Raw genomic sequence first — 57671 nt, 5'->3', positions numbered from 1 at the left:
GGCGCTGCGCCAGGACGAGGTGGCGCTCGCCGCCAGCCACGAGTGCGCGCTGGACGCCATCGATGCCGTGGCCGGGCCGGCCGCGCACGGGCGCGCCGAGGCCGAGGAAGTCGCGGTCGGCATCGCGCGCATCCGCCTGCGCCTGGCGCAGGGCGGCACCGATGGCGGCGCCATCGCCGCGCGCATGCAGGAATTGAGTGCGCGCGCGCGCTCGCAGGGCCGGCTGCGCATGCTGGTCAAGCTCCTGTGCCTGCAAGCGCGCTACCATGCCGCGCGCGCCGAGCACGAGGAAGCGGGAGCGGCGCTGCATGAAGCGCTGCTGATCGGCGAGGAGGGCGGCTTGTGCCGCTCGATTGCCGACGAGGGCGAGCCGGTGCGCGCCATGGTCGCCGGGCACGGCGCGTGGCAGTCGCATGCGCGCCGGCGCGATGTGCGGCTGGTGTCGCCGGACTACCTGGCGCAGCTGCTGGCCGCTTGCGGCGCACCGGCGCAGCATGCGCCGCCCGAAGCGCCCGAGCCGGCCGCGGCGCCCGAGGCGCATGCCTTGTCGCCGCGCGAGGTGCAGGTGCTCAAACTGGCCGAACGCGGACTGGCCAACCGCGAGCTGGCCGCGCTGCTGTTCGTCTCGGAAGGGACGGTCAAGTGGCACCTGCATAATATCTTCGCCAAGCTCGCCGTGCGCAACCGCAGCGGCGCGGTGGCGCGGGCGCGCAGCCTGAACCTGCTCTGACCACGATGGCCGCGCCCGATCCCGCCCCGACGATGCCGCGCGCGCCGCGAGCGGACGGGCGCTTCATCGAGACCAAGTTCCGGCGGCCGCAGGTGGCGGGCGAACTGGTGGCGCTGGCGCGCCTCGACCTGGTGCTGGCGGCGGCCCTGGAACGCCGCGTGGTGTGCCTGAGCGCGCCGGCCGGCTTCGGCAAGACCACCTCGCTGCTCAAGCTGGCGCGCGCGCTCGACGCCGACGGCTGCGCCAGCTGCTGGGTGAGCCTGGATGCGCAGGATAACGAAACGGCGCGCTTCCTGCAGTATGTGATCGAAGCGCTCCAGCGTGCGCTGCCCGGCCTGGGCCAGTGCCGGCTGGCCGACGTGAACGAGGCCAATGTCGACGCGCTCAAGGCGATTCTGTGCTCGGTGTGCGAGGACCTGGCCGCGCGCGCCACGCCGCTGGCGCTGTTCCTCGACGATTATCACCTGATCGACAACCCCGCCATCCACGCGCTGCTGGCCTGGCTGCTGGGCGTGAGCCCGGATTGCCTGCGCGTGCTGGTCGCCAGCCGCTATTGCCTGCCGGCGGCCATGGATGGCTTGCGCCGGCAGCAGGTGCTGGCCGACATCGGCAGCGCCGAACTGAGTCTGACCCTGGACGAAACGGCGTGCTTCCTGCACGCCGCCCAACTGCCGGCGCTGAGCGCGGAGCAGGTGCGCACCCTGTTCGAGCGCACCGAGGGCTGGGCCGCCGGCTTGCAGCTGGTGGCGATGGCCCTCCAGGCCGATGGCCGCGGCGCCGGCTTCATCGACGACTTTTCCGGCACCGACCGCGACGTCAGCGCCTATCTGCTCGAAGCGGTGCTATCGCAGGTGCCCCCTGGCGTCATGCGCTTTTTGAGCCTGACCGCCTTGTTCGACCGTTTTTCGCTGGCGCTGTGCAGCGAGGCGCTCGGCCAGCACGATGCCGGCGCGACGATCGCGTGGATCCGCGCGCATAACCTGTTCTTGATTGCGCTCGACGATGGCGGGCAATGGTTCCGCTACCATCATCTGTTGTCCGACTATCTGCGCGGCGCCACCGCCGCCGGCGCGCCCGACCAGGCCTGCCTGGCCAACCGCGCGGCCAGCGCCTGGTTCGCGCGCCATGGCTTGCGCGACGAGGCCATTGGCTGCGCCTTCCAGTCGGGCGACCTGGCGCTGGCGGCCGACCTGATCGAGCGCTGCGTCGAGGATGTCACCCAGCGCCGTGGCGACCACGATCAGTTGATCCGCTGGTATCAGCGCCTGCCGGAGGAGACCCTGTTCGAGCGCATCACGCTGCGCCTGTCGTACGTGCGTTCGGTGATGTGGAGCGGGCGCCTGCGCGAAGCGCAAAGTGCGCTGCTGGCGATCGAGTCGGACCTGGCGCTGCGCTATGCGGTCAGCGTCTACGAAGGCAAGGATGCGATCGATGCCGCCATCCTGGGCGACTTGCAGATCTGCTGGTATATGTTCCATGTGTTTAGCAACCGGGTCGAGCGCGTCCGCGAAAGCAAGCGGACCTGGAGCGCGCAATGGGAGCGCAGCGGCAACCCGATCGACGTCGCGCGCGTCAAGCTGGCGGCGGCCTGCTTCGCCTTTATCGAACACGATTACCGCGAGGCGCTGGCGCTGGGCGCGAGCGCGCAGGCGTTTTACGAGCGCTGCGATTATTATGCGGGCGTGGCCGGCTGCCGCCGCATGCGCGAGGTGATCGCGCTCGAACGCGGCCAGGCGCGCGAGGCCGAACAGGGGCTCGCTTGCCTGTACCAGGAAAACTGCCGCGAGCTGGGGACGTATTCGATCATCGCCGCCAATACCGGCATCCAGCTGGCCGATGCGGCCTATGAATGCGGCCATGTCGACCTGGCGCGCAAGGTGCTGGCCAGCGCCTTCGGCATGTCGTCCAGGTACGGCCTGGTGACCAATTTCGTCGCCGCCTTCCTCACCTCCTCGCGCGTGCTGCGTTTCGATCACCAGGGCGACGCCGCCGATGCCTGCCTGGGCGATGGCATTGCGCTGGGCCGCGAGCGCGGCCTGCCGCGCCTGACCGTGGCCTTGCAGGCCGAGCGCGTGCGCGTCTACCTGCAGGAAGGGCGCATCGACGAGGCGCTCAAGGTCGGGCGCGGCGCCGGGATCGATCCGGCGCAGCCGGGCGAGGCGGGTGCTCTCGCGCGCTCGTCCGAGCTGGTGCTGATCGAACTGCGCCTGCGCCTGGCCACCGGCCGCTTGCAGGGGCTGGGTCTGGCGATCGACGACTTGCTGGCGCAGACCCGCAAGCAGCAGCGCGTGCGCCTGACGGTGCGGCTGCTGGCGCTGAAAAGCGTGTTGCTGCAGCAAACCGGAAGAATGGACGATGCCTGCGCCGTGCTGGAAACGGCGGTTGCCCTGGGCGCCGCCGGTGGCCTGTCGCGTTCGATCGTGGACGAGGGGCCGGAGGTGCGCGCGGTGCTGGAGCAATTGCGCCGGCGCGGCAGCTGGCCGGCGGCGCAAGACTATCTGGACGGCTTGTTCAGTGCCTGCAATGCCGCCCCGGCCAGCAATCCGCCATTTTGCGCCGGGCTCGGCACGGCCGTGAAATTGAGCCAGCGCGAAGTCGAGATCCTGAAACTGTTGCAGTGCGGGCTGGACAACCGGCACCTGGCCGTGCAGCTGGCCATCTCGGAGGGGACAGTCAAATGGTATCTGCGTAATATCTACCAAAAATTGCTGGTCAGCAGCCGCACGGCTGCAATCGCCCGCGCCCGCGAGCTGCGCTTGATTTGATCCGGCCTGCCACGCCGACATGGAGAGCGGCGCCGGCCGCCACGCGTGTTTATTAATTCTCAACAACACCTGCACCGCATCGGCGCCAGGTCTGAGGCGGACAGTTGACATCTCTTAATACCCATCGCAGGGGCAAGGGCGCGCGCTCAAGAACACCTTGTTGTAATACATCCAACATGGTGGAAGGGCGGGATGGTTCGCAGTTGTGCTCGTCCAAGCCCTGTTCCTAACCACGGGCAACTCCGATGAAACCACACACAGGAGCACGACATGTTACCGTCCACATCCACAGGAATGTTTTCGATCGCCGCCGCTGCGGCCCTGCTTGTCCTGACGGCCTGCGGCGCAGGCGACGGCTCCGCGCCAGTCAGCGCGCCGCAGGCCGTACCGGAGCCGAGTCTCGCGCATGAGCATGCGCAGGATCAGGAGCACGAGGTGCCAAAATTGCTGGCCGAGTCGGTGGCGCCGCTGGCGCCGGCCGCTCCGGCGGCGCTGCCTGCCGCGCCGGTCGAGGCCGACGCTGCCGCGCCGGCCCTCGCTCCCGCGGCCACGCTGGAAGCGCTCACCCTGGCAAGCGTATTGACGCCGCTGATCAAGGCCACGTACTACGTGGCGCCGTATTGGCCCGTGTGGTGGGGCAACGGCAAGCCGGTCGATGGCGTCAATTGCCTGGTCAGCGGAAAATTCCATAATCATGTGCTCCTGTCGATTTACAAGGATGGCAAACGATTGGGTTTTCCAGACGGCATAGGGCGGGTGCATGCCGGTTGTTATCACGCCTATGAAATGCATGTGCATGACGCGACCGGGATCGTGCACATGGAAAGCGATGTGGCGAAAACCTTCAAGCTGGGCCAGTGGTTTTCGCTGTGGGGACTGGGCTTGAGCCGGACCGGGGCAGCGGGGCTGGCGGGTCCGGTGCGCTTCTATATTGTCGACAACCACCGGATCACGCGTTATGACGGCAATCCTTACGATATCGTGATGCTGCCGCACCGTGAAATCCTGATCGTGACAGGAACCCAAATGACAGTGGTGCCGAATTACCAGTGGCCGACGGGAATTTGAGGGGCCGTTCGCTGGCCTGGGCCGCACGCGTGGCGCCGGATGCCCGGAAAACATGCCGCCGTGCCGACTCCTGGCCCCCTTCCGGGGCGCCCTTCCGGGGCCCCCTTCCGGGGCGCCCTGCCTGGCGTAGCCCGAGGTCGCTCCGCCGTAGGGTGCCTCCTCGAGGTCGCCAATCCACGGCGCGCACGTCTGCGCCAGCGGCCGCTGCTGGTCCGGCACCCTGTGCGGCGGCGGCTTCAGGAGCTCCTTGTGTACTTGAGAGATGGCCGTCCGTAACAATACTTCGGCCAAGGCCGGCGTTGGCTGGTGTTCGTGCGCAGCGCCTGCCAATGTGAACGACAACACGATGCGGGCCGGCCCGTCCGTCGCCGTGATTTCCACCACCCCCAAGCCAGTCCCGTCAAACTTCACCGCCCCTGCGCCCTGCCAATTCGCTGGGATACGAAGTGGCGCTCATAGCTTTCCATGCCGCCTCCTCTACAATCAAAAGTCGCGAACTTATCATTGCCACATCAACTTCGCCAACACAGTTGCGCAACAGTCCTGGCGCTCAACGGAAGCAATGGTGTCAAGAAAACTGTTGTACATTTTGAATCGGGAGAACATCAATAGCAAAGCACTATTTGTGAACGCGATCAATCTCGGTTACTGTAAAAAAGGGTAGTCAAATCGCACCAGAAAGGCTGACCATTGAATGCTCCCGATCGCCGCCAGTGTGACAACAGCGGCTTGTCTTTACTGGTCGACCTTGGCGTCACCTACGACCGCACCCTCAGCCGCCAGGTGGCGCTGGCGTATTTCCGCGCCTCGGACATTCCCGCCGCCGTGGCCGAGCGCGTGCTCCAGGGCGCGGCCACCCGCCGCCTCACCGATTGGGAGCAGTTCCATTTAAACAACAGCGCCAAGGATGCCTGCGGCTGAGCCCGGGATGCCGCCGTCCACCAATGTGACCGGGGCGACACAAAAACGGATGACCGGAAGTTACGAAGGTACGTTCGCTAACAGACAAAAAAGTGCACTCTGGATAAAGTTAGCGTCCACCCAAGCCGAGCCGACATCCATGGACGCACCCACCACCGCCGCGCGCACGCCGGCCACCTATCCGATCAGCCTGCGCATCAATGGCGAGCAGCGCCAATGCGAGGTCGAAGCCTGGGTCACCCTGCTCGACCTGCTGCGCGAGCGCCTGGGCCTGACCGGCACCAAGAAGGGTTGCGACCACGGCCAGTGCGGCGCCTGCACCGTGCTCGTTGGCGGCAAGCGCATCAATGCCTGCCTGACCCTGGCGGTCATGCAAAACGGTAAGGACATCGTCACGGTGGAAGGGCTGGCCGATGGCGGCCAGCTGCATCCGCTCCAGCAAGCCTTCATCGATCACGACGCCTTCCAGTGCGGCTATTGCACGCCCGGCCAGCTGTGTTCGGCCGTTGGCCTGATGCGCGAAGGCGAGGCGCGCACGGTGGCCGAGGTGCGCGAACTGATGAGCGGCAACCTGTGCCGCTGCGGCGCCTATCCGCAAATTGTCGCCGCCGTCACGCAGGTGATGGGCCTGGCCGAACACCAGGAGCATCCCGAGCGTCCGTACATTCCCGGCACGGTGCCCGCATGAACCCGGTCACCTTCCACGCGCCGCAGGCCAGTGCGGACGCGCTGCGCCTGGCCGCCGTCGGCGGCGCCGCCTTCATCGCCGGCGGCACCAACCTGATCGACCTGATGAAAGTGGGCGTCATGCACCCGGCGGCGCTGGTGGACATCAACAGCCTGCCGCTGGCCGCCATTGCGCCCACGGCGCAGGGCGGCCTGCTGCTCGGCGCCACCGCGCGCAATGCCGACACCGCCTACCACCCGCTGGTGCGTAGCAGCTATCCGCTGCTGTCGGCGGCGATCCTGGCCGGCGCCTCGCCCCAGATCCGCAACATGGCCAGCGACGGCGGCAACCTGCTGCAACGCACGCGCTGCCATTATTTTTACGATATCGCCGTGCCCTGCAACAAGCGCGTGCCGGGCAGCGGCTGTTCCGCCATCGGCGGCCTGACGCGCCAGCACGCCATCCTGGGCGCGAGCCAGCACTGCATCGCGACCCACCCGTCCGACATGTGCGTGGCACTGGCAGCCCTGGGCGCCGTGGTCCACGCGGGATCGGAGCAGGGCGAACGGCGTATCGACTTCGCCGATTTCCACCGCCTGCCCGGCGCCAATCCCGAGCGCGACAACACGCTCCTGCCCGGCGAACTGATTACCGCCATCGAATTGCCGCCGGCCGGCCAGTTCGCCGCCCACTCGGCCTACCTCAAGTTCCGCGACCGCGCCTCGTACGCGTTCGCGCTGGTCTCCTGCGCCGCCGCGCTCGACATCGGTGCGGACGGCGCCGTGCGCGCCGCGCGCGTGGCCCTGGGCGGCGTGGCCCACAAACCGTGGCGCGTGGCGGCCGCCGAGGACCTGCTGCTTGGCCAGCGTCCCGGCAGCGCCGCCTTCGACGCGTGCGCCGGGCTGCTGCTGGCCGGCGCGCGCGGCCACGGAAAAAACGATTTCAAGATACCGATGGCGCGCCGCGCCGTGGTGCGCGCGCTCGAACAGGCTAGCGCCGGCACCATCGACAATATGCATGCAGCGGCCGCCAGCGCCGGCAAGGAGCCACTGTGACCGATCTCATCGCCGCACTGCGCACCCCGGCCGCCGACGAAGGCACCGGCCCGGTCACCATCGGCATGGCCGTCTCGCGCGTCGATGGCCGCGACAAGGTCACCGGCCAGGCGCGCTACGCCGCCGAACACCAGGCCGACGCTTTGCTGTACGGCGTGGTCGTCAGCGGCACCATCACCAAAGGGCGCATCGCCGCCATCGATGCGCGCAAGGCGCTCGCCGTGCCCGGCGTGATCGAGGTGATCACCCACGAGAACCGCCCGCGCATCCGCTCCTTCGATCTGTTTTACAAGGACATGACGGCGCCCGGCGGCTCGCCCTTCCGCCCGCTCTACGACGACAAGATCCACAGCAGCGGCCAGCCGGTGGCGCTGGTGGTGGCCGCCACGTTCGAGGCGGCGCGCTACGCGTCCTCGCTGGTCGAGATCGCGTACGAGGCCGAAGCGCACGAAACGTGCCTGCTCGACCACCTCGAACGCAGCCACAAGCCGAGCCGCCTGAAGGCCGGCTACACGCCGCCGCCCGAGCCGAAAGGCTTCGCCGATGAAGTCTGGGACAGTGCGCTGGTGAAGATGGAAGGCGATTATTACAGCGGCGTCGAACACCACAACCCGCTCGAAATGTTCGCCTCGACGGTGGTGCGCGGCTTTGACGGCCACCTGACCATCTACGACAAGACCCAGAGCTCGCAGAACAGCCGCTGGTATGTGTCGCACGTGTTCGGCCTGTCCAAGGACAAGGTCACGCTGCGCAATCCCTACGTGGGCGGTGCCTTCGGTTCCGGCCTGCGTCCGCAATACCAGCTGGCGCTGGCCGTGATGGCCGCGCTCAAGCTGGAGCGCTCGGTGCGGGTGGTGCTCACGCGCCGGCAGATGTTCAGTTTCGGGCACCGTCCCGAAACCGTCCAGCGCGTGCGCCTCGGTGCCCGTCCGGACGGCACCCTGACGGCCATCATCCACGAAGCGCTGGCTGAAACCTCACGCAACGAGGATTACGTGGAAGCGGTGGTCAACTGGTCGGGCCAGCTGTACGCCTGCGAGCATATCCGCCTCGGCTACAAGCTGGTGGCGCTGGACCGCTTCAGCCCCATCGACATGCGCGCGCCGGGCGCCGCCCACGGCGTGCACGCGCTCGAAGTGGCGATGGACGAACTGTCGTATGAACTGACGATGGACCCGCTCGCGCTGCGCCTGCGAAACTACGCCGACCTCGATCCGACCGACGGCTTGCCGTATTCGACCAAGGAGCTGCGCGCCTGCTACGAGCAGGGCGCGGCGCGCTTCGGCTGGCACCGGCGGCCGGGCGACGTGCGCTCCATGCGCGAAGGCCACGAGTTGATCGGCTGGGGCATGGCGACCGGCATGTGGGACGCGATGCAGATGTTCGCGCGCGCCAGCGCCGTGCTGCACGCCGACGGCAAGCTGGTGGTGAGCAGCGCCGCCACCGACATCGGCACCGGCACCTACACGGCGATGTGCATCATCGCCGCCGACGCCATGGGCATGCCGCTCGAACGGGTGCGCTTCCAACTGGGCGACTCGACCCTGCCGGTGGCGCCCGTCGAAGGCGGCTCCTCGCACGTGGCCACGGTCGGTTCGGCCGTGCAGGGCGTGTGCGAAAAGCTGCAAAAGAGCTTGTTCAAGCTGGCCCGCAAGATGCCCGATTCGCCGTTCGCCAAGGCGCGCTTCGAGGATGCCGAATTCGCCGGCGGCGCGCTGCGCCTGCGTGCGCAGCCAGGCCACGCGCTGCCGCTGGCGGCGATCGTGGCGTTCGATGGCGCCGGGCGGCTGGAAGAAAAGTACATGATGCTGCCGAATGTGCTCAAGCAGAAAAACTACCTGCGCGCCACGCACTCGGCGGTGTTTGTCGAAGTGCGCGTCGACGAAGCCTTCGGCACGGTGCGCGTGACGCGCGTGGTCAGCGCCATCGCGGCCGGGCGCATCATCAACGCCAAGGCGGCGCGCAGCCAGATCATTGGCGGCGTGGTGTGGGGGATTGGCCAGGCGCTGCACGAAGAAACCCAGTCCGACGACCGCCTTGGCCGCTTCATGAACCATAACCTGGGCGAGTATCACGTGCCGGTCAACGCCGACATCCACGCTATCGACGTCGTGTTCGTGCCGGAGGACGACCGCATCGTCAGCCGCCTGGGCGCCAAGGGCGTGGGAGAAATCGGCCAGGTGGGCGTGGCGGCGGCGGTCTGCAACGCGATCTATCACGCCACCGGGCGCCGCGTGCGCAGCACGCCGATGACGCCGGACAAGGTGATGGCCCCGTAAGCCCACGGCCAAGGGCAAGCGTCAGCGCGCGCGCCGTTTGGTTCGGCCGCGCACCTTGATGCCGCTCAAACCCTTCCTTGATCCACGTCATACAGTGATGGTGGGCCGTGCCGTTGCGGTAGGGGAGATTTCATCATGGGTTACAAGACGATCCTGGTGCACGTTGCCGACGTGCCGAATGCCGGGGTAGGCTACGCCTTCGCGGCCGAGCTGGCGCAGGCGGAACAGGTCCACCTCATCGGCCTGGCCAGCAGCGGCGTCTCGCGCTTCCTGCGCGAGACGGTCACGGTAAACGCCGCCGGTCCGTCCATGGCCCCCTTTCTGGACACCCTGCGCGGGCGCGCCGCGCGCGTGCTCGACCAGTTCGAGCGGGTGGCGGCCGGCTTCACGCTGGCAGGCAGCGAACGGCGCGCCGTCGACGACGAGCCGCGCTACAGCCTCAGCGCGCTGGCGCGCTACTGCGACCTGTGCGTCCTGAACCAGGCCGACGCGGTGCAGGGCGCCTCGCTGCCGGCGCCCGGGCTGGCGGCCGAGGTGGCCAAGAACAGCGGCACGCCGGTGCTGATGGTGCCGCGCGCGCAGGCGCCGGCCTGGCCGCTGCGGCGCATCCTGCTCGGCTGGAACGGCAGCCGTGAAGCGGCGCGCGCCATGCGCTTTGCGCTGCCGCTGCTGCGGCGCGCCAGCGCGGTCGAGGTGGCGATCCTCGACGCTGCGGCGCTGGATTCCGCCGGCGGCGAGTTGCGCCCGGTTACGGCCATCGGCCAGACCCTGGCGCGCCACGGGGTACGGGCCGAGCTGCTACAGCGCGACAGCGCCGGCGACGCGGGCGCGGCCTTGCTGGCGCTGGCCGGCGAGCGCGGGGCGCAGTTGCTGGTCATGGATTGCTACGGCCACTCGCGCCTGCGCGAACTGCTGCTCGGTGGCGCCACCCGCACGGTCCTCAAGTCCATGACGCTGCCGGTATTCATGGCGGCCTGACCCGGGGAGCCATGCCATGCAACGACTCGCCCTGGTCACCGGAGGCACGCGCGGGCTGGGCCGGGCCATCGCGCTGGCCCTGCGCGACGCCGGCCACCGCCTTGCGGTGGTTTGCCTGCGCGACGCCGACGCGGCGCAGCGCTTCACCGACGAGACTGCGATCCCCGCCTACCAGTGGAACGTCGGCGATTTTCACGCCTGCCGGCTGGGCGTGCTGAAAGTGGCGTACGAGCTCGGGCCGGTCGATATTCTGGTCAATAACGCCGGCGTGACGGCCGATGCCATGCTGCACAAAATGACCTCCGAACAGTGGTGGAAGGTGGTCCATACCAATCTGGGTTCGATGTTCAACATGACGCGCCAGGTGGTTGGCGGCATGCGCGAGCGCCGTTTCGGCCGCATTATCAACATCAGCTCGGTCAACGGACGCAAGGGTCAGGCGGGCCAGACCAACTACGCCGCCAGCAAGGCGGGCGTGCTCGGCTTTACCCGGGCGCTGGCGCTGGAAAATGCGTCAAGAAATGTCACGGTCAATGCCATCGCTCCCGGTTACTGCGATACCGGCATGGTCGCCGCACTGGCGCCCGACACGCTGCACGCCATTGTCGCCGGCATTCCGGTCGGCAGGATCGGCGCCCCGGCCGATATTGGCCGCATGGCGGCGTTTCTCGCGTCCGACGACGCCGGATTCATCACCGGCGCCACCTTCGACGTCAATGGCGGGCAATTCATGGGCGAGCGCACGGCGGCATGGCTGCATGCATGCGCATGGCGTGGAAGGTCCCGCCACGCGCTGATGTTTCCGCCCGCAGCCATGGCCAGTCCAATTGGCGTATTGCGGGGGCGTAAGAACGGAGCGCGATAGAGTGGCACGCATTTGAGCTGGCTCAGATAGCGCGACGATAGCGCGCTTATGATCGGATACCTGACGCGGCGTGGCGGCCAGCAGAAGCGCGCTCGCCCGGCCGCAATCCGAACAACCCAACTGAAGGAGAACGCGATGGCCAGTCATCTCACCCGTTTCGACCCCGTGGGCCCGCTCAGCCGGATGGACCCGTTCCGCAGTTTCGACAGCCTTTTCAACACCTTCGACCTGATGCGTCCCCTGCGCGCGTTTGACAGCGAGCGCATCCGCATGGATGTCACCGAGACCGACCAGGCTTTCGTGGTGCGGGCCGACATGCCCGGTGTCAAAAAGGAAGACGTCAAGGTGTCCATCGATGGCAATGAAGTCACCATCAGCGCCGATGTCAGCCAGGAGCATGAGCACACGGAAGGCAGCAGCGTGTGGCGCGAGCGCTTCCAGGGGCAGCAGTACCGCAGCTTCACGCTGCCCCAGCAGGTGGACGAAGAGAAAGCAAGCGCCACCTGCCGCGACGGCGTGCTCGAACTGACCCTGCCCAAGAGGCCGGGCAGCGGCGGCAAGCAATTGACTGTCCAGTAAAGACGGCCGGCGGGCAGCCGGCTCGCCGGTCCTGCGCCGCTCGCGCCGCGGCGCCGCAGTTTGAACGCGGCGGCGCATCGTTCAGTGCCACGTTCACGCCTTGAAGGTCAGCAGCGGGGACAGCTTGGCGATCGGGCGCACCAGTCCTTCCTCCACCTGCGACTCGATCACCGGCCCGATCGGCTTGTAGGCCCCCGGCGCCTCTTCGATGCGGCGCTCCTCGCGCAGCGTGATGCACTCGAACTGGCGCGCACTTCCCGCGCCCGCCTCGTGCTTCGATTTCCACGCCATCTCCATGCGCGACACCGCGCGTCCGGCGCCATGGCTGGCCGAACTGGCCAAGCGTTCGTGACCGAGTCCGTCGAGCAGGTACGAATCGTCGCCCATCGAGCCGGGGATGAGCAGCGGCTGCCCCGCATGCGCCGGCGTGGCGCCCTTGCGGTGCACATTGCCGCCCGCTTCACTGAGCACGATATTGTGCGGCACGTCGCACACCAGCGGCATCGACTGGTCGCCGAACACCTGGCGGATGCGCTGGCGCACCAGTTCCACGATCAGCGCCCGGTTGGCATCGGCGTAGTGGGCGGCGGCGTGCATCGCCGTCAGGTATTCGGCGGCCAGCGGACCGCACAGGCCATACAGGCCGGACTCCGGATGCTTCACGCCGGAGGGCCACTCGGCCTTGGCGCGGTCCATCCAGCGCGTGCCGATGTACGAACCGACGTCGCGCGAGCCGCTGTGCACCATCAGCGCCAGTTGGCCCGGGCGCACGCCCAGTTCAAAGGCGCGGTGGCGGTCCAGCACCTGCGACACATATTGAAACTCGCAGAAGTGATTGCCGGCGCCGAGCGTGGCCAGGCCGGGGTCGCGCAGCAGGCCGCGGCGCGTATCCTGCAGTGCTTCCGGCGCATAGTGCGCGTTGCCGGCGATGTGCGAGGCCGCGAACAGGCGCCCCGTCTCCGCTTCGACCTGGGCGAAGTCGATGTGCGCGAACAGGCCTTCGCGCGTGGTGCGCATGGCGCGCCAGAAGGCGCCCAGGCCGTCGGAAAACAGCGCCGTCATGGCCGCCGGCGTGGTCGGCACGTTGCGCGCCGCCTCCAGCAAGTCGCCCTTGAGCAGGGCCACCAGGCGCTCCTTGTGCGCCAAAAAGCGTTCGAGCGGCACGTCGAGCACGTGCAGGCGCATGCCGCAGTTGATGTCGCGCCCGATCGATTCGGGCACCACGAAGTCATGGTTGGTAACGAGGATGCTGCCGACCGGTACCGGCGCGCCGGGGTGGAAGTCGGGCGTGGCGCAGGCGCGGCAGACATGCCCGCCATGCGGATGGCGCATGCCGGCGAACGCCAGCAGCTGGCTGACCGCTTTCGCTTCGAGCGGCAGGCTGTCGGGCAGCAGGATTTCGGCGCGCACGTCGGAGCGCAAGGTCGACTGCACACGCAGGATATTGCCTTCGCGTTCGGCGAAGATATGGTGGGAGGCAAGGGCTTTGGCCAGGCGTTTGGCCGATACGGTCGTGCTCATTTGGCTGCTTTCAAGGGACGAAGAAAAACGCACCTTCGAAAAGGTGGTTTCTTCAGAGGCAGCAGCCAATACAACGAAGAGGGAGAATTATAGCAGGGCGCCGGCAGGCATGGTCATTTCGATATGATTGAGATGAAAACGAAATCAAAGTTGCAGCAAGTCATCGCCCTGTCATACCTGTTGCGTACCATCGCGGTTTTCACCCCCGAGAGTCGACCGTGAAGTCCTGTATCCGTGCCCTGTGGCTGGCAATGAGCGTCTGTTTAACCCTGCTGGCGACCAACGCCGGCGCCGCCGAGCAGATCGTGATCGGCCACGCCATCGATTTGTCCGGTCCGAATGGCAGTATCGGCCGCGATTACGTGGCCGGCATCACCACCTATTTCGACAGCATCAACGTCAAGGGCGGCATCAACGGCAGGAAGATCGTCTACACCGTGCGCGACGACCGCGGCGTGGCGGCCGAATCGGCCAGGCTGGCCGCTACCCTGATCCAGCAGGACCGCGCCCACTACCTGCTCGGCGCCATCGGCCCCGAGTCGACCCAGGCGATCCTGGCCGCGCCGGCCTTTGCCGACTCGCGCCACGTGCTGTTTGCACCGCTGACCGACGCTTTCGCCGCGCCGCGCGGGCGCGTGATCTTCTGGCGTCCGAGCATGGAGCGCGAGTGCCAGTTCATCCTCGGCTACTTCGACAAGCTGGGACTTAAAAAAATCGGCATCGTCCTCCAGGACACGCCGCAAAACCAGAAAACCTACCAGATGGTGGCCGAGGAAGTGCGCAAGCGCGGCATGACCCTGGCCGGCACCGTGCGCGTGTCGGCCAATATCGAGGCCGACGCCAGGCAGTTGAGTGCCTCGGGTGCGAAGGTGGTACTGATGATCGCCGATACCATCGGTGCCTCGCAGTTCCTCAAGGCTTTCCGCAAGCATGATGCGAGCACCTTTGTCGCCGGCACCTCGCTGATCAACCTGGCCACGCTGAGCGAAATCGCCGGCGTCCGCGCCACCGAGTGGACCGTGTTTTCGCAGGTGGTGCCCAATCCGGGCAGTAGCGCATCGAGGCTTCAGTCCGAGCACATCGACATGATGAAAAAATTCCGCGACGAGCCGGTATCGGCCATCACGCTCGAAGGCTTCGCCGTCGCCAAGACGCTGGTGAAGGTGATCCAGATGGAGGCGGCCGGGCGCGGCGGCCTGCAGACGATGGCTGCCAGCCATACCCCGTTCGACATCGGCGGCATGACGCTCCAGTCGTCCGACCGCAAGAGCACCATGTCCGAATTCGTCGACATCGCCTTATTCAAGCGGGACGGTCGCCTCATGTACTGATGGCGCCCAGGCCGGCGCAGCCGCTGGCGAATCGACGTAGCGCGCCGTTTCGCGCAGTGCGGTGGCGCTTGATCCGCACGCGAATACCAGCACATCGCCCGGCTGGCAGCGCTCCATCGCCGCCGTGAAGGCATCGCTGACCGGCGCGATGGCGTGCAGCAGGTGTTCTTGTTTCCCGGCGCGGCGCGCGCCATCGAGAATGGTGCGCGCCGTCTCGCCGCTGGCGCGTCCGCGCGGATCGGCTTCGTACACGAACAGTTCGTCGAATCCTTCGGCGCAGGTGTGGCCGATGTCGAGCAGGTCGGCGTCGCGCCGGTCGCCGGGGCAGGTGAGTACGGCGATGCGGCGTCCGCCAGAGAGCGACTGCGCCATCGACGCCATGGCCGCGTAGGCCGCCGGGTTGTGTGCGTAATCGACCACGATGGTCACGCCGCGCGCGCTGTAGACGTTCGAGCGCAGCGGATTGCTGTCGCGGTCGGAGACGAAGGTGGACAGCGCCGCGACGGTCTGCGCAGGGGTGAAGCCGGCCCCCATCAGGGCGGCGGCCGCCGCCAGCGCATTGGCGACGTTGTAGCGCGCGTGGCCGTGCAGGCTGGCCGGCATGCGCTCGGCGCGCAGCAGTTCCAGCCTGCGCGAGCCGTCTTCCAGGATCAGCGCATGGTCCTGGAAGTACGCGGCGCGTCCGCCGTTGCCGAGGTGGCGCAGCCGGACCGGGTTGTCCGGGTCCATGGAAAAGAAGATGCGTTCCACATCGGCCGATACCTGGGCGCTCATCGCCACGCACAGGTGGTCGTCGGCATTGAGCACCACTGCACGCGCGGCGCTATTGGCCACCACCGCCTTGACTGCCGCCAGTTCGGCCACCGTCTCGACGCCGTCGAGCCCCAGATGGTCGGCCGAGACGTTGAGCACCACCGCCACCGCGCAGCGGTCGAAGGCCAGGCCGCGCTTCAAGATGCCGCCGCGCGCCGTTTCCAGCACGGCGATATCGACGCCCGGGGTGGCGAGCAGGGTGCGCGCCGAATGGTAGCCGGCGCAGTCGCCGTCGATGATCCGGTGGCCGTCGATGAAGACGCCCTCGGTGGTGGTCACCCCGGTGCGCAGGCCGGCCAGCCGCGCGGCGTGCGCGATCATCAGCGAGGTCGTGGTCTTGCCATTGGTGCCGGTGACGGCGATGACGGGAATGCGGCCGTCACTGTCGCCGAACATCGCCTCCACGATCGCGTCGCCGGCGTTGCGCGCCCGGCCGTGGCTCGGGTATTCGTGCATGCGGATGCCGGGGGCGGCGTTCACTTCGATCACGGCGCCGCGCTGCTCGCGCAGGCACAGCGAAATGTCAGCGCAGATCACGTCGATGCCCGCCACGTCCAGTCCGATGAGTTGGGCGGCGCGGATGCACATCTCGCGGGTGGACGGGTGCACCTTGCCGGTGACGTCTTCGGCGGTGCCGCCGGTGGACAGGTTGGCGTTGCCGCGCAATTGCACCTCGACGCCGGCCGGCACCACCGAATCGGCTGTGAAGCCCTGTTTCGCCAGCAGTGCCAGCGCCAGTTCGTCGAGGCGCAGACGGGTGAGGATGTTGGCATGGCCCTCGCCGCGCGCCGGATTGCGGTTTTCAAGATCGACCAGTTCGCGCACGGTCGAGGCGCCGTCGCCGGTGACCGAAGGAGGTCGGCGCAGCGAGGCGGCGGCGAGCTTGCCGCCGGTGACCAGCAGCCGGTAGTCGCGCCCTTCGATGCAGCGTTCGACGATGACGCGGCGGCCGTACTGGCGCGCGAAATCGAAGGCGGTGCGCACCGTGGCGGCATCGGCGCATTCGGTGCTGACGCCCTTGCCCTGGTTGGCGTCGAGCGGTTTGACGGTGACGGGAAAGCGCAGGCGCGTTGCCAGCGCCAGCGCGTCATCGGCCGTGGTGGCCACGCCACCCTTGGGCACCGGAATACCGCCCTGGTCGAGCAGGGACTTGGTCAGCTGCTTGTCGCTGGCGATGCCGACCGCGATGGTGGAGGTGTCGCCCGTGACGGTGGCCTGGAGACGCTTCTGGCGGCTGCCCCAGCCAAGCTGGAACAGATTGGCTTCGTCGGTCAGGCGTAGTGCCGGAATGCCGCGCGCGAGCGCCGCGTTGACCACGGCGGCCGTGCTGGTGCCGATGGCGCCGCGTTCGGCCACTTCCCGCAGCGCTGCCAGGCGTTCGCTCCAGTCGTGCGCTTCGCCGCGCGCCATTGCCCGCACCATGTCGAGCGCCAGGGCCATCGCCTCGACGGCGACCTGCTCGCGCTGGTAAGCGACTACGATGCGCCACTGGGTCGCATCGACTTTGCTGGTCAAGCCAAGGCTGACCGGCGTACCGGCCATGTTCTGCAGTTCCAGCGCCACCTGTTCGACCGCGTGCGCCAGGCTTGCGTAGCCGCGCCGGGTGGCCATGCCGGGCAATTGTGCATGCAGTGCATCGGCAAGATGGGGAATGTCAGTGGGGACGATGCCCGCCAGTTCGCCGGCATCGACGATGGTTTGCAGGCAGGCCAGCCGGGACCAGCGATTGGGGCCGCGCAGGATGCGCTGTTCGATGATGTTCATGTTGTTTACGCGATGTTGGTAACGATGTTCAAAAAGTCGCTGAAGGCGGCTGGTGTGGCGCTGTCGCCCGCCGCGCCGTAGCGGGAACCGGATGGCAGCAGGTGGAGGCGCACATCCACCATTTCGGGCACCGCGCGGTTGCGGATGTCGGCCACGTTCGAGACCATGTGGCGGCCATCGACGACGGTGACGGCGCCGGCGCCCAGGATCTCGATGCTGCCGCCGGCCTCGATCAGCAGCGCCGTGTCTTCATCGATGCCCACGCCGAGCAGATACGGGTTGTGCGCGACCACGGTCAGCAGGCGCGCCAGCCGGTGGCGCTGCGAGAAGTGCTGGTCGATCACCACGCGCGGCAAGAAGCCGAGGCCGGCGCCCAGGCTGACCGCGCCTTTTTCCGGATGCAGGTCGGCTTTGCCGTCGGCCAGCATGTGGGCCGACATGGCAGACGCCCCTGCGCTGGTGCCGGCGATGCAGGCGCCGCGCGCGAGGGCCGCGTGCAGCGCTTCGTCAAGCCGGGTTCCGCCGGTCAGGGCCAGCAAGCGTTTCTGGTCGCCGCCGGTCAGGAAGATGCCGTCCGCCTGGGCCACCTCGGCGGCCATGGCGGCGTCGTTGGCCTCAAGGCGGCTGGCGACGTGCACCGGCTTGCGGCTGCCGACGTTCATGCCGCCGAACGCGGCGTCGTAGATGGCCCACATTTTGGCGGGCATGCGGCTCGCCGCCGTCAGCACCACGATGCGCTTGTCCGGCCCGCCGCACAGGGCGACGAAGCGCTCCAGGATCTGCATGTCGTGTTCGCGGTCTTCGCCGCCGCCGATGATCAGCAGGCTGGCGCGACGCGTGCCGGCTTGGGCCGGCCCGCTCATGCGCCGCCGTCGGGACGGGTGGCGCACAGCCACACCGCCGCGATCCGGTCGGCGTACGCGTACGGCGCTTCGTCGAGTTCTTCGCCAAACAGGTCGGGGTCGATTTCGTCGTAGGTCCAGTGAAAACCGGCGGCGCGCAGGCGCGGTTCGGCCGCCTGGCGGAAGGGATCGGCATTGGCCACGATGGCCGCGCCGGTGTACAGCATCAGCGTGCCGCCGGGCGCGAGGCGCTTTATGGCCTCGTCGACGATGGCCACCGACAGCCCGGCGCCCAGGTCGCCGCCGCCGTGGCGGTAGGCGCGCTGTTCGCGGTCGATCAGGTAGGGCGGGTTGGCGACGATCAGGTCGAACTGGCCGTCGACGCTGGCCAGCAGGTTGCTCTCGACGGGGGTGAGGTTGTCGACGCCGGCGATGCGCGCATTGATGTCGGTGAGCACCAGCGCGGCCGGGTTGATGTCGGCTGCGAATACGCTGGCGCCCGGATGGGCCAGGGCGATCGTGATGGCGCCGGGTCCCGCGCCGCAGCCGATGTCCGCCGCGCGCTTGACCGGGGCGCTGCGCGCCGCCAGCGAGGCACGCATGGCGCGCACGAAGCGGTAGGTATCGGGGCCGAAGAACACGGCGTCGGCGGCATTGGTCGGGTAGGCCGAATGCAGGTACAGCTGGCCGTCGAGGGTGGAGGCGCGCAGCACGCTGCGCAGCATGCCGTTGTCGTGGTTGAGCACGTCGGCTTCGTGCATCAGGTCCATCAGGGTGGCGTTGACCACGGCCGGCTTGAAGGCGCGGCTCCAGCCGAAAATGCCGCACAGGTCATGCGCCCAGCCGTTGGCAAGACGCGCGTTGACGCGGCTGTGCGTGAGCGGGGTGACGGTGGTAAAGGCGTAGCCGTGCTGCTTCAGGCCGCAGCCCAGCGCGTGCAGCGCGGCCCTGCGCCGCTCGCTGGCGATGGCGATCGGCGGCGCCTGGTCGAGCCGGTGGCCGTCGATGGAGATAATGGAGGCGCTCATGCGGTTCCTGTGGGTGTGTTGGTCAGCCGAGCAGGCGCACGAACATGCGCGTTCCCATCAGGCCGGTGGCGGTGTGGTGTCTGGACGGCGCCATGTGCGCTACCAGCAGTTTCATGGCGGCGCTGGTCGATGGCGCCAATGCGACGGCTTGTTCGAGACGGCGCAGCTGGTCGTTTTCGGCCTCGTGCTCGCCGGCCTGGCCGGCGTACGGATAGCGGATCAGGGCGCGCGCGCCATGGGCTTTCGGCGGCGCACTGCGGGCCGGCGCCAGTGCGCGCTGGCGCGCGCGGAACGATGCCACGCGCGGCGCGGCGCTGGCGCCGTCGGCGGCGTGCGCGGGGAAGGCGATCCAGTCGGCCAGCACCTGCTGCTCGTAGCTTGAAAAGACCCCGAACATCTCGGCATGGTCGCCTTGCAGCAGGCCCCAGAAGCGGCTTTCCCCGGGCGCGGCGCCGCGTTTTATCCAACCGGTGCTTTCGAAGGCGCGCAGCAGGCCGGCAATCTGTTCCGGGTTGGCCAGCCAGGCGTTGATGGTCTTGCCGGCCACGCGGCAGTAGTCGCTGTGCATATTCTGTCCGGTCACGGCCTTGGCCGCGAGGATGCGCACCAGTTCTTCTTCGAGGTCGAAGGAGGCGATCACCGAGTTGCTGTTTTCGCCCAGCTCATTGAGCTTGTAGCCTTCGCGCACGCGGCGATAGAACGCGGCCGGCTCGGCGGCGCGCGCCATGAGCCGTTGCAGCGCGTCGACCGCGTCGCGCGCGTGCCCGGTCGAGCCATTGTCGACCGTGATGTGCAGGGTGAAGTAGTAGGGGTCGATTCCCAGCTCGTTCAATTCGTAGGCGGTGATGAGCAGGTGCAGCGGCAGTTGTTCGTAGCCGAGGTTATAGCCGATCATCTCGGGCAGGAAGCTCTCGCCCGCGTGGGCCAGCGCCAGTTGCAGCGCGCCCTGGGTGAAGTGGGCGCCATCGAGGTCGTTCCATTCGGCGCAGCCGTGGTTGTCGAGCAGGCGCTGGTACAGCACCACGTGGTTCTTGTCGGGCAGGCCGTCGCCCAGTTCCTCGACGTAGGTCTTGACCAGCGGCCGGAACTCGTTTTCCTGCCAGCGTTGCAGGGCGCCATACAGCCAGGCGCCGTCCACCAGCTTGGTCGGCGCCACGCAGCGCAGGAAGTACAGCGCGTGCGCCTTGCTGGTGAAGAAGCGGCGCGCGGCGCCATCGCGGCGGCCGGCCAGGTATTGCTGGTACTGCGCGCCGATGGCGGCGCTGCGCGGCGCGATCCAGGCGTCCAGCCCGGCCGGGGAGTCGGGCAGGTCGCAGGGCTGCGAGGCGGCGCGGGCCAGCTGGCCGACCAGGTAGGCCTGGGCGTCGGCGCTGGCGCTGGCAGGTAATTCGGCCTGGGAGAGGGTGTCGTACAGCGCACGGCAACTGGTCGTGGCCGGCGCGCAGGGGCGCGCGGCGATGACGGGTGGCGCGGCGAACGCAGTGTTTTGCATCGTGGACATGGGCGCGGGTACGGTGGTTTTCAGAGAGGCCTCATTATCGCCGCCGCCTTGCGCGCCTCGTATCGGTGGCCGAGCTGTGCTTGTGTAAGACAACGATTACGCGGCTGTCCCGATCATGGCGCACCCTGCGGCGCATTGGGCGCTTTGCCTTGCACCGATGGTATGTGCAACACTTTGACAAATGGTTATGTTTGCGATTCGTCAAGATGCGGAAATGGGCGTATGCTTGGTATTCAGGCCACTTGCGGCCACCTACCGGGAACTGCATGACACTCTCCGATATTATTGCCACTGAGCAACTTGAGCGCCGCCCGCGCGGGGTGGCGCGCAGGGAAACACGCGCTGAGCCGCGTGCGGTGCCGCAGGATGGCGCAAGCCTGCGCGACGTCTTGCGCGCGCGTTGCGAGGAGGCGCTGCTGCGCTGTTCGGCACAGTCGGCCGGCATCAGCATTTTCGACAATGACGACCTGGACGAGCTGACCTGGGCCGCCACCGTGGGCGTGCTGGGGCCGTTTGAAGGCCGGCGCTTTCCCCGCTCCGACAGCCCATGCGGGCTGTGCTTTTCGTACCGCAAAACCCAGTTGCTGCTCCAGCCGGACCGGCACTTCGCGTGGATGGCGCAAACCGGCGTTCCCGTTAACGAAGCGTTGGTGGCACCCCTGATCGGCCAGTTCGGCGCGTTTTACGGGACCATCTGGGTGATGAGCCATGACGACCTGGATATCCATTTCAGCCTCGACGATGCCGACACCCTGGCGGACCTGAGCCGTGGACTGGCGACGACGATCCGGCTCAACGATAGCGGCCGCGCGGCGGGCGCGGGCAAGTCCTGAACGGTTTGTTCCGCTGATTCCGGGACCGGGATGTACTGGCGCGGCCCGGATGTGCCGGTCGGCGAACGCGATGCCTGGCTGAAAACGGGCACGGCCGACATCGACATGCTGCCCTCGATCGTTACGCATGAACTGATGCATTTCCAGCAGCAGCTCGATCCGCACACCCTGCTCGGTCATGCCATCAAGGAAGGTTCCTGCGATTTCCTCGCCTCGCTGTTGGCGAAAGGCAATTTCAACGCCCATCTCTATCGCTATGGCTACGCGCATGAAGGGCAGCTGAAAAAAGAATTCCTGGCGGCGATGGATGGCGCCGATGTCACGCGCTGGCTGTACAGCGGCGCGCCGGATGGCGAACGCCCGGCCGACCTGGGCTACTTCATGGGCTTGCGGATTACGAAGCCTGTTACCAGCAGGCCAAAGACAAGCGCCAGGCGATTGTCGATATTCTCAACATCAAGGATTTCAAGCGCTTCCTGGCCGCCAGCGGCTACGCCAGCGCACCTTGACGGGCGGCGCCGGCGCGCAGGAAGCCTTCGAGCGCGTCGACGATGCTGCGCTCGATGTCGGCAGCGGCAAAGCGCGCCGGCGCGTCCATCACGGCGGCGTGCACCAGCGACTCCATCATGCGCAGCAACATCCAGGTGGCCAGGTCGGGGTCGGGCTGGCCGATCTCGTCCTTATGCCTTTCCAGCAGGCCCAGGATGCGCTGGAAGGAATTGTTGTCCGCCGGACTGTCCTGGGTCGGCGCATCGAAAAAGGGAAACTCCTTTTCCAGCACCTTGTGCAGTTCCGGTTCGACCTGGTGCGCCACCAGCCAGGCATGGACCATGGCCGCCAGCTGTTCGCGCAGGGTGCGCGGCGCTTCGCCATCGAGGATTGCGTCGATGGCGGCGTACATCTGGGCGCCATGGCGCTCGTGCAGCGCCGTGATCAGCGCATCCTTGTTCGGAAAATACTGGTAGACCGATCCCACGCTCACCCCGGCGCGCGCGGCCACCGCGTTGGTGTTCATGCCGGCGTAGCCGCGTTCTTCGAGAATGCGAGCCGTGGCCTGCAAAATCTGCTCGACCATGTGCTGGGAACGCGCCTGGCGCGGCGCTTTGCGGGGCGTGGGAAGAGGGCGCATGGAGGTCCTTGGAATGCGAGTTTTCAATATGAGCAATTGCTCGTATTCTCTCATATCGCGAGCATTTACTCGTTTTTATATGAGGCACCTCCATGCAATCCCCTTCGAATGCGGCGGCCAGCGCGCCGCGCAGCCTGTTTTTTGAATTACTACCAATTACGCTGACGGTGTTCGTCGGCTTCCTGACCCTGGGGCTGGCGCTGCCGGTGTTGCCGCTGCATTTGCAGTCGGCTTTGTCGATGAGCCCGCTGGTGATCGGGACCGTCATCGCCAGCCAGTTTGTCGCCGCGCTCCTGACGCGCGCCTGGGCCGGCAGCATGGTCGACACGCGCGGCGCCAAGCGCGCCGTGGTGATCGGCCTGGGCCTGGGCGCCTGTTCCGGCCTGGCATATCTCGCGTCGCTGGGCGCGCCGGCAGGCTATGGCGCGCTGGCGATCCTGATCGGCGCGCGGCTGCTGCTTGGCTGCGCCGAAAGCCTGGTGGTGACCGGGGCGCTGGGCTGGGGCGTGGGCCTGGCCGGGCCGCAGAATGCGGGCAAGGTCATGGCCTGGGTCGGCATCGCCATGTATGGCGCGTATGCCGCCGGCGCGCCGCTGGGCGTGTTCGTGTACGGCCGTTTTGGCTTTGGCGGCATTGCGCTGGCCAGTGTGATCATTCCCTTGCTGGCGCTGGCCATTGTGGCGCGCGTGCCGGCGCTGGCGCCGTCGCACAAGGTGCGGGTGCCGTTCTATAAAGTGCTGCGCGCGGTGTGGCTGCCCGGCCTGGGACTGGCGCTGTCGAGCATGGGCTTTTGCGCGATCACGGCGTTTGTGGCGCTGCTGTTCTCGGCCAAGGGATGGGGCGATGCCGCGCTGGCGTTTACCTCCTTCGGCGCCGCCTTTATCGGTGCGCGGCTGCTGTTCGGACACCTGCCCGATCAGCTTGGCGGCGCCAGGGTGGCGCTGGTGTGCGTGCTGATCGAAGCGGCCGGCCAGCTGCTGATGTGGAGTGCGCCGACTGCCTTGCTGGCCTGCGTTGGCGCCGCCATCACCGGGTTTGGCTATTCGCTCGCGTTTCCCGGCTTTGGCGTGGAAGCGGTGCGCCGCGCCCCGCCCGACAGCCGCGCCTCCGCCATGGGGGCATACGTTGCCTTCCTCGATATCTCGCTGGCCGTCAGCGGGCCGCTGGCGGGGCTGGTCGCCATGCGCTGGGACGTCGGCAGCGTGTACCTGGCCGGCGCGCTGGCGGTGGCGTCATCGGCCTGCGTGGCGCTGCGCCTGCTGGCCACGCGTCCTGCCTGATGATCTTTTTACTTTAACGGAGTCATATTTTATGTTGGACCATACTGCTACCTTTCCTGCCAGCGCCCTGGGCAACCGCATCCATGCAGCGCTTGAGGCCATGCGTACTGGCGTGCCGGTGATCCTGATGGATGATCACGACCGCGAAAACGAGGCTGATTTGATCGTGGCGGCCGAGCGGCTGACGGTGGAAACGATGGCGCTGATGATCCGCGAATGCAGCGGCATCGTGTGTCTGTGCCTGCCGCCGGAAACGGTGGGAGCGCTGGCGCTGACACCCATGAGCGCGCGCAACGGCAGCCGGCATGGGACCGCGTTCACCGTGTCGATCGAGGCGAGGGAAGGGGTGACGACGGGAGTGTCGGCGGCGGACCGGGTGGCCACCATCCGCGCGGCGATCGGGCCGGATGCGCAGCCGGGCGACGTGGTCAGCCCGGGCCACGTGTTTCCGCTGGCGGCGAGGGCCGGCGGCGTGCTGGCGCGGCGCGGCCATACCGAGGGATCGGTCGACCTGGCGGTGTTGGCGGGCTTGCGCCCGGCCGCCGTGCTGTGCGAACTGATGAATGCCGACGGGAGCATGATGCGCGGGGCGCAGATCGAACGCTTCGCGGCGGACCGGGATTTGCCGGTGCTGTCGGTGGCCGATATTGTGGCGTGGCGCAGCGGGGAGGAGTAAGTTGTCAGCCGTCCGGCATGGGCCGGCGTTCGCGCGAGGAGGAGGCGGGTGCATGCGGGCGGCCTCCGCTTGCGCGCCGTTAACTTGACCGGTTGGGGCGTTTTATCGGCGGCTGCGGCGAACTGCTTGGTGACCGGGTTTTTGGAGGGCACCGTGGCGTGCATCCATTCTTAAGCCTTCCCCGGGTTGGGTTCACTTACGGTTGAGGACGGATCGGCGAGCCGGTGTTCGTACATTCGATTAAGTTCACTGATGCCTGATTCATCATCAAGGTCGGCTTCAATAGCCTCTCTCAGGGAATTCTTTACTTTTGCTATTTTATTTCCAATGTCATTTTTAATAAAAAAGTCCAGCAAGGATGCGGCAATTTCTTGTTGCGTTGCATGCGTTACGGCAAGCGTTGTTCCAAGTCTGAATAATTTTACGTCCAGCCAATTCAGCTCGGTAAGCGCTTCAAACAGTACGTGTTTTTCTATTTTTATACCATTTTCCATTGAGTTTTCCTGCTTCTGATTGCCCGTATCTTATAGCAAGCGTTTCACTCTCGCTCGCTCAGCCTCAGCAGGATTAGCCCTGCGGGTCGAGGTGTAGTGCAGGGCGCCTGCGCGTTGGTCGGCGCGGCGCTCTTTCAGGCGTTCGCCGCTGGTCCGTGTGGGGGGCAGAGGCTTTACGTGCTCAACGAATTTGTCCAACGAAAACAAATTATTTTTCGTTTAACGGCAATTGCAATAATTCACCTTTGCAGACGGGGCATGCTTTCGGTTGATGACTTCTTGTCCAAATTTCGCAGTGATGACATATCTGCCCATATAATTCAGGCTTCGTTGCATTGTCTGCAGCAGCCTCAGGCTCGAGTTTTTTGAACGCAAGCGCTCTTGATTTATCGAGTAAAAAATATGCGTGCAGATTTTTGTAGCCACAGCAGGTAGCATGCCAGATTAATCCATCTATAAACTTATCTTTGCGACTCAAGCTTTGTTCCCAGTCATCATCGGATTTGTTGATAAGCATATTTTTACCAAAAAATTCTGTCTTGAAATCTCGCCAGTCATCCCAAGATTTTATTGTGTTAAAACCATTCCAAAATTCCTCTTCGTTAATTTCCATAATTTTGGTTTTTCAACCATCTACTTATCGGATATGTATGTGGAACTCGTGGGATCTGATTTCCTTCGATCGCTTCAATGGTTGCACGTTCGCATCATTTATCATTTAACGGCAAATTCAGTAATTCATGTTCGCAAATTGGACACGTAGTTATAGAAATTTCTTTGGTGCAGATGCCGCAATATAGACACCAGCGCTCATAGCGCTCTGGATGGGCAGCATTTTCAGCCGCAGCTTCCGGGTCAAGTCTGGCGAAAATTTCATGGCGCAACTTCCAATGCAAAAACTTGATATCTTCATTAATCAAATCACATTTGGGTACTGGTTTCCAAAGAATTCCGTTTAAAATAAACGGCTTGCGTCGATACTCGCGATCAATTTCATCCAAATCTTTTGAAGGTACGTCTCGCAAAATTTCAAAATGGCGTTTCTCAAATTCATACCACGAATCGTCATCTTGTATTTTTGAGAATTCATTAAGCAGCAACGTTTTATTCATATCATTTACCTTGGAGTTGGAGGATTTGCTGTTCCCTGTGATCCAAGGCCATTATTTCTAAATCTGCTCGACAAATTTCTGCGCTTATCTTCTCAATTTTCCGAGTAATTCGATGTGTAAATTCCATATATTGGGTCGTCCGGACCAGAAATTTCCGGGTGGCCTGTGCACACATCCATGACGCTGCCTCAAGCCAAATCCGGTGAGACGCAGAAGAAAAAATCAATCCTGTCTCTTTTTGATAGGTTAAGCCCAAACCAGTTCTCAGCACCTCGCCTTTCGATTTCGACGCTGGGACTGCTGTATGATTTTTATTTCAAATTCTTTATTATTCATTTTTTAATTTCATAAATAATTTATGCCCACGTGCCCGTCAGCTGCTTGATATTTCCACGCACAATGATCAAAAGTTGTTGGCATTCCGTTTTCATCAAGCGCCTTTGCTTCGCCAACGTGCCAATGAGCGCAAGCATGATCGCTGTCGGGTTGGTGATGCGATATAATCATGATTCTTCTTCTTCCCTCATCCCCCTAATTTCATAAGCATATTGTTCCATTCCCGGCGGCACGGGTAGGCGGCTTGAACATGATCCGGCTGGTATTCGCTGAGCAATAGGTGTAGAACTGTCGACACCGGTCGTTGGTGCGGGTTGTCGTCATTAAATATTGCGTATCAGCCAAAACTTCCATTTTGTGATTTGTTCGCGACGTCACTCAATAATTCCATATAGTGATCGATTGACGACACGCTTCCCGGTGCAATTTCTTCTATTCTCGATATAAAATCGATTGCACCACGTGCCATCTCAGAAAGATAGTCGTTTTTTTTAATTTTTACTTTGACGAGTTCTCGATCTTTGCTAAATACATGGAGAAGGAGCCAATTATCATTAAGGTGTTTTACACTAAATGTAATTGGTTGATCAGGAAGTCCTGTTTGAAAATCCTTGCCTTCTAAAATATCAGGTAGTCCATTGGCAATATAAGGCCAAAACCAATTGACGTCATCCCAGAGCGACTCATCAAGAATAATTTTCCCGTTGAGAGTGAGGATTATTGCGCCCTCTACATATTCCGGATCCTCAATTGCTCCTTTCCATTCCTCGATTGGAATAAACGTATTTCCTTTTTTTAAAACAGTTCTTGCAGTTAACATATCGATATGTAGTGTCAGTAAAATTGTCCGATTCGGCCTGCTTTTAACCCTACAGTCCGTCCATTAGATCCGTTTATTTGAAACATGCCTATGGAAGCGTTTGACTGGCGTAATCTCTCAGAATTTTCCTTAAGTACTGATTCTATTTGATCTTCAATTCCTTTAATTGATTCCTCTTCGCATAAGAAAGTCTGGTGTGATTTTACCGATCCATCCCAGTATTCCGGATGATGCCGCTTCAGTATGTGGGTCATGCCAGTTTTATCTAATCTAAAAGTATTGTTTCCAAACTGAAATTGTCTTCCGCGATAATTTTTTAACGCATTTACCACGCTTGAGTGAGGACAAGTTTTTGACGGTGTCCCGTTGGTCGGGTCAGCCGGACTTTGCTTTTTCTTAGAGTTTTTTGCCAATCCGAGCGGATCAACCCAACCAGTGGGATTAGGTGCATATTGATGTAGATTATTTCCTCCATCAAGCCCGATCGGGTCTTGCGTTACATATCGGGCGCAGTCTGGATCGTAAAAACGATACCGATTGTAATATAGTCCCGACTCAGCGTCTTGGTACTGCCCCTGGAAGCGCAGCGGCTGCTCCACCTTGTTCGCGTTGTAGCGCAGAATCCGGCCCCATGCCTTGTAGCGCACCGACCAGACGCTTGCGCCATGCTCGTCCAGCAGCTCCTGCGGCGTGCCGAGGTGGTCGCACTGGTAGTAACCAATGCGGTCGTCGGCCGCGGCAGTGCCGGCCTGTTTTTGTCGATGCGTCCAATCGTCCCGATGGCCTTGCGCCTTGTGAGCTTCCTGTTGCTGTAGATCCGGCGGCGGATTGTTTCTCGCGTCGGGCAGCTCCCATTCGTTAATGTGGCACAGATGCGTGCCGGGCGGCGCGTAGCTTTCGATGCCTTCGCCAGACTCGATGCGCGCCAGCGGCACGAAGCTGTCCGGCTCGTACAGGTAGGTGACGGTCTTGTCGGCGTGGATTTCCTGTGCCAGGACGTCACCGTCCCAGACGAAGAGAGTTGTTTTGACGGCGACAGCTCGCTCGGCGCCGTCCGCTTCCCGCCGTTCCTCGCTGACTTCCTTGGCGATGCGGCGCCCGAAGGCGTCATAGGTGTAGTGCGCCACCTGTCGACCCAGGTCGTTAGTGCGGGTTGCCGTGATCAGGCGGTTCTCGCTGTCGTAGGACAGCGCCAGCGCTTGCGCGCCGCCGTCGCCGGCAGGCGAGCGCTTGCCGATCACGTTGCCCCGGGCATCGTAAGCGTAGACATGGCCCGCGTATTGGCGCAGCAGGTTGTGCGTCACCTTGGCCAGTCTTGGGGCACCATGCCGGGCTTGTTCGCCGAACTGCGCCTCTTCTTTGCGCAGCTCCTCCGTCTCGTGCGGCGTCCCGCTGTTCTTGCTTGAGGGCGGGTCCAGCAGATTCCCGGCCGGGTCGAACGCGAAGGTTTCGCTCGCCTCGTGTTCGCGCAGCACCGACAGCAGTTGGCCCAGCGGGTCATAGGCGTAGCGCAGGTCGCCTCCGCGTTCGTCGGCGATGCCGGTCAGGTTACCGGTGGCGTCGTATTCGTAGCGGCGCTCGCGCAGGCGCTCGTTCCCTCGTGTCAGTGCGAAGGCACTCAGGCGCGACTGCGGATCGTAGGCGCGGCTTTCAGTGAGGCGCTCGCGGCCGGTGCCGACCTGACGCGACGTCTCGCGGTGCAGATGGTCGCGTTCCAGGTCAACCAGCGCCGTGCCCTGCCACAGTGTGCCGTGCCAATGGCCAGAGCCGTAGCGTTGGGTGTCGACCGTGCGCCCGTTCGGCAGCGTGCTTTGAATGCGGTTGCCGAGCATGTCGTAGGCGTGGGTCAGCGTGAACGCGGCCGTGCGCTGGCGCGGCTCACCTGGCAGCGGCAATTGTCCCAGCGCGTAGGCGACGCGCTCGTCGACCAGCTGGCCGGCAGCGTCGTAGCCAAAGCGCTGTTCGGCGCGCTGGGAGGCGACAGCGGTCAGCCGCCCGAGCGCATCGTAGGCGTAGCGCACGTCGCCATCGGGCATGTTCCTGGCCACCAGCTGGCCCATCGAATCGCGCAGGTAGTCGGTGCGCACGCCGTCGCAGGTGCTGGACACCAACAGGCCCGCGCCGTCGTAGCTGAACTGCGTGGTCTTGCTGTCAAATCCCGTTTCGGTGAGCAGCCGGCTTTCCTCGTCGTAAGTGAAGCGATAAGAGTCGTCGTTGCCGTTGACTAGCTCGACAAGGCGCAACGCCTCATCGTGGCGGTAGCGCATGGTCTGGCCCTTGGCGTCGATGCGCTCGACAGGAAGGCCGTGGCCGTTGTAGCGGTAGCTTGTCACCTGCCCCTTGGCATCTGTGTGCCTGGTCAGGTTGTTGTCGCCATCGTAATCGAATGTTTCCGTGGTTTTATCCGGATGGGTGACGCCAACCATGCGGCCGAGCCCATCGTAGCTGTAGCGGCTGGCGTTGCCGACCGCGTCCACGCTGTTGACCAAGCGGTTTTGACCGTCATACTGATACAGGCTCGTATAGCCGGAGCAGTCGGTGTACGACGCCAGACGGCCGGCCCCATCGTAGGACAGGCGCTTGGCGCCGCCGCGTGCGTCGGTGAGTACCGCCAGCCGGCCTTGCCCGTCGTAGCTGTACGCGGTTATGCGGCCCAGTTCGTCGGTGCTGTTGACGATACGCCCTGCGTCGTCGTAGCCGCTACGCGTGCGGTGGCCAAGGGCGTCCGTGACCGAAACGGGCCGGTTGAATGCGTCGTAATCGATGCGGGTGACGTTGCCGAGTGCATTGGTGACGCTGGTCAGGTTGCCTGCTGCATCGTAGGTATAGCGGGTGGCGTTGTGCGCACCGTCGGTGTCGGACAGCAGCATGCCGTCCTTGTCCCACTCGCGTCGCCCGAGGGAGCGCGCGATGCCATCCGGCCCGACCCGGCGCACGTCGGTAGCCAGCCACTGCGCATTGAAGGTGTATTCCAGTACGCCGCCGTCGGCTTCGGTAAGGCGCGTCGTGTCGTGGTCAATATACGCAAACGCATTCGCGCCGCTACCGTCGGCCCCAGCCACCCGGAACACGCGTGCACGATAGCTATTGTCCTGGGTCACCGGATGACGCCGGGCCAGCTGCGCATCGTCGAGCCCATTTCCCGACCAGCGCTCGCGCAGCAATTCCAGGCTGCCCCATTCAAGATGATGGGCGAAACCGCTGTAGTTGGTACATGAAAGCAGCAGGCAGTGTTGATATGAATAGGTACGCGATGACCCGGCGACGTTCGTTTGCGTGACCAGGTACCAGCGTTGCGGCAGTGCGTCGAATGGGGCCGGCTCGCCTTCAATGTCATCGGGTTTCGCTGCCGCCTCATAGCGATAGCTCACATGGCATATCCTGGTGCCATCGTCGAGTACCTGTTCAATGCGGCCGATACGGGCAGGCGCATCAAGTTCGGATGGCGTTCTGGCATCGGGGATATGGTGCTCACGCAGCGCTTCCAGCGCAAGGCCCTCATGGGTGCGTACACGCAATAGGACGTCGCCGGGCGCCGCGTCCTCATGCCGTTCGACAGTCCAGCCGCTGCCGTCAAGCTTGGTGCGGCACTCGACAGCGTAACGCTGCACCTGCGCCGGGGAGCGTGGTGCCAGCATGGCGTTGACGCCGTCGTAGCCGTGCGGCAGGACTGCGTCCGCCACGCGCCGGAATGTGTCGACGCTGCCGTCGCGCCAAATCAGCGAGTAGTGGCTGTCGCTGTGGCAGCGCAGAACGAAACCTTCGCTTCGGTTGTCGTGTTCCTGGCCGACTCCGACGACCGGCAGGCGCAGCGCGCGGCCGGTTTCCTCGTGGTACACCACGCCTTTCGCGCACACGGACAGCGACGCCGTGAACGGTGTTGCCCAGCGGGCGCCCAGCATGCCCCAGTCTTCCGATTCCGAGCCTGATCGATAGGTGCGCCCCCATTCCAGCGGGGTTGGCCCGGCAAGCACAAAATCGCTTTGATAGAGCACTTCTTCGCCGGTGCCAATATGCACAGGTTTTCTGGTGCTTGTTTTCTTGCCTCCAGGTGCGGCATTTTTGGGACAGCAATCGGACGGCTTGTCCCCCTTTTGTTCCTTGGGCTTGACTGTCTTGCCTCCGTCCCGGCCATCGTGATCCTTACCACCTTTGTCCGCAGCCGGAGCCTTGTCGGGAGGCTTGGCGGGAGAAGCCGGGGTATTGCCGGGGATGGCTTTTTTTGAAGCGAGCCGTTTGACGAAATTGAATGCGCTGCCCGCTTTTTTTATGACGACATTTTCAATAAAATCCTCGCCAACTTTCATGGCGACGCCTACCATATCGGGTGTCTTTCCCGTACTAAGCATTGTCGCAACGGCATCTGCCCCGGTGGCCGTGGCGTCGGTCACCGCGCCGACCCCCGACACCGCACTACCCACGGTGGCTCCTGCGGCGGCGCCGCCTTCCATCGCCAGCCCAACCGGGGCGCCAACACCCGTGGCCGTGACCACCAGCCCCGCACCGGCCACCACGCCGCTTCCGACGATGATGTCTCCACCAACGTTCATTGCCTTGCCTGCACCCTCGTGGAGGGGGCCGGATATGTTTTCCAGATAGTGTTTCGCCGCGTCTTGGACCGGTTCGGGCACATCGACGCCGAACACTGTTATGCGCGGGCGCGCTGGCTTGACGCCACGTTCCATGACCCTGCCGACCGTGTTGCGGTCATTCATCCAGACGAAACGGCCTTCCTGTATGGTTTGCGTACCATTTGCCCCTTTGGTGGAACTGGTCTGGAAGGACTCGACGCGCTTTGTGAATGTTCCACTCTTCCATCCGCCAAGTTTGCCGGGCTCATCGCCAGTCACGCTCGGAATAAAGCTGCGACCGTGAAGGAACATCGGCTCGCTGTGCGTTTTTACGTTCGGCGAGACGGCCTGTGCCTGTACGAATTCGCCTTTGATGGTGTACGGAATCAGAACAACCGCGTTCCCCACAGGCGTCTTGCAGATATCCGGATACACGCTGACGCAATAGAAACGCTGCGATTTGGTAATGGTTTCGTGGGCCATGAAGATTTAGAGTGGGGTAGGTGCGGAATGCAGTGGCGAAGCTACGGGGGTCGCGCCGGAAGATGGAGCGTTCCATTCGTCGATACGGCGCAATTGCTCGGCGCTGTCGCAGTGCATGAGACGCACCTCCGGAAGCTCGCCGTCGGCCAGCATGCACAGACGCCATGTCAAGTGAACCTGGCCGGCTTCGAGATCAATGGTGACGGTATCGATTGCCAGCGGCATGACCGCAACGGCGCCTGCGGTATCCGCCCCCAGTGCGAAAAGCGACTGGGCAGGAAGTGCGAAACGCAAGACGGTGTTGCCGTCTGTATCCTTGCGCGCCAATAGGGAATCCGATGCGCACAAGTTAAGCAGCGTAAAAATTTCCTCGCCCTTCAAGTGGGGGCATTGTTGATCCGCCGGAGCACAGTTCCAATAGCGAAAATCGAAATCCTTTGGCAGCCTCGGTATAGCATCCGCCTGCCATTGCGCTTTTACCTCGAACGTTCCAATCCAATTCCGACGCGGGAGCCAAGCCCGGCCCACCGCGCCCAGACCTGCTGGATGCAGCTCAGCCTTGCCTTTTGCCGCGCTCCAGAACTGCGCTGCGGAGAACGGGCGCGCGGGATACGCGACCTGCGGTGCCGGCGCACCTGCATTTCCAGTAGCGCGCAGAAACCACGGCCGGGCGAAACCGAGTCCCACCGGATTCCACTGGCAGGCATCGAGCGCCGCAGGTGCTCCGCCGGGCGGATACGCTGCGGCTTGGGAATGCGCCAGTCGAAACTTCAGGGGCACCCGTTTGGCATCCGGACTGCTCGTATTGATACGGCATTCTCCACCCTGCGCGAGTTCATAGCGTAGCGGGACGGACAGCGTGGGGGAGGGGCGCGTCAGCCGCCATGGACTGGGGTTTGCCAGCCCAAGCGTGGCGAGCCGGATGCCCCACTGGGCAAGCCGCACTGGCGCGAAGCGCTTGCGCAGCGTACGCGGCCCTGTCACCGCGAGAGTCTTGTCGAGCAGGACTTGTCCTGGCACGACCGTATTGCGGGCCAAGCGCACTTCGTTTTCCCATTCTTCAATCATTGCCGGCGACGGCCCCTGCATGGGATTGAGGCCCAATGGCCTTTCTGGCAGCGTTGCCCGGGTGTCCGGACGTTTCACGTGCAAGCCGACAGAAAAGCGGCGTGCCGCGCGACCGCCAGGCGCATGCGCATCGCAGATAACAATCACATCGCATAGTGGTTTGTACGGTGCTAAATCGCTTTCCTCGCGGACGCTATGCGCGGTATCGTCGTCGTAGTGGCGGTCCGCCGTGTTCAGCTGAGCCGGTTCTTCGAGCGCGGTCATTGTCGCGACGCCGTCCGCGCCAGCGGGACCCAGGGTGTAAGCAGTCCTTGCCACGATCACGTGAAAAGCGACATCGTTCTGGTCGACGGTATCGAAATGCAGCGCATCGAATGCAGTGCGATTATCGAAGATCAGTGATGGAATGGCGGGCGGCATGTCCGCCTCAGGCGTTCGGGTTGATGTCGACATCGTCGCCGTGCAGCTCCACTTTTTTGGTGCCCTTGATGATGATCTCCTTGCCGCTGATCTCGATCCGGCCGTCTTTTTTCATGACGAAAGTACTCTCGCCGACTTCGATGCGAAATTCTTCACCGGCCGTGAATGAAATTTTCTCGCCGACATTAACCGATTTCGACAGGCCTACTTGCTCGGTTTGAAACAGACCGACGCTCGTATTCATGGCGGCGCCCACCGTGGTTTGATAGGCGCCTCCGATGGTCACCATTTTGGCCAGCGTCACCGTTTCCGACTTCATGCGCTTGATGGTCACGTTGCGGTTGCCGCCAATGGTGACGGTCTCGTTTTTACCGACGCTTTCGGTTCGGTTACTGCCGATCGTGATGGTTTCGTTCTTGCCGACGTCCTCGGTGCGGTTCATGCCGATTGAAATCGTTTCGTCCTTCCCAACGTCTTCCGTGCGGTTGTCCCCGATGCTGATGGTTTCGTTGTGATCGACGCGTTCGGTGCGGTTGTTATGGACCGTAATGGTTTCGTCGCGATCGACGGTTTCCGTCCGGTCGCGCTTGATGTGGGTCGTTTCATCCCGATCAATCGTTTTGCGTCGATCATTGCCGACCCATTTGTCTTCGTCGTGCTCGACCTCGGTGAGCTGGTCCTTCTCCGCATGCAGCCACAGCTGTTCGCTGCCCTTTTTATCCTCGAAGCGCAGTGCATTCGCATTGTCGTAGCTGCCGCCCGGTGTCGAGCGCGACAGGATTCCGCTTTGCGTTTTGTTGGCAGGCAAAGTCCACGGCGGCATCGTGTCCGCATTGGGCACCATGCCGGTGATGATCGGACGATTAGGATTGCCATCCATAAACTGAACCAGAACCTCGGTACCGATGCGGGGAATGGAGGTCATGCCGAAGTTGGCGCCCGCCCATGGTTGCGACTCGGATCCAGGCCGAGCTTTTTTCGTCGTTCGCGCCGACACGGTCCCAGTGGAACTGAACCCGCACGCGGCCGAATTCATCGGTATGAATTTCTTCTCCAGCGGGACCGACGACGGTTGCGGACTGAATGCCATGGATTTTCGTCTCGACACTGTTATGGTCGCGCCCGGCGCGATAGGGAATGATCTTGCGTATGGCACGCAGCTCATTCTCGTAATGTGATTCGGTCGCCTCTTTAACGTGATAGTTATTCGATGCGCTGTGAATGACTTCAAGGATCAGGAACTCGCGCGACTGGGCATCGTCACCGGTCTCGCTGGTGTCGAAATGGTCGCTCAAGCTGAACCAGCGCCCCGGCAGTAAATTGCGGTTATTGCCGAGACCATGAAACTGTTTCCCCGCCGCTTCCATCTCTTCCATCCGCAATTGGGCCAGTGAGCGTCCCCCGCCGGTAAAACCATAGGCGCCGGTGTATTCGTACGATTCGATATTCGGCACGTCCCCTTGCTGACTGACCGTGGGCAGCGAGGTGTGCGACGGCGTGGGCGCCTTGAAATCAAACGAGGCGACCGATACCGTACCCTGCTTGATTTGACGCGACGGCGACCATTCGCGCAAGCCGTCTTCTTCCGCGACACCACCGTGGCGCTGGAAGCGTACGGTCGGGCCGCCATCGATTGGCTGCGCGCTCGTTGTGTCATCCGACAGAACCAGCTTATGCCCATTTTCGGTGTGCTCGAACCAATAGACAATGCCGCTGCCGACCCAACGCCGCTCAAGGAAGTTGCGGTCGCTCTCATCGAACTGGCAGCAATCGGTCATCACATCGGCCGCGCCACCGACTCGCCAGTCCCAATCGGCAAGCCCTCCGTAATCGCCGAAAATGCTCGCGGTTTGCTGGTACAGCGTCGTGTAATGGAACAGATAATTGTCCTTGCGCATCCCCAGGTAGGCGTACCAAGGGCCAAGCCTGGCTTCGTAATACGATACGCCCCCGTCCACGGTCTTCAGCCCGAAGCTGAAGACGCGTCCGGTAAAATAACGCATCGTGCCGTCCCTGCGAACCAGCTGCACGCACAACATCTTGCCTTGCATGTCCTTGAGTGGGATGGCGGGGCTATCCGACAAGAGTTCCACGGTGAACTCGAACGGCTTGGACACGCACTCAAAGGCATCGAGTTTGTTGACGAGCAACTGCGCGGAGGGCGCGTCATTGTTAGGGAAAGACAGTCGCATCAGACGGTTGTGCTGTCGGTCCGCGATAAGATCACGTACGACCGTGAAAGCTTTACTCATGCTGGTTCCAGTTGGGCGAAATTGACGGAATGGCGGGCGGAGTGATCGCGGGGAATCGCAATGAACAATTGATTATTTTACCGCAAATACGAACAAAAATTGATTTTTATACAATTTTTGTTGTAAATTTAGCAGTGGAATTTTTGAATTTTTTGCGCCTCGCGCCGCGCGCAAATTGAAAATCGTAACGTCTTCTACCGGATGCGCCGTATCTCAGCTACCCAGGATCGACGCCCGCTCGCGCCGCGACGACACAGCCGGCGCATCCGGACACACCCGGTTGCGCCCGGTCGACTTGGCCAGGTACAGCGCCTTGTCGGCCGCTTCGACCAGCTGTTTCGGCTCCATCCCCCTGGCCGGCACCAGCGCGTGCACGCCGCAGCTGATGGTGACGATGCCCACCGGATTGGCCTGATGCTCGCGCCCGGCCGATGCAATCGACCTGCGCACCGACTCGGCCACCACGATCGCCCCGTACAGGTCCGTGTTCGGCAGCAAAATCGCAAACTCTTCGCCACCCACCCGCGCTGCCAGGTTGCCGGCGCGGCGGCGTCCGGTGCGGATGCACTGGCCGATGAATTGCAGGCAGGCGTCCCCGGCCGGATGGCCGTAATGATCGTTGTACTTCTTGAAGAAATCGACGTCGAGCAGCACCAGCGCCAGCGAGGTGCCGTCGCGCGTGGCGCGGTTGAACTCGGCGTCGAGACGGGCGTCGAACAGGCGCCGGTTGGCGATCCCGGTCAAACCGTCATTACGGGCCAGCAGTTTCAGGGAACGGTTCTTGGTCACCAGCGCCAGCTGGGCATTGCGCAACTGTTCTTCGAGCTCGTCGCGCAGGGTCACCTGACGGAACAGGCGCAAGCCCATCCACATCAGGATCAGCAGCAGGATCACCACCCACGCCGTCGAGATGTACGCGTTGGCCCACCAGTTCGCCAGCGTCTCGTTAGTCGACAGGCCCACCGCCACGAACAGCGGGTAGCGCCGCAGGGGACGGTAGCTATACATGCGGTCGGCCGTATCGATGTCGAGCGGCGCCGCGCCTGGCCCCGGCGTCGCGCGCGCGCGCCACTGCTTGAACATCGCTTCCTTGGCGATCGACATGCCGATATTTTCTTGCAGGTAAGGGCGACGCATGACCAGCGCGCCGCTGTCCATGGCGATGGTGATAGTGCCTTCCTTGCCGATGTCGAAACTGTCGTAGAAGGTGCGGAAGAAACTCAGCTGCACCGTGGCCAGGGCCACGCCGATGAAGTTGCCTTCCTTGTCTTCCAGGCGGCGCGACACCGGCAGCACCCAGGCATTGGTCGCGCGGCTGCGGACCGGCGGGCCGACATGGGCCAGCTTGTCCTTGTGCGTCTTGTGATAAATGAAATATTCGCGGTTGGCGTTGTTCAGGGCAGGGATCGGTTCGCGCAGCGAGTGCAGGGCCCAGTTGCCGCTGGCATCGAAGATGGTCATGCCCTGCAGCGATGGCGTGCGGCTGACGTGGTCGATCAGGTGCAGGTGCAGGCGCTCGCCGTAATGGGTGATGCCGTCGTGCTGCACGCTCTCGACCACGCCGGCCAGGATGGTGTCGACCAGCTCGATGGTGCTGTCGGCATGGTCGGCCAGGGCGCGCGCCATGTTGGCGGTCGCCGCCGCGCTTTGCGCCAGCTGGGTTTCGCGCGCGCTGTAAATGCTCCAGCCCTGCACCGCCACCAGCGAAATGCAGACGACCAACAGAAACGACGCGGCAATAACGATCAGCGGCCGCTTTTTGCCATCGAGGTCAGTCACGGGCAATACAGGCTTATCAGCTTTCATGGCGGGGAAGGTCGCGTTCGGAAAGTGTCGTGGGGGCGCGTGGGCGCAAAGTAGCCGGCGCGGACGGCGTGTTCATGCAATCTGGATTGATTCGCACCATGGCGCCCGCACTCACATCGTCGTTGCTCCGCAGGGCGACTTGCCCAGGGCGGACCGGATACGCGCGGTGATTGAATAATAGAGCGGCCATTCTACCTTAGCGCATGCGAACTGGAATCAAATATTTATTCAAGGAATGCTTGTCTGTTGTTTCATAAAGCGAATTCAAGCATGCCTGGCCTATTGTCCGGGCGGTGCGGTCAGTTGCCGCAGAGAAAAATCAAGGGAAGGTGATAAACCGCTTGTTCACCGGGCCGGTCAGCCACACACCATTGGCGGAAAGATAAAATTCCTGTCCCTGTTCATGCAGGGCGAGTGCCTGGACCGTCAGCACGATGGGCACGCCGTGGCGCTGGCCGACGGCCAGCGCGGTGGCGGTGTCGGCCGACAGGTGCACATGGTGGCGCGAGCCGGGCAGCAGGCCCTGCTCGCGGATCGACGCCCCAAAGCGCGAGGCGGTGCCGTGGTACAGCACCGGCGGCGGGGCCACCGGCACCAGTGCCAGGTCGACCCCGGCCACCGAGTGGCCCTGGTTGGCGCGGATGCGCTTGCCGTCGTCGCTGATGGCGAAGCGCTTCTTGTCGTTGTCGGCAACGACTTCGCGCAGCAGGTCGGGGGTGATGCGTTTGCCATGCTTGGCGGCGCGGGTGATCAGTTCCTCGATATCGGCCCAGCCGCTCTGGTCGAGCGTGAGCCCGATGGTGGCAGGGCTGTGGCGCAGTATCAGGGACAGGAATTTACTGATTGCTACGGTACGGTTGGAGTCGCTCATCAGGTGAAAAGATTGTTCGTTTTTGTTTTTATGTTTAGTCATGGGCCATAATTATACGTGACAGCAATGCAAGGATAGCAAGATAATATGCATTTACTGCCCCATGGAAACACCATTACAGCCCGCGTTCGAGCAGGGTCAGGGTTTTTTTCACCGCCGCTTTCAGACGGTACAACTGGGCCGGACGATGGGCGCCGGCCGCTTCGAACTGGCCGTCGACCGGGTCGAGCATGTCCATTTCGCTCATTTTACGGCGGAAGCTGACCTTGTTCAGAGTCTCGCCAAGCAACAGTTCATAGATGCGCTGCAATTGCGGCAGGGTGAAGGTGTCGCCAGCCAGGAAGCAGGGCAGGGAGGAATACTGGCTTTTGTTGCGCAGGCGTTCCAGTGCCGTGGCGATAATTTCGTTGTGGTCAAATGGCAACGTTCCAAGCTGCGACAGCGGCACCACATGCACGGCGGCATCCTTGCGCGCCGCCAGCAGCGCGTGCGGCACCAGCGCATAGTGGGCCACCGACACCGACCAGCCGCGCGGGTCGCGTTCGGCGCCGGAAAACGTGGCCAGCTGCTCCAGGTAGGGCGCGACGATGCCGGTCTTGTCCTTGATGACGCGCATGGCGGCGTCATGGGCGCTCAGGTCGTCTTCCGGATGCACATAGCCGCCGGGAATGGCCAGCGCACCCTGGAACGGATCGTGTTCGCGCCGCAGCAGCACGGCCGCCAATGCCTCGTCGACCAGGGTCAGCAGCACGATATCGACGGTGCAGATCACCGCGCTCATGCGCCAGGCGCCGGCCTGCGGCGCTGAAAATTGCTCGAAATTAACTTCGCGGACATGAATACTCCCCTGAATTGATCGCACCGCCATCGGATGAACAAATTATTGCATAGTTAGTTGCAAAAGTAAATTAAGTGGCTTATGCTTGTCGCACTGTACTCACAAGGACAAGGAAATGAAACGCAACCTGCATCTGCTCGTGATCGATCCGCAAAACGATTTCTGCGATTTGCCGGCCGACTATCTGGCGCCGCCAGCCGGCGCCAATGCGGCGCCGGCGCCCGCGCTGCCGGTGCCCGGCGCGCATGCCGACATGCTGCGCGTGGCGGACCTGATCCGCCGCGGACAGGATGGCCTGACCGCGATCAGCATCACGCTCGACTCGCATCACCGTTTCGACGTCGCGCACAGTTCCTTCTGGATGGATGCGGACCATGGCGCGATCACGCCGTTCACGCAAATCACGGCGCTCGAGGTCAGGCAGGGCAAGTACCTGCCGCGCAAGGCAAGTGCGCTGCCGCGCGTGCTGGCCTATCTCGATGCGCTGGAGGCGGCCGGACGCTACACCCTGATGGCCTGGCCGGTGCACTGCGAGATCGGTTCCTGGGGCCACAACGTGCACGCCGACGTGCGCGCCGCCTATAACGCCTGGGAAGACAGCGCGCTGGGCATGGTCAGCAAGATCGGCAAGGGCAGCAATCCCTGGACCGAGCACTATTCGGCGGTGCAGGCCGAGGTGGCGGACGCGGATGACGACAGCACCCAGGTCAACCAGGCCTTCCTGGATCTCTTGCGCGGGTCCGACCAGGTGTATATCACCGGCGAAGCGGGCAGCCACTGCGTGCGCGCCACCACCGAGCATATCGTCGCCAACTGGGACCCGCGCCAGTTGTCGCAGCTGGTGCTGCTGACCGACTGCATGAGTCCCGTGACCGGCTTCGGCGCGCAGTACGACGACTTTGTGCGCGACATGCGCGCGCGCGGCCTGGGCATTGCGCAGGCGGCCGATATCGTGCCCGAACTGCTTGCCAATGCGCGGCGCTGAGCCGGCCTTCTACTTCTCTTTCTGACGCGTCCTTACGCGAACCATATGACCCCGATTGTCCATAGCCTGCTCGAAACCGACCTGTATAAATTCACGATGTGGCAGGCCCTGTTGCACCGCCACCCGGCCGCCCAGGCCGAATATGCCTTCACCTGCCGCAACGTGCCCGCTTACCCGCTGGCCGAACTCAAGGCCGATGTGGAACGCGAACTCGATCATCTGTGTTCGCTCTCGTTCAAGCCCGAGGAAGTGGCCTACCTGCGCGGCCTGCGTTTCATCAAGAGCGACTTTGCCGATTTCCTGACCGTGTTCCGCTTCCAGCGCCACTTCCTGAGCGTGGAAACCGATGGCGACGCACTGCGCATCCGCGCCACCGGGCCGCAGGTGCACGTGATGGGCTTTGAAATCTACGTCCTGTACATCGTCAACGAGCTGTATTTCCGCCGCTTCGACCAGGCTGCCGCGCTGGCCGAGGGGCGCAAGCGCCTGCAAGCGAAGACCGCCCTGCTGCGCGAGCTGGCCAGCGAGCCGGCCAGGCGCCACCCGTTCGAGTTTTTCGACTTCGGCGTGCGCCGCCGCTTTTCCGGCGCCTGGCATGAGGAAGTTGTCGCCACCCTGGCGCGCGACGTGCCGGTGTACTTCAAGGGCACCTCGAATGTGTACTTCGCCATGAAGTACAAGCTGGTGCCGATCGGGACCATGGCGCACGAATACCTGCAAAGCTTCCAGTCCTTCGGCGTGCGCCTGCGCGACTTCCAGAAGGCCGCGCTGGAAGACTGGGTCCAGGAATACCGGGGCGACCTCGGTACCGCGCTGACCGACGTGGTGGGCATGGATGCCTTCCTCGGCGACTTCGACCTGTATTTCGCCAAGCTGTTCGACGGCCTGCGCCACGATTCGGGCGACCCGGTGGAGTGGGGCGAAAAGGCGCTGGCGCACTACGCCAAGCTGCGCCTGGACGCCCATACCCGGCGCCTGGTGTTTTCCGACGGCCTCGATCTGCCGACCGCGTTTTCGCTGTACCGCCATTTCGCCGACCGCACCATGACCGGTTTCGGCATCGGCACCAACCTGTCGAACGATGTCGGCCTGACCCCGCTCAATATCGTGATGAAGCTCATATCGTGCAACGGCCAGCCGGTGGCCAAGCTGTCCGACTCGAAAGGAAAAACGCTGTGCAAGGACGAGACCTTCCTGGCGTATCTGCGCCAGGTGTTCAATCACCCCGCCGCCTGAGAACCGAAAGAATCCGATGCTGAAAATCGCCATCGCCCAATTGAATCCCACCGTCGGCGATATCGACGGCAACAGCAGCGCCATCATCGCGGCCATGCGGCGCGCGGCCGGGCAGGGCGCCGACCTGGCCGTGTTCACCGAACTGGCCCTGTGCGGCTATTATCCGGGCGACCTGCTGGAAGAAGCGGCCTTCCTCGAACGAATGGATACGGGCCTGGAACGCGTGCTGGAAGCCTCGCGCGGCTTGCCCGGGCTGGTCTCGGTGGTGGGCGCCGTGCGCGCCAACGCCGGCCCCGGCAAGCCCCTGTTCAACGCCTTGCTGGCAATCCGCGAGGGCGCCATCGTCGCCGAATACTACAAGCAGCTGCTGCCGACGTATGGCGTGTTCGACGACCGCCGCCACTTCGAGCCGGGTCCGGAAGGCACCTGCGTGCTGGCGGTCGGCGCGCACCGCATCGGCTTTCTGATCTGCGAAGATGGCTGGAACCACGAAGGGCGCGACTACAAGGTCAACCCGTTCACGGCCTTGCGCGAGACCCGGCCCGACCTGGTGGTGAGCATCAACGCCAGCCCGTCCGATATCGGCAAGCGCGAACTGCGCCACACGCTGTTTGGCACCGCATCGGTGCATAACGAACTGCCGATCCTGTACGTCAACCAGGTCGGCGGCCAGGACCAGCTGGTGTACGACGGCGCCTCGTTTGCCGTATCGCCCTCGCAGGGCATCGCCTTCGAGGCGCAACGCTTCAGCGAGGATTTCCAGGTCATCGGCTTCGCGCAAGGCCGTTTCAGCGCAGCCGACGGCTTCGCGCTGCCCGCACCCGGTGCCGATGGCTTGCCGGTTGCCGAATTCGCACGCCGCCAGATCGTGCTCGGCTTGCAGGATTATGCGCGCCGCTGCGGCTTTGCCAAGGTCGTTGTCGGCTCCTCGGGCGGCATCGATTCGGCCCTCACGCTGGCGCTGGCGGTGGACGCACTGGGGCCGGAGAACGTGATCGCGGTGACCATGCCGTCGGCGTTTTCGAGCGAAGGCTCGGTCAGCGATTCGGTCGCGCTGTGCCACAACCTGGGCATCACCCTGTACACGCACCCGATTCTCGACCTGGTGAAGCAGTACAGCATCGGCTTCGAGGGCGCGTTCGACCGGCCGCTGCAAGGACTGCCGCTGGAAAACCTGCAAGCGCGGGTGCGCGGCACGATCCTGATGGCGTACTCGAACGCGTCCGGCACCTTGCTGCTCACCACCGGCAACAAGAGCGAAATCTCGGTCGGCTACTGCACCCTGTATGGCGACACCAACGGCGGCCTTGGCCTGATCGGCGACCTGTATAAAACCGAAGTGTATGCCCTGGCGCGCCACGTCAACCAACGCGCCGGGCGCGAGATCATTCCCGACGCGGTGCTGACCAAGCCGCCGTCGGCCGAGCTGGCGCCGGGCCAGCAGGATACCGACAGCCTGCCCGAGTATGAGGTGCTCGACGAGATTCTCAAGTGGCATATCGAAGGGCGCCGCCTGCCGGCCGCCGAAGCGGCGCTCGCCGAGCGCTTCGTCGCCGGCCTGCTGGCAAGTACCGATGGCGCGGCGCTGGTCGAACGCATCCACCGCATGGTGGCGCGTAATGAATACAAGCGGCGCCAGGCGCCTCCGATTATCCGGGTGCGCTCGCGCGCCTTTGGCAGCGGCCGTCAATTGCCGATTGCCGCTCACTATTGATCACCATGAACGCACAAATGAATGAAACTTCCACCGACGTCGCCGTCCTGATCGGCCGCTTTCAGCCTTTCCACCGCGGGCACGTCGTGCTGCTGCAGCGGGCCCTGGTCAGCGCGCCGCACGTGGTGCTGGTGCTGGGCTCCTCGTTCCAGGCCCGTAACGCGAAAAATCCGTTCACCTGGGAAGAGCGCGCCGCGATGATCGGCGCCACCCTGAGCGAGGAAGAGCGCGCGCGCGTCAGTTTTGTCGCCGTGCGCGACTACTACGACGACACCCTGTGGGCGGCGGCGGTGCGCAAGGCGGTCGCGCAAAGCGCGCCGGATGCGGCGCACGTGGCGCTGGTAGGGCACTTCAAGGATGCATCGAGCTACTACCTGAATCATTTCCCGAAATGGGAAAACATCGTCGTCGAATCGGAACGCGCCATCGACGCCACCTGCGTGCGGCGCGTGTTCTTCGAGGCCGAAGACCTCGACATCTCGCTCAGCGTGTTAGACGATATGGTGCCGCCGGCGGTGCGCAAGTACCTGAAAGCCTGGGCGCTGCTGCCGCACTATTGCGCGCTGGTGGAAGAGCACCGCCGCATCGTGGCCTACAAAACAGCCTGGAAAAGCGCGCCGTACCCGCCCATCTTCACCACCGCCGATGCGGTGGTGGTCAGCGGCGGTAACGTGCTGCTGATCCGGCGCGGCGGCTATCCTGGAAAAGGGCAGTGGGCCGTTCCTGGCGGCTTCGTCGAACAGCGCGAGCGCCTGCTGCACGCTGCCATACGCGAGCTGGCCGAAGAAACCAAGCTGGCGCTGCTCGGCGCCACGCTCGAAGGCATGCTGGTCGACGTCAAGGTGTTCGACCATCCCGACCGCAGCCAGCGTGGCCGCACCATCACCCACGCCCACTTCTTCGACCTGCAAACCGAAAACCTGCCGCCGGTGGAAGCGTCGGACGACGCCTCTCACGCCGCCTGGATTCCCATCGTGGAGCTGGCCGGCATGGAAGACCAGTTCTTCGAGGACCACTTCCACATTCTCGACTCGTTCCTGTCGCTGAGCCAGGAGCCCGTATGAGCATGACGCGCGACCGCTATCGCGGCAGCTTGCTGGGCCTGGCCTGCGGCGACGCCGTCGGCACCACCGTGGAATTTTCCCCGCGCGGCTCGTTCGCCCCGGTGACCGACATGACAGGGGGTGGCCCCTTCAGGCTCAAGGCCGGCCAGTGGACCGACGACACCTCGATGGCGCTGTGCCTGGCCGAGAGTTTCCTGGTCAAAGCTGGGTTCGATGCGGCCGACCAGATCAACCGCTACCGCAACTGGTGGCAGTGGGGCTATATGAGTGCGACCGGCACCTGTTTCGACATCGGCATGACGGTGCAGGATGCCCTGTCGCGCTATGCCGTCACCGGCGATCCGTTCAGCGGCTCGACCAACCCGCGCAGTGCCGGCAACGGCTCGCTGATGCGGCTCGTGCCGGCGGTGCTGTTCGCCTATCCGGACCGCGCGCGCGTGCTCCAGCATGCCGCCGACAGTTCGCGCACCACGCACGGCGCGCCGGAAGCGGTGCAGGCCTGCCAGCTGTTCGCCGGCATACTGAGCGCGGCGCTCGACGGCCAGCCCAAAAACGCGCTGCTGGCCAACGCGGGGTTTGCGCCGACCGAGCCGAAACTGGCGGCGATCGCCAGCGGCGCGTTTCTCGACAAGGCCGACAGCGACATCGGGGGCACCGGCTACGCCGTCGATTCGCTGGAAGCGGCGCTGTGGTGCTTTTTCCATACCGACAGCTATGAAGCGGCTGTGCTGCGCGCGACCAACCTGGGCGACGACGCCGATACCACGGCCGCCATCACCGGCCAGATCGCCGGCGCCTGGTACGGCGTGGACGCCATTCCGGCACGCTGGCTTGAACAGATCACCATGCGCGCGGAGATCGACGACATGGCTTGCCGCCTGTTCGACCGTTTTCATGAGGCGAACCGCGAGACGATGGCGTGATCGGCAACCTTGAAATGGCGGCCAACGCGGGGTGCACGGCCGCCATCCTGCTGGCCGGGCGCAACAGCGTCCACACCTGGTGGACCGGCATCGTCGGCTGCGCCCTGTTCGGCGTGCTGTTCTACCAGTCGAACCTGTATGCCGACGTGGCACTGCAAGGCTTCTTTATCGTCTCGAGCGTGGTGGGATGGGTGCAGTGGCGCCGTGGCCGGGCCGGCAGCGAGCTGCCGATCAGCCACGCGAAGATCGGCACGCTGGCCTGGATCGTTCCGGCCGGCCTGGCCGCGACCGCCGCCTATGGCGCGCTGCTGCATCACTACACCAACGCGTACGCACCGTTCATCGATTCGGCCGTACTGGTGTTCAGCATCGTGGCCCAGTTGCTGCTGATGCAGCGCAAAGTCGAAAACTGGGCATTCTGGATTCTGGTGAACACGGTCGCCGTACCGCTGTATGCCAGCCGTGGCCTGTACCTGACCGCGTTCCTGTACGCCTGCTACTGGGTCAACGCCATCGTGTCGTGGCTGTGGTGGCGCCGCCTGGCGCGCCAGGGCGCATGAACGCAGCGGCCAGGCAATGGCGCCGCGGCCTCGTGGTCGGCAAATTCTGTCCGCTGCACCGGGGCCACATGCTGGTGATCGATAGCGCGCTGGCCGCCTGCGATGAAGTCGTTGTGATCAGCTACACCAAACCGGAATTTGCCGGCTGCGGCAGGGCGCTGCGCGAAGCGTGGCTGCGCGCGTTGTACCCGCAGGCGCGCGTGCTGGTGCTCGACGACGCCAGCCTGGCCGCCCTGCAAGGCGGCGCCACGGCAGTGCGCGTGCCCCACAACGACGCGCCCGACACGGAGCAGCGCGGCTTTTGCGGCTGGCTGTGCCTGGACCTGCTCGGCGTGATGGTCGACGCCGTTTTCACCAGCGAGGATTACGGCGACGGCTTTGCGCGCGCCCTGGCCGCGTATTTCGACGCGCGGCGCGGGCCGGGCGCGCCGCGCGCGGACGTCAGGCACGTGTCCGTGGACCGCGCGCGTGCGCTGGTAGCGGTGTCCGGCACGGCCATCCGCACCGATCCGCACGTCCTGCGCGCCTTCCTTCATCCGCTGGTGTATGCCAGCTTCGTGCGCAAGGTGTGCCTGCTCGGCGGCGAGTCGAGCGGTAAAACCACCCTGGCCGCAGCGTTGGCACAAGCGTTGGGCAGCGTCTGGGCGCCGGAGTTCGGGCGCGAACTGTGGATCGAGAAGGCTGGCGCGCTGGTGTTCGGCGACCTGCTGGACATCGGGCGCACCCAACGGGCGCGCGAACAGGCACTGCTGCCGCACGCTACGCGCTGGCTGGTGTGCGATACGTCCCCACTGACCACGCTGTTCTACAGCGAGGCGATGTTCGGCCAAGCCGACCCCACCCTGCACGAACTGGCCGCGCAACCATACGATGTGACGCTGCTATGCGCGCCCGACTTTGCGTTCGTGCAGGATGGCACGCGCCGGGACGAGATCTTTCGCCAGCGCCAGCATGCCTGGTATGTGGACGAGCTGACGCGGCGCGGCCTGCCTTTCACAATCGTGCAAGGCACGCCGGCGCAGCGCCTGGCGCAGGCATGCGCGCGGCTCGCGGCTATTTAGCCAGTCCCAGTTGGCGCAGCGCCCACTGCTGGGCCATGTCCAACTGCCCGGCTGACATGGCGTGGCCTTGCGCCGGGGCGATGGTCAGCTGTTTGGGCGCCGTGATCACGTTGTAGGCCGCAAAGGTCGAGGTGGGCGGGGTGAGCACATCGTTGTAACCCCAGAAGTAAAACCCCGGCACGCGCAGGCGCCGTGCGAAGTTCACCGTGTCGTAATACGAGGTCGTCACCGCCTTGGGCGCGACCGGCGCGTCGGTGGGCGCACCATCCGGCCCCGGCCTGAACAAGGCTGGCCAGCCGCCGGCGCGGCCGTTCAGATAGCCGGTCACGTCGCTGAGGCCGGGATTATTGGCCACGAGGGCAGTCACGCGCGGCTCCAGCGCCGCCGTCATGATGCTCAGCATGCCGCCCTGGCTGCCGCCCATGGCCAGCAATTGCTGCTTGTTCCACTTGGGATGCGTGGCCAGGAAATCGGCCGCGCGCAGCACGCCCAGGTTCACGCGCCGGAAATAGTAATTCTCGCGGTCGTCGAGCTTGATCCGGCTGTAGCCGAACAGCGCACCGCCCGCCAGCGACTCGTAGACCTCCGGCGCCAGGTTGGGCGGAATGCCGTGGATGCCCACCTGTAGCGTCATTGCCCCTTTTTCCGCCAGCGCGCGGGCCCCGGTCTGCGCTTCGACGCCCGCGCCAGGCAGGTCCAGCACGGCGGGGAAGGGGCCGGCGCCGCGCGGTACCGCCAGTACGCCGTAGAAGCGGCTGGTGACCCCGCTGCCGCCGACATTGCGGAAACTCAGGTAGGACACTTCGATCTTGTCGTTCGACAGTTCCGGCGCGGGCGTTAGGCGGTAATCGGGAGGCACTTGCGCCAGCGCGGCTTTCTGGCGGCCCCAGAAGGCGTCGAAATCGGCCGGATTGGCCTGGGTGGGCACGATCTTGTCCGGCGCGAAGCCGAGCGTGGCCAGCGTGCTCAGGCTTTGGCCGGCCACGTCGGCACTGGCGATCACGCGCATGAAGACGGGCGTGGACGGCGCCGGGAGCGGCAGTACCAGGCCCTCGGCCGGCACCACGGCCGTGCGTTCTGCGCCTTCGAGCATCTCGGGACCGATGCGGTAGCGCAGTGTGACGCCCGCCGCCGGGTAGGGATCGAGCGCGACTTTTACACGCACGCTGGCGGGCGCACCCAGGGAGTAGGTCCAGTCGTCGCGGTCCGGCGTGAGCGTCAGCATCGTGCCGGCGCTGGCTGGCGGCAGGTAAACAGGCGCACCCTGGGCGCAGGCGCTCCCGGAGGCGAGGGTCAGGGCCAGCAAGGTCAGGGCGCAGGTCGGCTTCATCGGGTCGGGACTTTCACTGGCTGGCTGCCGCGGCCATGTCGCGCGGCAAGACGCGGCGAGTCTATCACGCAGTATTCTCGATCGCACCACGCTGAATGCACAGGTGGCGGATTCCGTTCGGCGCTGGCCTTTACTTTTGGTATCATATTGTAACTATACTAAGGGTATTGGGGCGAACATGGAGCCGGACATGGATATCGAAGACATGCAAGACGACGCTATTGATATATTGATCATCGAACACGAGGAAGTGACCGCCCTGTTCGAGCAGTTCCGCGGCCTGAGCGCACGTTCGAAGGAGAGCAAGAAACGCATCTCCGAGGACATTTGCTCGGCCCTGAGCGTTCACGCCCTGCTGGAGCAGGATATCTTTTACCCTGCGGCGAGGAGCGTGCTCAAGGATGCCGACCTGATTGCCGAGGCCATCGTCGAGCATGCCAGCGCGCGCGAACTGATCGGGCGCATACGCGAGATGGAGCCGGAGAACGAATTGTTCGACGCGACCGTCAAAGTGCTGTGGGACCAGGTGACGCGGCACGCGCGCGAAGAGGAGGAAAAGATGTTCCCGCGCATGCGTAAGAGCACGGTTGATCTGGTCGCGCTGGGCGCGCGCATGCTGGAGTACCGCAGGGTGCTCGAAACCGGACCGGGGCGCATGCCGGCGCATGCCGGCGTCGCGGGAGACATATCGCCCACGTAGGATTTAGATGACAAAGCGTCATTGTTCATGCCTACAGCGTGTGATCCGCTGGTCCGATGGCCCGTTTTGTTAGCGAGCTTTACAGTAGAGCCATTGATGAGTTGAACCTAACACACAGAGGCATACCATGTACCGCACGCAAAATATCGATTCGAACAGCAACGCCACCAACGCCATCCGCTCCATCACCCTGGGTGCCGCCAAGCCGGCCGCCGCCAAGCCGATGATCAGCGTTGCTGGCGCCCAGCAGAACGAGTTGCTGCGTGCCTTGTCGCGCACCGACCTGGAAGCCCTGTTCCCGCACCTGGAACTGGTACCCATGCCAGCGGGTAAGCACCTGTATGACTTCGGCAGCAAGTTCGACTACGCTTACTTCCCGACCAACGCCATCGTTTCGCTGATGTATGTCATGGAAGACGGCGCCACCACCGAAATCGGCGTGGTCGGCCGCGAAGGCGTGCTGGGCCTGGCGATGTACGAAGCCGAGCGCGCTACCTGCAGCGCGGTGGTGCAGACCGCCGGCTACGCTTACCGCCTCAAGAGCAGCGTGCTGCGCGAACTGGTCGCCGCGGGCGGCGCCATGGCGCAGCTGCTGATGCGCTACACCTTCGCCATGTTCGCCCAGCTGGCCCAGAATGTCGTCGGTGGCCGCCACTGCACCATCGAACAAAAGCTGTGCCGCTGGCTGCTCGACCGCCTCGACCGTTCGCTGTCGGACGAAATCAAGGTCACGCAAGACACCATGGCGACCATGCTCGGCGTGCGCCGCGAAACCATCACCATGACCGCGCGCAAGCTGCAAGCGGACGGCCTGATTCAATACCGCCGTGGCACTGTCGCCATCCTCGACCGTGCTGGCCTGGAAGACTGCGCCGGTACCTGCTACCGCGCCGGCAAGATCGGTTTCGAGCAGATGCACGACACGACCTGGAACCACGCTTAACGCTCTCCTGGCGGCGCGGACAGCACATCACCGCCCGCGCCGCCATCCTCATTCTTCGGGCCCGCCGATCAACGGCCGGCCCGAGCGCACTTTCTGGCCGCATGCTATTTTATGCCGTGACGGACGCTAAACAACAGCGTCCGTTTTCCGATGACGGCATTGAACAAGGCATGCGCATGCAGATTTCCGATATTCCCTTTGGCATTACCGACTGGTCCGGCGTGGCACGCACCGAGCATCCCGGCGAAACCGGCATGGCGTACTGGCAGACGCGCCAGTTCGGCGCCATCCGCGTGCGCGTGGTGGAATACGGCGCCGGTTATCTGGCCGATCACTGGTGCAGCAAGGGACATATCCTGTTATGTCTTGAGGGCGAACTCGAAAGCGAGCTGGCCGACGGCCGCAAATTCATCCTCACGCCGGGCATCAGTTACCAGGTGGCCGATAACGCCGAAGCGCACCGTTCCTATACGCGCGGCGGGGCCAAGCTGTTCATCGTCGATTGAGGAGCTGCCGATGCTGACATTGCGCTCGGCGCTGCTGGCCGATATCGATGCCATGTGGGCGCTGCGCACGCGCGCGGTGCGCCACGGTTGCGCCGGTCATTATCCGGCTGAGGTGCTTGGGCCGTGGTCGGCGGCAGCGGTGCCGCGATCGTATCCTGGGCTGGTTGCAGGCGGCGGTGCTGTCATTGCGCAAGCGCAGGGCGCCATGCTGGGCTATGCAATTCTCGACCTGGCTTCCGGCGAAGTGGATGCGGTATTTGTCGATCCTGCGGCGGGTGGGCGCGGTATCGGGAACACGATGCTGGCCGCCCTGGAGCGGATGGCGCTGGAGCGTGGCCGCACCCGCTTGTATTTATCGGCCTCGCTCAATGCGGTGGCGTTTTATCGGGCGGCGGGATTTGTCGTGCTGCGCGCGGCCGTCTACGCGCACCCGTGCGGGATTGCGCTGGACTGCGTGGAAATGGAAAAGCGTTGTTTCGGCGCGATCTGACACGTCGTTCCGCGCCAAGGCGCGGAACGACCAGGGTAATGCTTATTTCAGCGCCTTGAACAGCGCCTCGAATTGCGTGCTCAATGCATGATCGTGCTGTTTGATCGGCGGCACTTCACGTTGGATATCGAGCAGTTCATACACCGCCATCTGCGCGGCCCGTACCGAATACTCCACCGTGAACACCACGTCGTCGGCAATCTCGACAAACTGGCTGATAAAGGCCAGGTTTTTCGATTCCTTCGGCACCGGCAGCGGACGGTCGCTGTGCAAACGCGGCATGAACATGCTGGTGATATAAGGCATGCGGCACGGGATGCAATTGGCCGTTTCCACCGCATCGAGATCGAAGCGCAAATGGCCGCACAGCTCGCGCAGGATTTCTTCGCCGGTGCAGTCCGACATCGGCTTGGCGACAAAATTGCCGATCCGGTCCGGTGACAGCGCATAACCCCAGAACACCTTCACGCCGGCCGGCTGGTTGGCAAAGTGCGGCTGGTGCGCCAGCACGATCGACATGAACCAGTTCGAATCCTTGAACGTGACCAGGCCGCCGGTACCGGCTTGATTGCCGCTGAACTGCTGCATCTTGTCGAAGAAGGCTGAATCCTGCTGGGTCACGGTGAACGATTCCCAGTACGACTCGGCGATGCTGTTGTTGAATGCCGCCGGATTGCCGAAACCTGGCTGCACGGCGGCCAGTTTTTCCCACAAGGCCCAGCCCTGGCTGTCGGTCTTGTCGAGTTTTTTCGGGGCGCTGGTCATGCTGCCCAGGCTCGATGCGTCGGTCATGGAGCCGTTCTGGAAGAACACCAGGTCGCCCGCCGCCACGTCCACGTGCTCGCTGTTGCCCGCGCGCTGGCAGTCGAAGCCGGTGACGACGAACTTGCCATCCACCTTGGCGTGGCCGATATCGGTCACCTTGCAATCGAGGATGAACTGCACGCCTTGCTTTTGCAGCCATTCCTGCAAGGGCAGCACCAGCGAATCGTACTGGTTGTACACGGTGCGGCGCACGCCGGCCAGGGTTTCGATGCGCGAGAACTCCAGCATGAAGCGGTGCAGGTAGCGCTTGAATTCAACCGCGCTGTGCCACGGCTGGAAGGCGAACGTGGTGGCCCACATATACCAGAACTCGGTCTCGAAAAAGGAAGGATCGAGCCAGTCGCTGATGGTGTCGGCGCCCAGCGTTTCTTCGTCGGCCAGGCTCAGCTTGAGCAACTGGGCGCGGTCGTGCATCGAAAAGCCCATCGACGTCACCGGCACCTTGGCGCGGCGGCGGTCGACCAGGCGGGCCTGCGAGTGCGACTTGTGCAGTTCGTTGAAGTCGACGGTTTCGTCGAACACGGTCTTGTTTTCATTCGTGAGCGAGGGAATCGACTTGAACAGGTCCCAGGTGCACTCGTAGTTGTCGAAGGTGAGCATGCGCCCGCCGCGCAGCGAATAGCCCTGGTCGGGCGTTCCCGCGCCGTCCAGGCTGCCGCCGAGCAGGGGAGCGGCTTCGTAAATGCGAATGTTCGCAGCGGGGACGTTGCCGTCGCGGATCATAAAGGCGGCTGCCGACAGGGAGCCGATACCGCCGCCAATCAGGTGGGCTTGTAAATTAGTGTTCATGTGTGGTCGTCCAAAAATGTGCATCGGTGTCCGGTGCAATCCGGACAGGCAAGTTCCGGACGACATTTGGCGTCTGCCATTTGTTGCGACGCAGCATGCGTCCGGAGGCATGCAGAATCGCATACAGCCAGCGCAAAAAAATTGACGTACATCAAAATTAGCCAATCAATAATAGAGTGAACACTCAGACATCGGCCTGAAAATGCTGCGTTCATTCCATACTCTATAATTCCAGCACCTTTTCGACAGGATGCCGCATGACACCTTTTGACGCCCATCGTCTTCTTCGCCCGGCGCTGGCCGCCACGCTGTGCCTGATGGCTGGCAGCGCCGCCGCAGCCGACAAATGCGGCGGCGCGCCACGCCTGGCCGTGAGCACGCCATCCGGCTTTTGCGCGGCCATCATCGCCGGCGGCTTCAAATTCGCGCGCGGGGTCCAGCCGCTCGACAATGGCGACGTGCTGGTGGTCGACCTGGGCGGCTGGGAGCCGAACCAGGGCAGCGTCTGGACGCTGCGTCCCAGCGCGGCCGGGTATCAGAAGACACTGCTGATGAAGAAGATCGACCGTCCGAACGGCATCGTGCTGGGGCCGGACGGGCTGGTGTATGTGGGCGCCATCAAGCGCGTATTCCGCTTCGATCCGCGCGATCCGGACGGCACCACCAAGGATGTCATCGGCGGCACCTCCGGGGTGGCGGCGCTGCCCGGCATCGGGCGCCATCCGCTGACCGCCTTGCGCTTCGACGCCAAGGGCGACCTGTACGTCAACGTCGGCTCGGGCAGCGACCACTGCGAAGACAAGGAGGGCAAGGCGCCGGACCCGGCCAAACCGTGCGCGGAAGCGAGCGGGGCGAATGCGCTGGGCGCGCTGCGCAAATACCAGATGCAATGGCCGGCCGGCACCGTCAAGAGTTGGGACGTGCACGCCACCGGGCTGCGTAATTCAATGGCGCTGGCGATCCACCCGCTCACGCATGCCTTGTGGCAGGGTGAAAACTCGCGCGACGCGATCCAGGCGGCCATCAAAACCTTGAAGAACGATAACGATCTGCCGCACGATGAGTTGAACCTGATCGAGGCCAAGGGCAACTATGGCTGGCCCTATTGCTATGACAATAATGTGGCCAGTCCGGAGTATCCGGCCGCCAAGTGCGCCAGTTACCGCGCTCCGGCACGCCTGCTGCCGGCCCACTCCGCGCCGCTCGGCATGACCTTTTACACGGGCGACATGTTCCCGCCACAATACAAGAATAGCCTGATCATGGGCTTTCACGGCTACCGCGCGAACGGCCACCGGCTGGTGGCCTTCCTGCCCGATGCGCAGGGCGCGCCGCTGGGCAAGATGATTGAACTGATCGGCGGCTGGAGCGCCAGGCCGAACCAGCCGGCCGGGGCTCCGGTCGACGTCAAGCAGGGGCGCGACGGCGCGATTTTCCTGGTCGAGGACCGTAGCGGACGGGTGGTCAGGTTGCAGTATGACGCGCCGGCGAAGGCGCCGGCGGGCAAATAGGCTTCCATGGCGGGCGCGCGGCGGCCTGGCCGGCTTGCTCGCGCGCGCACCAGGCGAACAGGTCTTCCGGCGCCAGCGGCCTGGCGAACAGATAGCCTTGCCCCTCGTCGCAGCCCTGGTCTCGCAGCAACTGCCGCACCTCATCGGTTTCGATGCCTTCGGCCACCACGCGAAAGCCCAGCTCGTGCGAGAGTGAAATCATGGTGTTCACCAGGGTGCGGTTGCGTTCGCCGCCGGCCATGTTGCGCACGAAGGACTGGTCGATCTTGACCACGTGCGCGGGCATGCTCTGCAGGTAAGCCAGGCTGCTGTAGCCGGTGCCGAAGTCGTCGATCGCCAGGCGCACGCCGGCCTCGTCGAGCGCCGCCAGGGTGGCCAGGGCGGTGCCCTGGTTTTCCATGACCGCGCTTTCCGTCACTTCCAGTTCCAGCCAGCCCGGCGCCATGCGGTGCCGGTTCAGCAGCGCGGCGAGATTGCTCACAAAATCCTTTTCCAGCAGGTTGGCGGCCGAGACGTTGACCGACATTTGCAGCTGCAAGCCGGCGCCATGCCACGCAGCCAGCTGGCGCACGGCTTCGCGGATCACCCAGTTGGTGGCGGCACGCACCATCGAGGTCTGTTCCACCACCGGCATGAATTCGCCCGGCGGCACGTCGCCCAGCTCTGGATGGCGCCAGCGCAGCAGGGCTTCGGCGCCGACGCAGCGCCCGCTGGCCAGGTCGATGCGCGGCTGGTAGACCAGGCGCAGCTGGTGCCCGTCGTCGAGCGCGGCATCGAAGGCGTTGAGCAGGGTGAAGCGGCGCTGGTAGGCGGCGTCCTGCGCGGAGGAATAGGTGCCGATCAGCTGGCCGGTCTGGTGCGCGTCCTGCATCGCGTTCTGGCCGATGCGCAGCACGTCCAGGCACTCGGTGCGGCCCGGCAGGAAGGGTGCGATGCCGATCGCCGGGGTGGTCACGAAGCGCGAGGTGCACCACTCGGCGCGGCTGTCGAGCCAGTGCGCCAGGCGCGCTCTGTAAGTACTCTCCCCGGCGCCGTCGTCAATATCGGGCGGGGCGATGGTGATGAACTGGGTCGCGGCCAGCTGGTACACCTTGTGCTCGTCGCCGAGGAAGGCGCGGTAGGAGCGGATCGCCTCGTCCATCAGGTCGTCGAAGTAGGAGGCGCCCATCACGCGCGCGGCGTTGTTGAGCTGTTCCTGGTTGGCCATGTTGACCAGCACCGCCACGCGCCGTTCGCCCTGCGGACGGTCGATTTGCAGGTCGGCGTAGTCGTCGATGAATTGTTTGCGGTTTGGCATGCCGCTGAGCGGATCGACCCGGCCCAGGGTGTGCTGCAGCTCGATCTGGGCCATCACCATGGCCGCCAGGTCGGTCAGCGCATCGCGTTCGGTGGCGCTGATGGTGCGCGCTTCCAGGCCCAGCACGCACATCGCGCCCAGCTTGTAGCCGTCGCTGGTGATCAGCGGCGCGCCCGCATAGAAACGCACGCCGCTGTGGGCCAGGTGGCTGTCGCGGAAATGCGCATCCGCGTGCAGGTCGTTAATCACCAGCATGGCGCCGCTGTCGGCCACGGCGGAGCAGGGCGCCTGGAGGCGTGGAATCGATAAGTGGGCCACGCCGACGCGCGACTTGAACCACTGGCGGTCGCTGTCGGTCAGCGACACCGCCGCGATCGGCAAGCCGAAGACGCGCGCGGCCATGCGCGTGATGCGGTCGAACGCTTCGCTGGGCGCCGTGTCGAGCAAGTCGAGCTTGCGCAAGGCCAGCAGGCGGTCGGATTCGGTGCGGGTATTCATCAGCTTGCCTTTTTGGCCTGAGCCGGGCCACAGCGTGAACGCAACTCCGTCCGGGGCGCTCGTCGTCACTATTAACCAGGAATGATGCGGGGCAGGGCATCCGGAAGCGTGAGGCGCGCGCTGCAGCCATCATTGACGCTCTCGCATCAGGCTGTCTGTGCAGGCCGGGACGAGCGGGGGACTAGGCTCGTGCAACAAATTGTAGCACCGAAATGAAATTAGTGCTCCACGGCATTAAACGTGCGAACGGCGCAACAAACCGGGCGGGGTCAGGCGAATCGCCGTGATGCAAGAGGAATATTTACACGTATAATCGATTGAACCGGACTGCGGATGCCTTCGCCTTCGGTTGCTTGTCCTCTTACCTGATCCCCCATCCCCGGGATCGCCCAGATCCGCCTGTCGGCCCAAGCCCGCCGATGCATCAGAACGCCAGCTCGCGTCGGCCCGACGCGCTAACACAGTTGCCGCCGGCCGCCTTCGGGCCGGGCGCAGGGAAAAGGAAACGATGAATAACGTTCAACAGGATATCGACGAAAGAAGCAATCTGACCAGCCTCAACAAGCTGGAATTGCTCTTGTTCCGCCTGGGTGGCGATGCGGAAGGCCAGCACTCGGAGTTGTATGCGATCAACGTGTTCAAGATTCGCGAAATCGTCGCGATGCCGCACGTCACGCCGATTGCCGATTCCCATCCGCATATGCTGGGTGTGGTCAATCTGCGCGAGCAGATTATTCCTGTGATTAATCTCCCCGCGGTGGTGGGATGCATCCCGACGGCGGGCCTCAAGCTGCTGTTGATTACCGAATTCGCGCGCACCACGCAAGCGTTCGCGGTGGAGGCGGTGGAAGAAATCGTGCGCCTGGAATGGACCTCGGTGCTGCCGGGCGATAAGACGGCCAGCGGCGCGCTGGTGACCAGCATTGCCAAGGTCGATGGCGACGTGCCCAATACCCGCCTGGCCCAGGTGCTGGACGTGGAATCGATCCTGCGCCAGTTGCACAGCAATGAAGAGCCGGACGTGGATGTCGATTCGATCGGCGCTCCGCTCAACCTGCCCGAGGGGCAGGTGATCCTGGCGGCGGACGACTCGGTGATCGCGCGCGCGCTGATTGAAAACGCGTTGCAGGCGATGGGTGCGCAGTACGTGATGACCAATTCCGGCAAGCAGGCGTGGGACAAGCTCGAAGCGATCGATATCGCGGCCAAGAAAGAGGGCAAGACGGCGCGCGACAAGGTGGCGCTGGTGCTGAGCGACCTGGAAATGCCGGAGATGGATGGTTTTACGCTCACGCGCAATATCAAGCAGGACAGCCGGTTTTCGACGATCCCCGTGATTATTCACTCGTCGCTGTCGGGCGCGGCGAACGAGAACCACGTCAATGGCGTGGGGGCCGACGCCTATATTGCCAAGTTCGTGCCGATTGAACTGGCGGCGCTGCTGCGCAAGACGCTCGCGAAAAACACGCCGCAAAAGCGCGGTTGATTGCCCCCCCTGGCACGGGGAGTCGTTTCCGCCAATGGCGGAAACGACGGTTTGGCG

General features: G+C 64.1%; 47 protein-coding genes (1 of these 47 running past the window's edge). 27 read left to right on the top strand and 20 right to left on the bottom strand.

Features of this window, described 5'->3' with window-relative positions; genetic code table 11:
• The 10 genes from PO883_RS00235 to PO883_RS00190 form a co-directional block, all read left to right on the top strand.
• Window positions 1-730 carry the 3' end of a LuxR C-terminal-related transcriptional regulator gene (locus PO883_RS00235; protein WP_289307981.1) on the top strand. The gene continues 2024 nt to the left of window position 1, outside the view, so only the last 730 of its 2754 coding nucleotides appear in the window; the start codon falls outside the window, past its left edge; the stop codon is at window positions 728-730.
• 5 nt (window positions 731-735) lie between these two features.
• Window positions 736-3495, top strand: a complete 2760-nt coding sequence (locus PO883_RS00230) for a LuxR C-terminal-related transcriptional regulator (RefSeq protein WP_289307980.1) — start codon at window positions 736-738, stop codon at window positions 3493-3495.
• Window positions 3496-3765: 270 nt separating this feature from the next.
• Complete coding sequence (locus PO883_RS00225) at window positions 3766-4563, top strand: hypothetical protein (RefSeq protein WP_289307979.1); 798 nt, start codon at window positions 3766-3768, stop codon at window positions 4561-4563.
• 690 nt (window positions 4564-5253) lie between these two features.
• The gene (locus PO883_RS00220; protein WP_289307978.1) at window positions 5254-5484 is read left to right on the top strand and encodes a hypothetical protein; all 231 of its coding nucleotides are present in this window, start codon (window positions 5254-5256) and stop codon (window positions 5482-5484) included.
• Between the two features lie 139 nt (window positions 5485-5623).
• Window positions 5624-6172, top strand: coding sequence for a (2Fe-2S)-binding protein (locus PO883_RS00215; protein WP_289307977.1), 549 nt, complete (start codon window positions 5624-5626; stop codon window positions 6170-6172).
• Complete coding sequence (locus PO883_RS00210) at window positions 6169-7206, top strand: xanthine dehydrogenase family protein subunit M (protein WP_289307976.1); 1038 nt, start codon at window positions 6169-6171, stop codon at window positions 7204-7206. The genes PO883_RS00215 and PO883_RS00210 overlap by 4 nt, the downstream gene beginning before the upstream one ends.
• Window positions 7203-9485 carry a xanthine dehydrogenase family protein molybdopterin-binding subunit gene (locus PO883_RS00205; protein WP_373890018.1) on the top strand — a complete coding sequence of 761 codons (2283 nt, stop codon included), beginning with the start codon at window positions 7203-7205 and terminating at the stop codon, window positions 9483-9485. The genes PO883_RS00210 and PO883_RS00205 overlap by 4 nt, the downstream gene beginning before the upstream one ends.
• Window positions 9486-9620: 135 nt before the next feature.
• The gene (locus tag PO883_RS00200) at window positions 9621-10463 is read left to right on the top strand and encodes a universal stress protein (protein WP_289307975.1); all 843 of its coding nucleotides are present in this window, start codon (window positions 9621-9623) and stop codon (window positions 10461-10463) included.
• 16 nt (window positions 10464-10479) lie between these two features.
• Complete coding sequence (gene phbB / locus PO883_RS00195; RefSeq protein WP_308605686.1) at window positions 10480-11328, top strand: acetoacetyl-CoA reductase; 849 nt, start codon at window positions 10480-10482, stop codon at window positions 11326-11328.
• 135 nt (window positions 11329-11463) lie between these two features.
• Window positions 11464-11907, top strand: a complete 444-nt coding sequence (locus tag PO883_RS00190) for an Hsp20/alpha crystallin family protein (protein WP_289307974.1) — start codon at window positions 11464-11466, stop codon at window positions 11905-11907.
• A gap of 93 nt (window positions 11908-12000) precedes the next feature.
• Here the strand turns inward: PO883_RS00190 and PO883_RS00185 are convergent, their stop codons facing one another.
• On the bottom strand, window positions 12001-13428 hold the full coding sequence (locus PO883_RS00185; protein ID WP_289307973.1) for an RtcB family protein: 1428 nt from the start codon (window positions 13426-13428) through the stop codon (window positions 12001-12003).
• A gap of 251 nt (window positions 13429-13679) precedes the next feature.
• Between PO883_RS00185 and PO883_RS00180 the strand changes: the two genes are divergently transcribed.
• On the top strand, window positions 13680-14759 hold the full coding sequence (locus PO883_RS00180; protein ID WP_289307972.1) for an ABC transporter substrate-binding protein: 1080 nt from the start codon (window positions 13680-13682) through the stop codon (window positions 14757-14759).
• Here the strand turns inward: PO883_RS00180 and cphA are convergent.
• Genes cphA through PO883_RS00160 form a run of 4 tightly spaced genes read right to left on the bottom strand, consistent with a single transcriptional unit; the run spans window position 14727 to window position 20698 of the window.
• A complete protein-coding gene (cphA, locus tag PO883_RS00175) occupies window positions 14727-17336 on the bottom strand; it encodes a cyanophycin synthetase (protein ID WP_289307971.1) in 2610 nt (869 codons plus the stop codon). The two genes, PO883_RS00180 and cphA, sit on opposite strands and share 33 nt — an antisense overlap.
• Window positions 17337-17341: 5 nt before the next feature.
• Window positions 17342-18199, bottom strand: coding sequence for a cyanophycinase (locus PO883_RS00170; RefSeq protein ID WP_289307970.1), 858 nt, complete (start codon window positions 18197-18199; stop codon window positions 17342-17344).
• Window positions 18196-19206, bottom strand: a complete 1011-nt coding sequence (locus PO883_RS00165) for a class I SAM-dependent methyltransferase (RefSeq protein ID WP_289307969.1) — start codon at window positions 19204-19206, stop codon at window positions 18196-18198. Before PO883_RS00165 ends, PO883_RS00170 begins: the two co-directional genes overlap by 4 nt.
• Window positions 19207-19228: 22 nt before the next feature.
• Window positions 19229-20698, bottom strand: a complete 1470-nt coding sequence (locus tag PO883_RS00160) for an iron-containing redox enzyme family protein (protein WP_289307968.1) — start codon at window positions 20696-20698, stop codon at window positions 19229-19231.
• A 275-nt stretch (window positions 20699-20973) separates the two neighbouring features.
• On the opposite strand from PO883_RS00160, the gene PO883_RS00155 reads away from it, so the two are divergent.
• Entirely contained in the window at window positions 20974-21540 is a 567-nt protein-coding gene (locus tag PO883_RS00155) for a hypothetical protein (protein ID WP_289307967.1), read from the top strand.
• A 490-nt stretch (window positions 21541-22030) separates the two neighbouring features.
• Here the strand turns inward: PO883_RS00155 and PO883_RS00150 are convergent, their stop codons facing one another.
• Window positions 22031-22669, bottom strand: coding sequence for a TetR/AcrR family transcriptional regulator (locus tag PO883_RS00150; RefSeq protein ID WP_289307966.1), 639 nt, complete (start codon window positions 22667-22669; stop codon window positions 22031-22033).
• A gap of 92 nt (window positions 22670-22761) precedes the next feature.
• Between PO883_RS00150 and PO883_RS00145 the strand changes: the two genes are divergently transcribed.
• Complete coding sequence (locus tag PO883_RS00145; protein WP_289307965.1) at window positions 22762-23949, top strand: arabinose transporter; 1188 nt, start codon at window positions 22762-22764, stop codon at window positions 23947-23949.
• A gap of 31 nt (window positions 23950-23980) precedes the next feature.
• The gene (gene ribB, locus PO883_RS00140; protein ID WP_289307964.1) at window positions 23981-24625 is read left to right on the top strand and encodes a 3,4-dihydroxy-2-butanone-4-phosphate synthase; all 645 of its coding nucleotides are present in this window, start codon (window positions 23981-23983) and stop codon (window positions 24623-24625) included.
• A 170-nt stretch (window positions 24626-24795) separates the two neighbouring features.
• Here the strand turns inward: ribB and PO883_RS00135 are convergent, their stop codons facing one another.
• From PO883_RS00135 to PO883_RS00085, 11 genes are all read right to left on the bottom strand, one after another.
• The gene (locus tag PO883_RS00135) at window positions 24796-25119 is read right to left on the bottom strand and encodes a hypothetical protein (RefSeq protein WP_289307963.1); all 324 of its coding nucleotides are present in this window, start codon (window positions 25117-25119) and stop codon (window positions 24796-24798) included.
• A gap of 208 nt (window positions 25120-25327) precedes the next feature.
• A complete protein-coding gene (locus PO883_RS00130) occupies window positions 25328-25732 on the bottom strand; it encodes a hypothetical protein (RefSeq protein WP_289307962.1) in 405 nt (134 codons plus the stop codon).
• 94 nt (window positions 25733-25826) lie between these two features.
• Window positions 25827-26231 (bottom strand): hypothetical protein, encoded by a 405-nt coding sequence (locus tag PO883_RS00125; protein ID WP_289307961.1) that lies wholly within the window; start codon window positions 26229-26231, stop codon window positions 25827-25829.
• 673 nt (window positions 26232-26904) lie between these two features.
• The gene (locus PO883_RS00120; RefSeq protein ID WP_289307960.1) at window positions 26905-27387 is read right to left on the bottom strand and encodes a hypothetical protein; all 483 of its coding nucleotides are present in this window, start codon (window positions 27385-27387) and stop codon (window positions 26905-26907) included.
• 14 nt (window positions 27388-27401) lie between these two features.
• On the bottom strand, window positions 27402-32441 hold the full coding sequence (locus PO883_RS00115) for an RHS repeat-associated core domain-containing protein (RefSeq protein ID WP_289307959.1): 5040 nt from the start codon (window positions 32439-32441) through the stop codon (window positions 27402-27404).
• A 6-nt stretch (window positions 32442-32447) separates the two neighbouring features.
• Window positions 32448-33929 carry a DUF2169 domain-containing protein gene (locus PO883_RS00110; protein WP_289307958.1) on the bottom strand — a complete coding sequence of 494 codons (1482 nt, stop codon included), beginning with the start codon at window positions 33927-33929 and terminating at the stop codon, window positions 32448-32450.
• Between the two features lie 7 nt (window positions 33930-33936).
• Window positions 33937-34854 (bottom strand): type VI secretion system Vgr family protein, encoded by a 918-nt coding sequence (locus PO883_RS00105; protein ID WP_289307957.1) that lies wholly within the window; start codon window positions 34852-34854, stop codon window positions 33937-33939.
• A complete protein-coding gene (locus PO883_RS00100) occupies window positions 34793-36181 on the bottom strand; it encodes a type VI secretion system Vgr family protein (protein ID WP_289307956.1) in 1389 nt (462 codons plus the stop codon). Before PO883_RS00100 ends, PO883_RS00105 begins: the two co-directional genes overlap by 62 nt.
• Before the next feature lie 213 nt (window positions 36182-36394).
• Window positions 36395-37960 (bottom strand): sensor domain-containing diguanylate cyclase, encoded by a 1566-nt coding sequence (locus PO883_RS00095; protein WP_289307955.1) that lies wholly within the window; start codon window positions 37958-37960, stop codon window positions 36395-36397.
• Between the two features lie 346 nt (window positions 37961-38306).
• Window positions 38307-38900: an RNA 2'-phosphotransferase gene (locus PO883_RS00090; protein ID WP_289307954.1), complete on the bottom strand. Its 594-nt coding sequence runs from the start codon at window positions 38898-38900 to the stop codon at window positions 38307-38309.
• A 73-nt stretch (window positions 38901-38973) separates the two neighbouring features.
• Window positions 38974-39639, bottom strand: coding sequence for an NUDIX domain-containing protein (locus tag PO883_RS00085; protein WP_289307953.1), 666 nt, complete (start codon window positions 39637-39639; stop codon window positions 38974-38976).
• A 172-nt stretch (window positions 39640-39811) separates the two neighbouring features.
• On the opposite strand from PO883_RS00085, the gene PO883_RS00080 reads away from it, so the two are divergent.
• The 7 genes from PO883_RS00080 to PO883_RS00050 are packed head-to-tail and all read left to right on the top strand — an operon-like array spanning window position 39812 to window position 47239.
• Complete coding sequence (locus PO883_RS00080) at window positions 39812-40681, top strand: cysteine hydrolase (protein WP_289307952.1); 870 nt, start codon at window positions 39812-39814, stop codon at window positions 40679-40681.
• Between the two features lie 45 nt (window positions 40682-40726).
• Window positions 40727-41917 carry a nicotinate phosphoribosyltransferase gene (pncB, locus tag PO883_RS00075; RefSeq protein ID WP_289307951.1) on the top strand — a complete coding sequence of 397 codons (1191 nt, stop codon included), beginning with the start codon at window positions 40727-40729 and terminating at the stop codon, window positions 41915-41917.
• Between the two features lie 16 nt (window positions 41918-41933).
• Entirely contained in the window at window positions 41934-43631 is a 1698-nt protein-coding gene (locus tag PO883_RS00070; protein ID WP_289307950.1) for an NAD+ synthase, read from the top strand.
• A 17-nt stretch (window positions 43632-43648) separates the two neighbouring features.
• Complete coding sequence (locus tag PO883_RS00065) at window positions 43649-44695, top strand: bifunctional nicotinamide-nucleotide adenylyltransferase/Nudix hydroxylase (protein ID WP_289307949.1); 1047 nt, start codon at window positions 43649-43651, stop codon at window positions 44693-44695.
• A complete protein-coding gene (locus PO883_RS00060; protein ID WP_289307948.1) occupies window positions 44692-45618 on the top strand; it encodes an ADP-ribosylglycohydrolase family protein in 927 nt (308 codons plus the stop codon). The genes PO883_RS00065 and PO883_RS00060 overlap by 4 nt, the downstream gene beginning before the upstream one ends.
• The gene (pnuC, locus tag PO883_RS00055; RefSeq protein ID WP_289307947.1) at window positions 45615-46178 is read left to right on the top strand and encodes a nicotinamide riboside transporter PnuC; all 564 of its coding nucleotides are present in this window, start codon (window positions 45615-45617) and stop codon (window positions 46176-46178) included. Before PO883_RS00060 ends, pnuC begins: the two co-directional genes overlap by 4 nt.
• Window positions 46175-47239 (top strand): AAA family ATPase, encoded by a 1065-nt coding sequence (locus PO883_RS00050; protein ID WP_289307946.1) that lies wholly within the window; start codon window positions 46175-46177, stop codon window positions 47237-47239. Before pnuC ends, PO883_RS00050 begins: the two co-directional genes overlap by 4 nt.
• Here PO883_RS00050 and PO883_RS00045 read toward each other — a convergent pair.
• Window positions 47232-48569, bottom strand: a complete 1338-nt coding sequence (locus tag PO883_RS00045) for an acetylxylan esterase (RefSeq protein ID WP_289307945.1) — start codon at window positions 48567-48569, stop codon at window positions 47232-47234. The two genes, PO883_RS00050 and PO883_RS00045, sit on opposite strands and share 8 nt — an antisense overlap.
• Window positions 48570-48759: 190 nt before the next feature.
• On the opposite strand from PO883_RS00045, the gene PO883_RS00040 reads away from it, so the two are divergent.
• From PO883_RS00040 to PO883_RS00025, 4 genes are all read left to right on the top strand, one after another.
• Window positions 48760-49269 (top strand): hemerythrin domain-containing protein, encoded by a 510-nt coding sequence (locus PO883_RS00040; protein WP_289307944.1) that lies wholly within the window; start codon window positions 48760-48762, stop codon window positions 49267-49269.
• A 127-nt stretch (window positions 49270-49396) separates the two neighbouring features.
• Entirely contained in the window at window positions 49397-50212 is an 816-nt protein-coding gene (locus tag PO883_RS00035) for a Crp/Fnr family transcriptional regulator (protein WP_373890017.1), read from the top strand.
• A gap of 176 nt (window positions 50213-50388) precedes the next feature.
• The gene (locus PO883_RS00030) at window positions 50389-50718 is read left to right on the top strand and encodes a DHCW motif cupin fold protein (protein ID WP_289307943.1); all 330 of its coding nucleotides are present in this window, start codon (window positions 50389-50391) and stop codon (window positions 50716-50718) included.
• A gap of 10 nt (window positions 50719-50728) precedes the next feature.
• Complete coding sequence (locus tag PO883_RS00025) at window positions 50729-51208, top strand: GNAT family N-acetyltransferase (protein WP_289307942.1); 480 nt, start codon at window positions 50729-50731, stop codon at window positions 51206-51208.
• Window positions 51209-51250: 42 nt separating this feature from the next.
• Here the strand turns inward: PO883_RS00025 and PO883_RS00020 are convergent, their stop codons facing one another.
• Window positions 51251-52822, bottom strand: coding sequence for an oleate hydratase (locus tag PO883_RS00020; RefSeq protein WP_289307941.1), 1572 nt, complete (start codon window positions 52820-52822; stop codon window positions 51251-51253).
• A gap of 257 nt (window positions 52823-53079) precedes the next feature.
• On the opposite strand from PO883_RS00020, the gene PO883_RS00015 reads away from it, so the two are divergent.
• Entirely contained in the window at window positions 53080-54333 is a 1254-nt protein-coding gene (locus PO883_RS00015; protein ID WP_289307940.1) for a sorbosone dehydrogenase family protein, read from the top strand.
• Here PO883_RS00015 and PO883_RS00010 read toward each other — a convergent pair.
• A complete protein-coding gene (locus PO883_RS00010; protein WP_289307939.1) occupies window positions 54287-56128 on the bottom strand; it encodes a bifunctional diguanylate cyclase/phosphodiesterase in 1842 nt (613 codons plus the stop codon). The two genes, PO883_RS00015 and PO883_RS00010, sit on opposite strands and share 47 nt — an antisense overlap.
• Window positions 56129-56636: 508 nt before the next feature.
• Between PO883_RS00010 and PO883_RS00005 the strand changes: the two genes are divergently transcribed.
• On the top strand, window positions 56637-57614 hold the full coding sequence (locus tag PO883_RS00005; protein ID WP_167092792.1) for a chemotaxis protein: 978 nt from the start codon (window positions 56637-56639) through the stop codon (window positions 57612-57614).
• The last annotated feature ends 57 nt before the right edge of the window (window positions 57615-57671 follow it).

It is taken from the genome of Massilia sp. DJPM01 (assembly GCF_030348125.1).
Taxonomy (GTDB): domain Bacteria; phylum Pseudomonadota; class Gammaproteobacteria; order Burkholderiales; family Burkholderiaceae_D; genus Telluria_A; species Telluria_A frigida.
Note: the sequence above shows the minus strand (reverse complement) of the source record. Positions and strands in the feature narration are given on the sequence as shown.

Coding starts and splice junctions, on each gene's coding strand:
- PO883_RS00230 (WP_289307980.1), top strand. CDS start 736: ATGGCCGCGCCCGATCCCGCCCCGACGATGCCGCGCGCGCCGCGAGCG.
- PO883_RS00225 (WP_289307979.1), top strand. CDS start 3,766: ATGTTACCGTCCACATCCACAGGAATGTTTTCGATCGCCGCCGCTGCG.
- PO883_RS00215 (WP_289307977.1), top strand. CDS start 5,624: ATGGACGCACCCACCACCGCCGCGCGCACGCCGGCCACCTATCCGATC.
- PO883_RS00210 (WP_289307976.1), top strand. CDS start 6,169: ATGAACCCGGTCACCTTCCACGCGCCGCAGGCCAGTGCGGACGCGCTG.
- PO883_RS00200 (WP_289307975.1), top strand. CDS start 9,621: ATGGGTTACAAGACGATCCTGGTGCACGTTGCCGACGTGCCGAATGCC.
- phbB (WP_308605686.1), top strand. CDS start 10,480: ATGCAACGACTCGCCCTGGTCACCGGAGGCACGCGCGGGCTGGGCCGG.
- PO883_RS00190 (WP_289307974.1), top strand. CDS start 11,464: ATGGCCAGTCATCTCACCCGTTTCGACCCCGTGGGCCCGCTCAGCCGG.
- PO883_RS00185 (WP_289307973.1), bottom strand. CDS start 13,428: ATGAGCACGACCGTATCGGCCAAACGCCTGGCCAAAGCCCTTGCCTCC.
- PO883_RS00180 (WP_289307972.1), top strand. CDS start 13,680: ATGAGCGTCTGTTTAACCCTGCTGGCGACCAACGCCGGCGCCGCCGAG.
- cphA (WP_289307971.1), bottom strand. CDS start 17,336: ATGAACATCATCGAACAGCGCATCCTGCGCGGCCCCAATCGCTGGTCC.
- PO883_RS00170 (WP_289307970.1), bottom strand. CDS start 18,199: ATGAGCGGGCCGGCCCAAGCCGGCACGCGTCGCGCCAGCCTGCTGATC.
- PO883_RS00165 (WP_289307969.1), bottom strand. CDS start 19,206: ATGAGCGCCTCCATTATCTCCATCGACGGCCACCGGCTCGACCAGGCG.
- PO883_RS00160 (WP_289307968.1), bottom strand. CDS start 20,698: ATGCAAAACACTGCGTTCGCCGCGCCACCCGTCATCGCCGCGCGCCCC.
- PO883_RS00155 (WP_289307967.1), top strand. CDS start 20,974: ATGACACTCTCCGATATTATTGCCACTGAGCAACTTGAGCGCCGCCCG.
- PO883_RS00150 (WP_289307966.1), bottom strand. CDS start 22,669: ATGCGCCCTCTTCCCACGCCCCGCAAAGCGCCGCGCCAGGCGCGTTCC.
- PO883_RS00145 (WP_289307965.1), top strand. CDS start 22,762: ATGCAATCCCCTTCGAATGCGGCGGCCAGCGCGCCGCGCAGCCTGTTT.
- ribB (WP_289307964.1), top strand. CDS start 23,981: ATGTTGGACCATACTGCTACCTTTCCTGCCAGCGCCCTGGGCAACCGC.
- PO883_RS00135 (WP_289307963.1), bottom strand. CDS start 25,119: ATGGAAAATGGTATAAAAATAGAAAAACACGTACTGTTTGAAGCGCTT.
- PO883_RS00130 (WP_289307962.1), bottom strand. CDS start 25,732: ATGGAAATTAACGAAGAGGAATTTTGGAATGGTTTTAACACAATAAAA.
- PO883_RS00125 (WP_289307961.1), bottom strand. CDS start 26,231: ATGAATAAAACGTTGCTGCTTAATGAATTCTCAAAAATACAAGATGAC.
- PO883_RS00120 (WP_289307960.1), bottom strand. CDS start 27,387: ATGTTAACTGCAAGAACTGTTTTAAAAAAAGGAAATACGTTTATTCCA.
- PO883_RS00115 (WP_289307959.1), bottom strand. CDS start 32,441: ATGGCCCACGAAACCATTACCAAATCGCAGCGTTTCTATTGCGTCAGC.
- PO883_RS00110 (WP_289307958.1), bottom strand. CDS start 33,929: ATGCCGCCCGCCATTCCATCACTGATCTTCGATAATCGCACTGCATTC.
- PO883_RS00105 (WP_289307957.1), bottom strand. CDS start 34,854: ATGACCTCCATTCCCCGCATCGGTACCGAGGTTCTGGTTCAGTTTATG.
- PO883_RS00100 (WP_289307956.1), bottom strand. CDS start 36,181: ATGAGTAAAGCTTTCACGGTCGTACGTGATCTTATCGCGGACCGACAG.
- PO883_RS00090 (WP_289307954.1), bottom strand. CDS start 38,900: ATGACTAAACATAAAAACAAAAACGAACAATCTTTTCACCTGATGAGC.
- PO883_RS00085 (WP_289307953.1), bottom strand. CDS start 39,639: ATGAGCGCGGTGATCTGCACCGTCGATATCGTGCTGCTGACCCTGGTC.
- PO883_RS00080 (WP_289307952.1), top strand. CDS start 39,812: ATGAAACGCAACCTGCATCTGCTCGTGATCGATCCGCAAAACGATTTC.
- pncB (WP_289307951.1), top strand. CDS start 40,727: ATGACCCCGATTGTCCATAGCCTGCTCGAAACCGACCTGTATAAATTC.
- PO883_RS00070 (WP_289307950.1), top strand. CDS start 41,934: ATGCTGAAAATCGCCATCGCCCAATTGAATCCCACCGTCGGCGATATC.
- PO883_RS00065 (WP_289307949.1), top strand. CDS start 43,649: ATGAATGAAACTTCCACCGACGTCGCCGTCCTGATCGGCCGCTTTCAG.
- PO883_RS00060 (WP_289307948.1), top strand. CDS start 44,692: ATGAGCATGACGCGCGACCGCTATCGCGGCAGCTTGCTGGGCCTGGCC.
- PO883_RS00050 (WP_289307946.1), top strand. CDS start 46,175: ATGAACGCAGCGGCCAGGCAATGGCGCCGCGGCCTCGTGGTCGGCAAA.
- PO883_RS00045 (WP_289307945.1), bottom strand. CDS start 48,569: ATGAAGCCGACCTGCGCCCTGACCTTGCTGGCCCTGACCCTCGCCTCC.
- PO883_RS00040 (WP_289307944.1), top strand. CDS start 48,760: ATGGATATCGAAGACATGCAAGACGACGCTATTGATATATTGATCATC.
- PO883_RS00035 (WP_373890017.1), top strand. CDS start 49,397: ATGTACCGCACGCAAAATATCGATTCGAACAGCAACGCCACCAACGCC.
- PO883_RS00030 (WP_289307943.1), top strand. CDS start 50,389: ATGCAGATTTCCGATATTCCCTTTGGCATTACCGACTGGTCCGGCGTG.
- PO883_RS00025 (WP_289307942.1), top strand. CDS start 50,729: ATGCTGACATTGCGCTCGGCGCTGCTGGCCGATATCGATGCCATGTGG.
- PO883_RS00020 (WP_289307941.1), bottom strand. CDS start 52,822: ATGAACACTAATTTACAAGCCCACCTGATTGGCGGCGGTATCGGCTCC.
- PO883_RS00015 (WP_289307940.1), top strand. CDS start 53,080: ATGACACCTTTTGACGCCCATCGTCTTCTTCGCCCGGCGCTGGCCGCC.
- PO883_RS00010 (WP_289307939.1), bottom strand. CDS start 56,128: ATGAATACCCGCACCGAATCCGACCGCCTGCTGGCCTTGCGCAAGCTC.
- PO883_RS00005 (WP_167092792.1), top strand. CDS start 56,637: ATGAATAACGTTCAACAGGATATCGACGAAAGAAGCAATCTGACCAGC.